Origin of the sequence: Mycobacterium sp., from assembly GCF_965229105.1 — a bacterium.
In the GTDB taxonomy this organism is placed as follows: Bacteria; Actinomycetota; Actinomycetes; order Mycobacteriales; family Mycobacteriaceae; genus Mycobacterium.
The window spans coordinates 799,058-856,728 of record NZ_OZ245858.1; the positions used below are offsets into that span (position 1 = coordinate 799,058).

The 57,671-nt window shown below is 65.9% G+C and carries 45 protein-coding genes and 1 pseudogene (2 of these 46 running past the window's edge); 26 read left to right on the forward strand and 20 right to left on the reverse strand.

Translation table 11 applies throughout. The features are described from left to right. Positions 1 to 693 carry the 3' portion of a glycerophosphodiester phosphodiesterase gene (locus tag ADBZ9O_RS03760; RefSeq protein ID WP_526528534.1) on the forward strand. 129 nt of this gene lie to the left of the window's left edge, so the window shows 693 of its 822 coding nt (coding positions 130-822); the start codon falls outside the window, past its left edge; it ends in the stop codon at positions 691 to 693. Here ADBZ9O_RS03760 and ADBZ9O_RS03765 read toward each other — a convergent pair. From ADBZ9O_RS03765 to ADBZ9O_RS03785, 5 genes are all read right to left on the reverse strand, one after another. Further along, a complete protein-coding gene (locus tag ADBZ9O_RS03765; protein ID WP_526528536.1) occupies positions 690 to 1,235 on the reverse strand; it encodes a ferritin in 546 nt (181 codons plus the stop codon). The genes ADBZ9O_RS03760 and ADBZ9O_RS03765 overlap by 4 nt on opposite strands. Before the next feature lie 129 nt (positions 1,236 to 1,364). Beyond that, positions 1,365 to 1,907, reverse strand: a complete 543-nt coding sequence (locus tag ADBZ9O_RS03770; protein WP_526528538.1) for a ferritin — start codon at positions 1,905 to 1,907, stop codon at positions 1,365 to 1,367. Between the two features lie 39 nt (positions 1,908 to 1,946). Then, a complete protein-coding gene (locus ADBZ9O_RS03775) occupies positions 1,947 to 3,134 on the reverse strand; it encodes an LCP family protein (RefSeq protein ID WP_526532801.1) in 1,188 nt (395 codons plus the stop codon). Positions 3,135 to 3,247: 113 nt separating this feature from the next. Beyond that, complete coding sequence (locus tag ADBZ9O_RS03780; RefSeq protein ID WP_526532803.1) at positions 3,248 to 3,985, reverse strand: CPBP family intramembrane glutamic endopeptidase; 738 nt, start codon at positions 3,983 to 3,985, stop codon at positions 3,248 to 3,250. An 81-nt stretch (positions 3,986 to 4,066) separates the two neighbouring features. Then, positions 4,067 to 4,837 carry a DUF2470 domain-containing protein gene (locus ADBZ9O_RS03785; protein ID WP_526528540.1) on the reverse strand — a complete coding sequence of 257 codons (771 nt, stop codon included), beginning with the start codon at positions 4,835 to 4,837 and terminating at the stop codon, positions 4,067 to 4,069. A 106-nt stretch (positions 4,838 to 4,943) separates the two neighbouring features. On the opposite strand from ADBZ9O_RS03785, the pseudogene pheA reads away from it, so the two are divergent. Together pheA and ADBZ9O_RS03795 are read left to right on the forward strand one after the other, a co-directional pair. Beyond that, positions 4,944 to 5,795 (forward strand): annotated as a pseudogene (pheA, locus tag ADBZ9O_RS03790) (prephenate dehydratase); the annotation flags it as partial. A gap of 20 nt (positions 5,796 to 5,815) precedes the next feature. Next, the gene (locus ADBZ9O_RS03795; RefSeq protein ID WP_526528542.1) at positions 5,816 to 6,502 is read left to right on the forward strand and encodes a histidine phosphatase family protein; all 687 of its coding nucleotides are present in this window, start codon (positions 5,816 to 5,818) and stop codon (positions 6,500 to 6,502) included. A gap of 220 nt (positions 6,503 to 6,722) precedes the next feature. On the opposite strand, the gene ADBZ9O_RS03800 is transcribed toward ADBZ9O_RS03795, so the two are convergent. Further along, complete coding sequence (locus ADBZ9O_RS03800) at positions 6,723 to 7,073, reverse strand: metallopeptidase family protein (RefSeq protein WP_526528544.1); 351 nt, start codon at positions 7,071 to 7,073, stop codon at positions 6,723 to 6,725. Between the two features lie 5 nt (positions 7,074 to 7,078). Then, positions 7,079 to 8,515 carry a septum formation family protein gene (locus tag ADBZ9O_RS03805; protein WP_526528546.1) on the reverse strand — a complete coding sequence of 479 codons (1,437 nt, stop codon included), beginning with the start codon at positions 8,513 to 8,515 and terminating at the stop codon, positions 7,079 to 7,081. Between the two features lie 97 nt (positions 8,516 to 8,612). On the opposite strand from ADBZ9O_RS03805, the gene ADBZ9O_RS03810 reads away from it, so the two are divergent. Genes ADBZ9O_RS03810 through ADBZ9O_RS03830 form a run of 5 tightly spaced genes read left to right on the forward strand, consistent with a single transcriptional unit; the run spans position 8,613 to position 12,843 of the window. Beyond that, complete coding sequence (locus tag ADBZ9O_RS03810; protein WP_526528548.1) at positions 8,613 to 9,038, forward strand: ankyrin repeat domain-containing protein; 426 nt, start codon at positions 8,613 to 8,615, stop codon at positions 9,036 to 9,038. Between the two features lie 10 nt (positions 9,039 to 9,048). Continuing rightward, entirely contained in the window at positions 9,049 to 10,302 is a 1,254-nt protein-coding gene (gene serS / locus ADBZ9O_RS03815) for a serine--tRNA ligase (protein ID WP_526528550.1), read from the forward strand. Further along, positions 10,299 to 11,105 carry a DUF5718 family protein gene (locus ADBZ9O_RS03820; RefSeq protein WP_526528552.1) on the forward strand — a complete coding sequence of 269 codons (807 nt, stop codon included), beginning with the start codon at positions 10,299 to 10,301 and terminating at the stop codon, positions 11,103 to 11,105. Before serS ends, ADBZ9O_RS03820 begins: the two co-directional genes overlap by 4 nt. A gap of 16 nt (positions 11,106 to 11,121) precedes the next feature. Beyond that, positions 11,122 to 12,120 carry an MOSC domain-containing protein gene (locus tag ADBZ9O_RS03825; RefSeq protein WP_526528554.1) on the forward strand — a complete coding sequence of 333 codons (999 nt, stop codon included), beginning with the start codon at positions 11,122 to 11,124 and terminating at the stop codon, positions 12,118 to 12,120. A 15-nt stretch (positions 12,121 to 12,135) separates the two neighbouring features. Further along, positions 12,136 to 12,843 (forward strand): LppU/SCO3897 family protein, encoded by a 708-nt coding sequence (locus tag ADBZ9O_RS03830; protein ID WP_526528556.1) that lies wholly within the window; start codon positions 12,136 to 12,138, stop codon positions 12,841 to 12,843. A gap of 4 nt (positions 12,844 to 12,847) precedes the next feature. Here the strand turns inward: ADBZ9O_RS03830 and ADBZ9O_RS03835 are convergent, their stop codons facing one another. The 3 genes from ADBZ9O_RS03835 to ADBZ9O_RS03845 are packed head-to-tail and all read right to left on the reverse strand — an operon-like array spanning position 12,848 to position 15,440. Beyond that, positions 12,848 to 13,186 carry a hypothetical protein gene (locus tag ADBZ9O_RS03835; protein WP_526528558.1) on the reverse strand — a complete coding sequence of 113 codons (339 nt, stop codon included), beginning with the start codon at positions 13,184 to 13,186 and terminating at the stop codon, positions 12,848 to 12,850. Further along, complete coding sequence (locus tag ADBZ9O_RS03840; protein WP_526528560.1) at positions 13,183 to 14,733, reverse strand: Rieske 2Fe-2S domain-containing protein; 1,551 nt, start codon at positions 14,731 to 14,733, stop codon at positions 13,183 to 13,185. The genes ADBZ9O_RS03835 and ADBZ9O_RS03840 overlap by 4 nt, the downstream gene beginning before the upstream one ends. Positions 14,734 to 14,771: 38 nt before the next feature. Beyond that, a complete protein-coding gene (locus tag ADBZ9O_RS03845; RefSeq protein WP_526528563.1) occupies positions 14,772 to 15,440 on the reverse strand; it encodes a phosphotransferase in 669 nt (222 codons plus the stop codon). Between the two features lie 52 nt (positions 15,441 to 15,492). On the opposite strand from ADBZ9O_RS03845, the gene ADBZ9O_RS03850 reads away from it, so the two are divergent. From ADBZ9O_RS03850 to ADBZ9O_RS03860, 3 genes are read left to right on the forward strand one after another with little or no spacing between them, the layout of a single operon-like run. Beyond that, positions 15,493 to 16,269, forward strand: coding sequence for a lysophospholipid acyltransferase family protein (locus tag ADBZ9O_RS03850; protein WP_526532805.1), 777 nt, complete (start codon positions 15,493 to 15,495; stop codon positions 16,267 to 16,269). A 5-nt stretch (positions 16,270 to 16,274) separates the two neighbouring features. Beyond that, positions 16,275 to 17,021, forward strand: coding sequence for a lysophospholipid acyltransferase family protein (locus ADBZ9O_RS03855; protein WP_526528565.1), 747 nt, complete (start codon positions 16,275 to 16,277; stop codon positions 17,019 to 17,021). Continuing rightward, positions 17,018 to 17,833, forward strand: coding sequence for a Cof-type HAD-IIB family hydrolase (locus ADBZ9O_RS03860; protein WP_526528567.1), 816 nt, complete (start codon positions 17,018 to 17,020; stop codon positions 17,831 to 17,833). The genes ADBZ9O_RS03855 and ADBZ9O_RS03860 overlap by 4 nt, the downstream gene beginning before the upstream one ends. A 6-nt stretch (positions 17,834 to 17,839) precedes the next feature. Here the strand turns inward: ADBZ9O_RS03860 and ADBZ9O_RS03865 are convergent, their stop codons facing one another. Together ADBZ9O_RS03865 and ADBZ9O_RS03870 are read right to left on the reverse strand one after the other, a co-directional pair. Next, positions 17,840 to 19,486 (reverse strand): N-acetylmuramoyl-L-alanine amidase, encoded by a 1,647-nt coding sequence (locus ADBZ9O_RS03865; RefSeq protein WP_526532807.1) that lies wholly within the window; start codon positions 19,484 to 19,486, stop codon positions 17,840 to 17,842. 191 nt (positions 19,487 to 19,677) lie between these two features. Next, on the reverse strand, positions 19,678 to 20,568 hold the full coding sequence (locus ADBZ9O_RS03870; protein WP_526528569.1) for a hypothetical protein: 891 nt from the start codon (positions 20,566 to 20,568) through the stop codon (positions 19,678 to 19,680). Positions 20,569 to 20,766: 198 nt separating this feature from the next. Between ADBZ9O_RS03870 and glf the strand changes: the two genes are divergently transcribed. The 13 genes from glf to ADBZ9O_RS03935 all read left to right on the forward strand — a co-directional run bounded on the left by glf (position 20,767) and on the right by ADBZ9O_RS03935 (position 41,530). After that, a complete protein-coding gene (glf, locus tag ADBZ9O_RS03875) occupies positions 20,767 to 22,005 on the forward strand; it encodes a UDP-galactopyranose mutase (protein ID WP_526528571.1) in 1,239 nt (412 codons plus the stop codon). Next, a complete protein-coding gene (locus ADBZ9O_RS03880) occupies positions 22,002 to 23,924 on the forward strand; it encodes a glycosyltransferase family 2 protein (RefSeq protein WP_526528573.1) in 1,923 nt (640 codons plus the stop codon). The genes glf and ADBZ9O_RS03880 overlap by 4 nt, the downstream gene beginning before the upstream one ends. After that, positions 23,917 to 24,456 carry a phosphatase PAP2 family protein gene (locus ADBZ9O_RS03885; protein ID WP_526528575.1) on the forward strand — a complete coding sequence of 180 codons (540 nt, stop codon included), beginning with the start codon at positions 23,917 to 23,919 and terminating at the stop codon, positions 24,454 to 24,456. Before ADBZ9O_RS03880 ends, ADBZ9O_RS03885 begins: the two co-directional genes overlap by 8 nt. 30 nt (positions 24,457 to 24,486) lie before the next feature. Continuing rightward, positions 24,487 to 25,401, forward strand: coding sequence for a decaprenyl-phosphate phosphoribosyltransferase (locus tag ADBZ9O_RS03890; protein ID WP_526528577.1), 915 nt, complete (start codon positions 24,487 to 24,489; stop codon positions 25,399 to 25,401). Then, positions 25,379 to 27,391, forward strand: coding sequence for a terminal beta-(1->2)-arabinofuranosyltransferase (aftB, locus tag ADBZ9O_RS03895; RefSeq protein WP_526528579.1), 2,013 nt, complete (start codon positions 25,379 to 25,381; stop codon positions 27,389 to 27,391). Before ADBZ9O_RS03890 ends, aftB begins: the two co-directional genes overlap by 23 nt. Positions 27,392 to 27,570: 179 nt before the next feature. Then, on the forward strand, positions 27,571 to 28,584 hold the full coding sequence (locus ADBZ9O_RS03900; protein WP_526528581.1) for an alpha/beta hydrolase: 1,014 nt from the start codon (positions 27,571 to 27,573) through the stop codon (positions 28,582 to 28,584). A gap of 129 nt (positions 28,585 to 28,713) precedes the next feature. Beyond that, positions 28,714 to 29,769 carry an alpha/beta hydrolase gene (locus ADBZ9O_RS03905; RefSeq protein WP_526528583.1) on the forward strand — a complete coding sequence of 352 codons (1,056 nt, stop codon included), beginning with the start codon at positions 28,714 to 28,716 and terminating at the stop codon, positions 29,767 to 29,769. A gap of 193 nt (positions 29,770 to 29,962) precedes the next feature. Then, positions 29,963 to 30,829: an alpha/beta hydrolase gene (locus tag ADBZ9O_RS03910; RefSeq protein ID WP_526532809.1), complete on the forward strand. Its 867-nt coding sequence runs from the start codon at positions 29,963 to 29,965 to the stop codon at positions 30,827 to 30,829. Between the two features lie 35 nt (positions 30,830 to 30,864). After that, positions 30,865 to 31,356, forward strand: coding sequence for a DUF732 domain-containing protein (locus ADBZ9O_RS03915; protein WP_526528585.1), 492 nt, complete (start codon positions 30,865 to 30,867; stop codon positions 31,354 to 31,356). Then, positions 31,349 to 32,404 (forward strand): carboxylesterase Culp6, encoded by a 1,056-nt coding sequence (culp6, locus tag ADBZ9O_RS03920; RefSeq protein WP_526528587.1) that lies wholly within the window; start codon positions 31,349 to 31,351, stop codon positions 32,402 to 32,404. The genes ADBZ9O_RS03915 and culp6 overlap by 8 nt, the downstream gene beginning before the upstream one ends. A gap of 247 nt (positions 32,405 to 32,651) precedes the next feature. Continuing rightward, positions 32,652 to 34,541, forward strand: coding sequence for a long-chain-fatty-acid--AMP ligase FadD32 (gene fadD32 / locus ADBZ9O_RS03925; protein ID WP_526528589.1), 1,890 nt, complete (start codon positions 32,652 to 32,654; stop codon positions 34,539 to 34,541). A gap of 60 nt (positions 34,542 to 34,601) precedes the next feature. Next, positions 34,602 to 39,971 (forward strand): polyketide synthase Pks13, encoded by a 5,370-nt coding sequence (gene pks13, locus ADBZ9O_RS03930; RefSeq protein WP_526528591.1) that lies wholly within the window; start codon positions 34,602 to 34,604, stop codon positions 39,969 to 39,971. Positions 39,972 to 39,979: 8 nt separating this feature from the next. Next, positions 39,980 to 41,530, forward strand: coding sequence for an acyl-CoA carboxylase subunit beta (locus tag ADBZ9O_RS03935; RefSeq protein ID WP_526528593.1), 1,551 nt, complete (start codon positions 39,980 to 39,982; stop codon positions 41,528 to 41,530). Here ADBZ9O_RS03935 and ADBZ9O_RS03940 read toward each other — a convergent pair. Further along, positions 41,527 to 42,216: a class I SAM-dependent methyltransferase gene (locus ADBZ9O_RS03940; RefSeq protein ID WP_526528595.1), complete on the reverse strand. Its 690-nt coding sequence runs from the start codon at positions 42,214 to 42,216 to the stop codon at positions 41,527 to 41,529. The genes ADBZ9O_RS03935 and ADBZ9O_RS03940 overlap by 4 nt on opposite strands. Positions 42,217 to 42,260: 44 nt before the next feature. On the opposite strand from ADBZ9O_RS03940, the gene ADBZ9O_RS03945 reads away from it, so the two are divergent. Both ADBZ9O_RS03945 and ADBZ9O_RS03950 read left to right on the forward strand, forming a co-directional pair. Further along, complete coding sequence (locus tag ADBZ9O_RS03945; protein WP_526528597.1) at positions 42,261 to 42,680, forward strand: MarR family winged helix-turn-helix transcriptional regulator; 420 nt, start codon at positions 42,261 to 42,263, stop codon at positions 42,678 to 42,680. Positions 42,681 to 42,728: 48 nt separating this feature from the next. Next, entirely contained in the window at positions 42,729 to 44,009 is a 1,281-nt protein-coding gene (locus ADBZ9O_RS03950) for an HNH endonuclease signature motif containing protein (protein ID WP_526528598.1), read from the forward strand. A 23-nt stretch (positions 44,010 to 44,032) separates the two neighbouring features. Here the strand turns inward: ADBZ9O_RS03950 and ADBZ9O_RS03955 are convergent, their stop codons facing one another. The 7 genes from ADBZ9O_RS03955 to dprE1 all read right to left on the reverse strand — a co-directional run. Continuing rightward, positions 44,033 to 44,911 carry an MBL fold metallo-hydrolase gene (locus tag ADBZ9O_RS03955; protein WP_526528599.1) on the reverse strand — a complete coding sequence of 293 codons (879 nt, stop codon included), beginning with the start codon at positions 44,909 to 44,911 and terminating at the stop codon, positions 44,033 to 44,035. A 1-nt stretch (position 44,912) separates the two neighbouring features. Next, entirely contained in the window at positions 44,913 to 48,116 is a 3,204-nt protein-coding gene (locus tag ADBZ9O_RS03960) for an arabinosyltransferase domain-containing protein (protein WP_526528601.1), read from the reverse strand. After that, the gene (locus ADBZ9O_RS03965; protein WP_526528603.1) at positions 48,113 to 51,379 is read right to left on the reverse strand and encodes an arabinosyltransferase domain-containing protein; all 3,267 of its coding nucleotides are present in this window, start codon (positions 51,377 to 51,379) and stop codon (positions 48,113 to 48,115) included. Before ADBZ9O_RS03965 ends, ADBZ9O_RS03960 begins: the two co-directional genes overlap by 4 nt. A 70-nt stretch (positions 51,380 to 51,449) precedes the next feature. Then, positions 51,450 to 54,716: an arabinosyltransferase domain-containing protein gene (locus ADBZ9O_RS03970; protein ID WP_526528605.1), complete on the reverse strand. Its 3,267-nt coding sequence runs from the start codon at positions 54,714 to 54,716 to the stop codon at positions 51,450 to 51,452. Next, on the reverse strand, positions 54,716 to 56,527 hold the full coding sequence (locus ADBZ9O_RS03975) for an arabinofuranosyltransferase (protein WP_526532811.1): 1,812 nt from the start codon (positions 56,525 to 56,527) through the stop codon (positions 54,716 to 54,718). The genes ADBZ9O_RS03970 and ADBZ9O_RS03975 overlap by 1 nt, the downstream gene beginning before the upstream one ends. Positions 56,528 to 56,570: 43 nt before the next feature. After that, positions 56,571 to 57,347 carry a decaprenylphospho-beta-D-erythro-pentofuranosid-2-ulose 2-reductase gene (gene dprE2 / locus ADBZ9O_RS03980; protein WP_526528607.1) on the reverse strand — a complete coding sequence of 259 codons (777 nt, stop codon included), beginning with the start codon at positions 57,345 to 57,347 and terminating at the stop codon, positions 56,571 to 56,573. Next, positions 57,348 to 57,671: the 3' end of a decaprenylphosphoryl-beta-D-ribose oxidase gene (gene dprE1, locus ADBZ9O_RS03985; protein ID WP_526528609.1), read on the reverse strand. The gene runs 1,059 nt beyond the window's last position; 324 of the gene's 1,383 nt are visible here — the last part of the coding sequence; its start codon lies beyond the right edge, outside the window; it ends in the stop codon at positions 57,348 to 57,350.

Below are 57,671 nucleotides of genomic sequence, written 5' to 3' on the forward strand. Positions count from 1 at the left end.
AGGCTCACTCGCGACGGACACCTGGTGTGTGTGCACGACCGCCGCGTCGATCGGACCTCGACGGGTACCGGCCTGGTCAGCGAGATGACGTTGGCGCAGTTGCGCCAGCTGGACTACGGCGCCTGGCACGGCAGCAGGCGCGCGGACGGCAGCCAGGGCGATACCGGACTGCTCACCCTCGATGATCTGGTCAAACTGGTGCTGGACTGGAATCGCCCGGTGAAACTGTTCATCGAAACCAAGCATCCGGTCCGCTACGGCGCCCTGGTCGAGAGCAAGGTGCTCGCTCTGCTGCATCGGTATGGCATTGCTTCGCCGGCGTCCGCGGATCTGTCCCGTGCGGTGGTCATGTCATTCTCTGCAGCCGCGGTGTGGCGCATCAGGCGGGCTGCGCCGCTGTTACCGACCGTCCTGTTGGGTGATACATCCCGATACCTCGGCGGCAGCGCGGCGACCACCGTCGGCGCCACCGCGGTAGGGCCGTCGATTGCCACCCTGCGTGAGCATCCCGAACTCGTCGACCGTGCAGCCGCACAGGGCAGAGCCCTGTACTGCTGGACAGTCGACCACTACGAAGACGTCGGATTCTGCCGCGATGTCGGGGTGGGCTGGATCGCGACGAACCATCCCGGTCGCACCAAAGGCTGGTTGCAGGACGGGCTGACGGGCGCGGGCCCGGACAATCGAAGTTAGAGGTTCCCGCCTGCGGCCGTCGGCGCAGTGGGATCGGTTGCGGCAGAAATCATTTCGCGAGCGACGAAATCTTCCAGGTCGAACAGGTTGGTGCCGGCCCGCTCTGCGATGCGCAGCAGGGTGGTCGCCGAGGCGACCTCTTCGACCTGCTCCTTGAGGAACCACTGCATGAACTGCCCGCCGAGGTAGTCATGCTCGTCACGGGCGGCGGCCGCCAACGCGGTGATCTGATCGGTGACGCTGCGCTCCTGATCCAGGGCCAGGCTCAATGCCTGACGCGGATCGTCGAACTCGTTGCGGACACTGTCGGCGCCGGGGATCTCCACCGTGACATCGCGGTCGAGCAGATGACGCACGATCATCATCGCGTGGTTGCGCTCTTCGACGGCCTGGGCGTAGAAGTGCCCGGCCAGCTGCGGCAGATCGGCGCCATCGAAATGCACAGCGATCGCGACGTATTGCTGGGACGCGGTGAATTCGTGCCGAATCTGCTCTTGTAGCAGGGCTAGGAATTTCGTCGAGGTGGCGTCACGATTAAACATACGATTGACCTTAGTGCAGGTCAGAGGGTATGTCATCGAAGGTGATGCTAAGTGAGGTCAGGCTCGCCCAAGTAAAGTGAGCCTACGATCGCCGGCATCAGTGACTGTCCTCACAGTTTGCTCCACCGGTTAAACGGCACCCCCGGCGGTGGCGGGCGCGGTCGGATCCGGGGCCGCGGGAGTGTTGAGTTCGCGGGCGACGAAGTTCTCCAGATGGAACAGGTTGTCGCCGGCTCGATCGACAATCGTCAGCAGGGTGGTCATCGAGGCGACCTCTTCGACCTGCTCCTTGAGGAACCACTGCATGAACTGCTCGCCCAGATAATCGCCGCCGTCGCGGGCCGCCCTGGCCAGCCGGGTCACCTGCTCGGTCACCCCGCGCTCCTGGTTCAGGGCAAGTTCGACGGGTTCGCGTACCGAATGGAACTCGGTGACCACCGGGGGCACGCCGGGGATGGCCACCGCGACGTCCTTGTCGAGGAGATACCGCACGATCATCATCGCGTGGTTGCGCTCTTCGAGCGCCTGCTTGTAGAACCGCGCGGCCAGCTGCGGCAGATCCTCCCCGTCGAAGTACACCGCGACGGCGATGTACTGCTGGGAGGCGGCGAATTCGTTGCCGACCTGTTCGGTGAGCAGATCCAGAAACGAAGGCGAGTCCTCGGAAGTCACGAGCAGAGAGCCTAGCGATTTCGCGGCCGGTGTCGGTGCCTACGGTTGGCCGTCCAGAGCGGACTGCGGAACGGGTGCGTCGGCGGCCAGCGCCTCGAAGAGCTGGCCGGCGGCGTCGTGATCCCAGATCACGACGGAACCCGAGTCGCCGTCGGTGAATTCGCCGATGGGCACGGTGACCGCGGTGGCCCCCTGCAGTGCCCAGCCCAGCCTGGCCAGATCCCAGACGTGGTCGCCGTCGTCGACGGTGAGGGCGCCGACGGCAGCGTGTGGCACCGAGTACCAGCGCCACGGGTTGAGCCAGACTGACGGGCTGGCGGCCCGGTGCAGCAGATCGGACATGAACTGTCGTTGATGGGTCATGCGGTCGAGATCGGCACGCGGGGTGGCCCGGGTCCGGACGTAACCGAGCGCGGAGCGACCGTCCAGTGTCTGACAGCCGGCGGGCAGATCGATTCCGGCGAGCGGGTCATCGATCGGTTCGGCGGGGCACGCTCTCACCCCACCGAGGGCATCGACGACGACGGCGAAACCGTCGAAGCCGACCTCCGCGTAGTGGTCGAGTCGGAGTCCGGTCGCCTGCTCGACGGTCTGGGCCAGCAGCGGCGCGCCACCGATGGCGAAGGCCGCGTTGATCTTGTCGGTGCCGTAGCCGGGTATCGGTACATAGGAGTCGCGCGGGATCGACACCATGGTGGCGGGGGTGCTTGAGCCGATCCCGGGCAGATGGACCAGCAGGATGGTGTCGGTGCGGCCATTGCCCAGGTCGCCGCCGGTGTTGAGCTCAGCCTGCTGCGACTCGGTCAGGCCGGCACGGCTATCCGAGCCGACCAGCAGCCAGTTGGTGCCGTTGGCCGGGGCAGGCCGCTCCGGATAGTTGACCAGAGCGGCAGTCCGGTGCAAGGAGTACTCGATCCAGCACGTCGTACCGACGACGGCGAGCACAGCCACCAGCACCACCGTCAACGCGATCCGAATGACCGGCGGACGCCGTCGTCTGGTGCGTGACCGGGGAGGTGTGGGCGGCGGGGCAGGGGGTGGCTGCTGTTTCGGTGGAGGCCTCAGCGGTGGAGGTCGAGGTGGTGGTGGGGGTGGCGGCGCCTGCCTTCGCGGTGGCGGCGGGGCGGGGGGCCTGCGCTGTGCGGGTGGTGGCAACGGTTGTGCTTGGGGATGCCGGAGCGGTGGGGGCTGGCCGGTCGGCGGTCGGTAGGTGGGGTCACGACGAATGAACTGCGTCGGCTCCGACGGCGGCTCGGGACGACGGGCGCGCGGATCCCCGTGAGGAAACCGCCGGTCGTCATTCACCAGGTCAATTTACGCGCCCGGCAGGGGCGCAGCCGTCATGTCGGTTTGGTCGGGGTGGCCCAGCCGAGCCGGTGTGCCAGTAGGGCGTAACCGACGAAGGCGACCGTGTCGATGATGCCGTGGGCGATGATCAGCGGCCACAACCTGCCGCTGCGTCGCCACGTGTAGCCGAACACCAGACCCATCACCAGATTGCCCACCCCGGCGCCGAACCCCTGATAGAGGTGATAGCCACCACGGAGCACACTGGAGAGGACCAATGCCTTGGTGCGGCTGACGTTGAGTTGGTCGAGTCGGGTCAGTAGATAACCGACGACGATGACCTCTTCGGCCCAGCCGTTCGCGAATGCGGACAGGATCAGGACCGGGACGCGCCACCAGGAATCCGTCAGCTCGGTCGGGACCACTTCGGCGCTCAAGCCCATTGCCCGCGCGACGAAGTACAGGCCGAGCCCGGGTATCCCGATCAACGCCGCCAGGCCCAGGCCGCCAAGCAGATCGGGTTTGACGCGCAACCTGCGCAAGCCGATGCTGGCAGGGCTGAAACCGCTGCGCCACAACAGATATACGGCCAGGCCGCCCCAGGCGACGAGCTGGCCGATAAAGGCCAGATTCAGGCCGAGGTCGATCAGGTCGTAATACGAGCGTCGCGGGTTGAGTGCCACCCGCTGGCCCGCGAGTCCGCGCAGGACGAAGTCGATCAGTTGCAGTGACGCAGTCACCGCGCTCATCCCGAAGGTGACCGCCAGGACGACGACGATCTCGATACGCATCGCCCGACGTTCGGCCGGGGGCAGCCCGGCAGGATGCGGAACCTCCGGCGCAGTCACCCCGCCACGGTAGCGGCCGCGAGCTCAGGAACGCCGCGCGCGCAGTCCGTTGACGAAAGGGCAGCCCATCAGGATGCGGATGGCCTGGCTCAGACCGTGGACGTCGTCGACGGGCTTACCGAACGGCAGCCGGACGTCGTGGTCGCCGTCGTCACCTTCGACCCGCAACCGCACCCCGTAGCGATCGAGGCCCAGCGGGCGCACGCTGCCGCGGCGCAACTGACCGGGCAGCTTCGATGCCAACCGGGCGACCACATCGGCATGGTCGGCGTCGATATGGCGCAACCAACTGGTCTCCATCGCGCAGAACGGGTCCGGCTGCGCCGCAAGCAGCGCTCCGAGACCGACCGACTCGGCACCGGTAGCATCGGCCACCACCACCGATTCGACCTCAAGGCGCAGCAGTGTGCAGTCCGAACCTACTTGCAGCAGTGCGGGATTGGGGTTTTCGATGGCGACGAGGTCGAGTACGTCGCGCACCGATGACGCCGGTACCGGGTAGAGCCTGCCGCGGATCCAGACCAGTGAGCGCACTGGCTCCCGCAGCGGCAGCGGCGCGTAATCGGTCAGCTCCAGCACGGCCTGAACGCCGGCATGCCCGGAACTGACCACATTGGCGGCGGCCACCCCAATCGACGGCACCGTGATCGCGAACGATCCGTCGGCCAACAGGTGATGCACTGCGGTCGGCTCCGGCTCGGAGCCGTCGAGCGCGAGGATCGCACTGCCGGCGCGCACGCATGCGCTGCGGATCCGCTCCGCTGTTGTCGGTCCGTGCAGCGTCGCCAGCGACATAGGGGAGGCCTTTCGCGTGATCTCGGATGAGGAGTCGAAGTGAGGTAAGGCTAACTTAACTAAAAGTTCGGTAGCCGCGCAAGGCTTACCGGTTAGGGTTTGACCCGTGGTTCGCATCGCCTATCTCGGTCCCCGGGGGACGTTCTCCGAAGCGGCCCTGATCCAGATGTCGGCCGGCGACCTCGTCCCCGGCGGGGCAGGGGTGAAACCGCTCCCCACCGACAGCACCCCGGCCGCGCTGGCGGCGGTCCGCGCCGGCAGCGCCGAATTCGCCTGCGTGCCGATCGAAAACTCGATCGACGGATCGGTCCTGCCGACCCTCGACAGCTTGGCGGCCGACCCGGAGCTACAGATCTTTGCCGAGCTGACCCTGGACGTGGCATTCAGCATCGTCGTTCGGCCAGGCGCGGTGGCCGATGACGTGCAAACCGTCGCGGCGTTCCCCGTCGCCGCCGCGCAGGTGCGTCGTTGGCTGGGCAAGCACCTGCCGCTGGCGACCGTGGTCCCGGCGATCTCGAATGCGGGTGCGGCCGAAGATGTTCTGCACGGCCGGGCCGACGCCGGGGTGAGTACGGCGTTGGCCGCCGAGGTCTACGGGCTCTCGACGCTGGCCGACGGGGTGGTCGACGAGCTCAACGCCCGCACCCGCTTCGTGCTGGTGGGCCGTCCTGGGCCACCGCCGGCGCGCACCGGTGCCGACCGCACATCGGTGGTGTTGCGGCTGGCCAACGTGCCCGGCGCGCTCGTCGGCGCCCTGAACGAATTCGCCGTGCGCGATATCGACCTGACCAGAATCGAATCCAGGCCCACCCGCGTCGAGCTGGGCACCTACGTTTTTTTCCTCGACTTCGTCGGCCATATCGACGATACGACGGTTGCGGAGGCACTCGAGGCGCTGCGCCGGCGTTGTACAGGAGTGCGGTATCTCGGGTCGTGGCCGATGGATTCGGTCCCAGGTGTGAACGGTGAGGCGAAATCATGAGTGGGCGGTTGGTACTGGTCCGGCACGGGCAGTCGTACGGCAACGTCGATAAGCGACTCGATACCCGTCCGCCCGGAGCCGAACTGACGGCCAATGGCCGCGAACAAGCGCGCAGCTACGCCCGGCGCGTCGAGCGCGCACCCGGACTGCTGGGCCATTCCATTGCCACCAGGGCGCTGCAGACCGCCGGCGAGATCGGCGCCGAACTGGGCGTGCGCACCCATGAGTTGGACGGCATCTACGAGGTGCAGGTCGGCGACCTGGAGAACCGTAACGATCAGGCCGCGATCGATGAGTTCGAGAGCGTCTACCGACGCTGGCACGACGGCGACCTCGATGTGTCGATGCCCGGCGGGGAGTCCGGCACCGACGTATTGCAGCGGTACGTCCCGGTGCTGACTGATCTGCGTATGCGCTATCTCGACGATCACGACTGGACCAGCGATATCGTCGTCGTCAGCCACGGCGCAGCGATTCGACTGGTCGGCGCGGTTCTCGGCGGGGTGGAAGCCCACTTCGCGCTGGAGCACCACCTGGCCAATACCGAATCAGTGGTGCTGGCGCCGATCACCGACGGCCGGTGGAGCTGCGTGCACTGGGGCTCGCAGTCGCCGCCGTTCTATCCCGAACGGGCGGTGGATCCGATCGAGGAGGCGAAGGCCTCTTCCGATCCGATGGGCTGAACACACTCGCACCCCACCACATCGCAGTCGATGACCAGGGTGTGCACGATCAGCTCGGTGTCGTCGCAGTCTGGGTCCGTGCACTCGGTGTGCCGCAATGCATGTCGAATGAGCGTGCCGTGGCAGTGCTGCAGCCCTGCCTCGCACTCACGACACCGAACATCCATGGGCCGTTCTTATCACTTGACCCTGACAAACCGATGCTGCCGCGCCAGGAATCTCAGGCCCAGCCCAGTTCGTGCAGCCGGTCATCGTCGATCCCGAAGTGATGGGCGATCTCGTGCACGACGGTGATCGCCACCTCCTTGACGACCTCTTCCTCGGAATCGCACATATCGAGCAGGGCGTCGCGGTAGATGGTGATCGCGTCGGGTAACGAACCTGCGTAGAACGAATCCCGTTCGGTCAGCGCCACCCCTTCGTAGAGACCCAACAGATCGGGCTCATCGGGGTGCCGATCCTCGACCAGGATGACGACGTTGTCGATCGCCGCTGTCAGCTGCTGCGGGATGGAATCCAGCGCATCGGAGACCAGCCCGTCGAACTGTTGCGGGCTCATCTGAACGGGCACTGCGATCAGGCCGGCGGCAGCGGGAGAACGGGTCCCGGCGCTGGTCCTGGCGGAGGCGCTTCCATGGGTGGAGCATCGGCAGGCGGCGGGGCGTCGGCAGGTGGTGGAGCCGCGGGATCCACCGGCGCCGGCGGTGCTCCAGGGGGTGGGGGATTGAAGGTGTTGCCCTGGGTGGGCGGCGGCGCACTGGCCGACGTGGTGGGGGCCGAGGAGGTCGGAGCCGGTCCGGGCAGATGCTGACTGCCGTCGCTCTGGCTCGACGACGATGACGATCCTGACCCTGACGACGAAGACGAACCCGAGTTGTCTGAGTACGACGAGTCGTAGGACGGCGACTGCGCCTGGGCTGGATCAGGCAGCGGGATCGGCGGCATATTGAGCCGCTCCTCCGGAATATCGGGCGGGGCGATCGGCGGCTGGCCGTTGATCAGCAGCGGGCCCTTGGCGCTGTTGAGCAGGGTGGCCCAGCCGCCGTTACCCAGGGTTGCGCCGATACTGCAGGCCACCTGATGGCTGCCGGCGGCCCAGCTGGGCAGCGAGATGGTGTTGTAGGTCAGGGTCAGCGTGGTGGCCCGCAACTGAACGGGCGCCAGGAAGGCGTCCGTCATCTTGGTGCAGGTGTCCTTGATATAGGTGTCCTGGTCCGGTTCCGACGGCAGAGCGCCGGGGAACTTCTCGGCCAGGTTCACCGCACCGGTCACCTCCATGGCATGCGGCGCAGCGCAATCCACGGGAGTATCGGTCGGCTGGTTGCTGGTCGGGTCGATACCGACACAGGTTCCGGCCGGCCACACCTTGGACTGGTCGACATCGGCGACCTTGCCCTTGAAGGCCAACTGCTGACCGTCTGGACCGGCCAGTTGGAGACCGCACAAGATCCGGCGCTCACCGGACTGGCGCCAGGCCTTATCCCCCGACCACAGCATGCTGACCACGAACCGGCTGTTGGGGTCAAATTTCGGGCCGAGGTAGCGCCGCACCGCGGCCTGGCACTGCTCCTGCGTGATCTGTTGGATCCGAGCGGGAGAGGGCGGGGCCGCGTCGGGGCCATACTCCGACCCCGGAAAGGTTCGCATATCGACCGACTCCGCGACCTCGAAGCGGTGGTCGTCCTTGCAGTCGACGAGCGTGGCTCCGTCGGGGTCTTTACCGTCCCAATTCAGGCACTTGCCGCCGTCTGCGTGTTCGAACGTCTCATTGCTTTTGCCGCCGGCGCTGCTGGAGTCCGAGGCCAGGTAGCCGGTCAGGCCGTTCCTGTCGCCGGTGATGGGTAGCGCGGTGATCAGGCCGGCGATGAGGAGCCCACCGAGTGCGGTCAGCAGTAGTGCGCGGCGCGTCGAGGTCGAGGGCAGGGTGCGCAGCCAGGAGAACCGCTCCGGCCGGCCCTCGGGCTGGTCATCGACGGTTTGTGCCTTCGTGAATGCGTCCGACATCGATTCCATTGTGACAGGCGTGTCCCAGGCTGTGACAAGTGATGCAGTTGTAACGTTATGTGGTTGTGCTGTGGCCCCTCGGGGGTGCGCGGTTACGTTGGGGGTCATGACGAGTCCCGACCACGAGGCGCGCGATGTGCTGGAGCTCGCGCGGCGGCTCTTCGACATGGCCCGCGCCGGGGATGCCGTCGCACTTGCGGCCTACCTCGACGCCGGAGCGCCGGTTGATCTGACCAATGCCGCCGGGGACACCTTGGTGATGCTGGCCGCCTATCACGGGCACGCAGATACCGTGCGTGTGCTGACCGAACGCGGCGCGGATGTGGACCGGGTCAACGACCGGGGTCAGTCACCCTTGGCGGGCGCGGTGTTCAAAGGTGAGGACGACGTGGTGCGCCTGCTGGTGGACGCCGGGGCCGATCCGACGGGCGGGGTCCCGAACGCCATCGACACGGCGCGGATGTTTGAGCGCACCGGCCATCTGGAGATGTTCGGCCAAACCGCGAATCGCGGGGACGACGAGGGTAGGTAGTGTTCTCGCCGTGATCGACCTGAAGTTGCTCAGGGAAGACCCCGAAGCCGTCCGCCGGTCTCAGCTCAGTCGTGGCGAGAATCCGGCCCTGGTGGACACGCTGCTGTCTGCTGACACCGCACGCCGCGCCGCCATCTCGACTGCCGATACGCTGCGCGCCGAACAGAAGGGCGTAAGCCGCCAGGTCGGCTCCGCGACGCCAGAGGACCGGCCCGCGATACTGGCGCACGCCAAAGAACTGGCCGCAGGTGTGAAATCCGCGGAGACCGCGCAGGCCGAGGCCGAGGCCGCCTTCACCGCCGCCCACATGGCGATCTCGAACATCATCATCGACGGCGTGCCCGCCGGCGGTGAGGACGATTTCGTCGTGCTGGACACCGTAGGTCAACCCACCGCCATCGAAAACCCGAAGGACCATCTGGAACTGGGTGAGGCGCTGCACCTGATCGATATGGAACGCGGCGCCAAGGTGTCGGGTTCGCGTTTCTACTTCCTCACCGGCCGTGGCGCGCTGCTCCAACTGGGATTGCTCCAGCTGGCGGTTCGACTGGCCACCGAGGCCGGTTTCACGCTGATGATCCCGCCGGTCCTGGTGCGCCCTGAAATCATGGCCGGCACAGGCTTTCTCGGCGCGCACGCCGACGAGATCTACCACCTCGAGGCCGATGACCTGTACCTGGTCGGGACCTCGGAGGTGCCGATGGCGGGCTATCACTCCGGGGAGATCATCGACCTGTCGGACGGGCCGATGCGCTACGCGGGTTGGTCATCGTGTTTCCGTCGTGAAGCGGGCAGCTACGGTAAGGACACCCGGGGGATCATCCGGGTGCACCAGTTCGACAAGGTCGAGGCGTTCGTCTACTGCAAACCGGAAGACGCCGAGGCCGAGCATCAGCGGCTGCTCGGGTGGCAGCGAGAGATGTTGGCGCGCATCGATGTTCCCTACCGAGTCATCGACGTCGCGGCCGGAGATCTCGGCTCGTCGGCAGCCCGCAAGTTCGACTGCGAGGCCTGGGTGCCGACGCAGCAGACCTACCGTGAGCTGACCTCGACGTCGAATTGCACGACGTTCCAGGCGCGACGGCTGGCCACCCGCTATCGCGACGAGAACGGTAAGCCGCAGATCGCTGCGACGCTCAACGGAACTCTCGCCACCACCCGCTGGGTGGTGGCGATCCTGGAGAACCACCAGCAACCCGACGGCAGCGTGAAGGTGCCCGAGGCACTGGTGCCCTACGTCGGCGCGGAGGTGCTGGAGCCATGATCGATATCCAACTCGACGAGCTGCGTTCCTGGTTCGGCTTTGGGGTGGCCGGGAACTTCGCCGGGCACCTCGAACAAGCCGGCGAGGCAGCGGATTTCGTGAACGTCAGCTCCGAAGGTGTTGCGCCCAAAGGGATTTTCCCCTGGTATGCGCCCGGAACTGACACCTTTCTCGGTGAGTTTCCACTGTCGCAAGATGCGGTTATCCTGCCCGAGAGTGCCGAGCCGCTGAACCTGCAGATCGAACCCGAGGTGGGGCTGGCCTGCCGGGTGAGGTGGGCCGGTGACGTGGTGGCCTCGCTGGAGCCGTTCGCGCTCGGTGCGTTCAACGACTGCTCGATTCGCCGACCGGGCGCACCGAAGATCAGTCACAAGAAGAACTGGGGACCCGCGTCCAAAGGCGTGGCGCCGACATTCTTCGATATCAGCGATCTCACACCCGACGGCCCGACCGCGACCTTACGGTTGGTGTGTCATCTCAAGGCCGCCGATGGTGAGCTGCACGAGTACGGGGTCGACAGCCCACTGCTCGGTTACTCCTACTACGGCGAGGTGCTGCTCGACTGGATCGTGGAGCGCCTGGCCAACCAAAAAGGTTCGCCCGAAACACCGTTGGAGGATGTCGGCGCCTTGATGGTGGCTTCAGGGCACCCTGAGCATGTGCTGATCGGTATCGGCGCGACGCGCTACACCGAGCTGGGGGAGTCAACGTTCCTACAGCCGGGCGACGAGGCGATCGTCCGCGTCTACGACACCGAATCGGACGCCATTTCCGAACTGCGGCAAAAGGTTACGACCCGCTGAACCAACGGAGGTCCCGATGACGGCAGTAACGCAGCTGTGGCGCTTCCCAGTGAAATCGATGGGCGGGCACCAGGTCGACGAGGTGCGGGTCGACAAGCGCGGCGTCCATGCCGATCGGTTGTGGGCGGTACGGGATCTGGACAACGACATCACCGCGACGGCCCGCAAGATCCCCGCGCTGTTGGGGTGCACTGCGCGCTACGCCGAGGAGCCGGGGCCCGATGCCGGGCCGGGCGAGGTGCCACCGGTGGTGATCACTTTTCCCGACGGCTCTGCATTGTCCAGCTCCGATCGCACGATTCACGACCGGCTCTCGGAGCTGGTCGGTCGTCCGGTGCGGCTCACCTCGTTGCCTGCGGTCTCAGACACCAGCCAGCACCGTCTTTCGCTGCGGCAGACCAAGGCAGGCTTCTCCGCCGATGAGGTCCGTCGAGATTTCGGGCTGACGCAATCCGAGGCACTCCCCGACACGTCGGTGTTCACTCCGAAGCAGGTGGTGACTCTGGCCAGATATTCCACGCCGCCAGGCACTTTCGTCGATCTCAGTGCCGTGCACCTGCTGAGTTCGACCAGCCTGCGATCGCTTTCGGCCGACGGCGCGGGGTACGACGTGCGACGTTTCCGGCCCAATGTCCTCGTCGACGTCGACGAAATGGACGACGGGGCCCAGTCCGCGGCGGAGTTTCCAGAGACCGCCTGGGTCGGTGCGACGGTGCGCATCGGGACATCGGCGATGTACGTCACCGTACCCACCATCCGGTGTGTGATGCCGACGCGTCCGCAGCCCGGGCTCGAACTCGACCGTGGGCTGACCCGACAACTCGCCGCCCGCACCGACCGGTTCCTCGGGGTGTATGCCGACGTGACCGGGCCGGGGCTGCTGCGGGTCGGCGACGACGTTCGGGTGCAGCACGCCCTACCGCCCAACGCCGTTCGCCGCGCCGTCTCGACGGTCGGGCGCTCGGCGATGCAACGGTTGCAGCAAGTGTTGGAGGCGACCGTTCTGCGCGGGTGAATAGGATTGAGCCCGATGACTGACCTGGTAGCCCTCGCGGCCCTCGCCGACGCCGTACAGGTCGGCCGGATCACCGCCCGCCTGTTTTTCCCTTTTGCCGGTGTGGTGCTGGTGATCGCAGGCATTCTGCTGAGGGTGCGGGCACGCGCAGCGACGAAGCCGCCACCGGGGTACTACCAGCAGCCCCAGTACCCGTACGCGCCGCCGGCCCCTCCGCCACCGTCCCCCGATAAACGCAAGGGCTCCGTTCTGCTTGTGGTGGGCGCATTGCTGATCGGGGTCGCCCTCGTCGGTGCCGTCGAGCGGGTCGCCCGTCAGAACGACGCGTTGGCGGTCGGCAACTGCGGGACGGCGGTCGGGCAGTCTCCGGACGATTTCCAGCCCGTCGATTGCGATGACCCCGCCGCCGTGGTCGAGGTGGCCTCGCGCAGCGACACCAACACCTGCCCCGACGGAAAGCAGGCCGGTACCCGCGATTCGGACTACGGGAACATCAGCAACGGATCGACCGCGTACTGCTTTTTGCCGAACCTCAAGGAAGGCAGCTGCTACACCGTCGACATGGCCAAAGACGAGCTCAAACCCGCCGACTGCAACAGCGACCTCGCTGTTCTGGTCGCCAAGCGGGTCGACGGCAGTACCGATGAATCCGTGTGTGCCGCAAGCAGTAAAGCCTTGGTATACACCACCCCGGCCCGGGTCTACTGCTTGACAAAATCGTAGAAGGTCAGCGCTCCAACAGTTCATCGAGCACGGCGAGAAATTCTTGCGGCCGCTCCGGGGTGAACGCGGGACTCGGCCTGGCGCCGGCGATATCGAGGGTCACCAGCGTGGACTTCAGTGGCCTGCGCACATCCAGCGGTAGCCAGCGGCGCAGATCTGAGCTACCCCAAATGCGGAATCGCTGGATGAACATGCCCAGCGGCTCGCTCTGGTATCCGCGGATCGACCGTAGCGGGATGACTTTCGCGGTACCTGAGGGAAAGTGGTAGCGACGCAACGTAATCGCGTGCCGATCCAGTGCGACGATACCGTCGTCGTAATGCTGCGCGGTTGGCTGGCTCACAGCTTCGTCGATCGCAGCTCATGGCCCCTGGAGGTCAGGCACCGCCCGTTGTTCAGGTTCCACTGCCAGCCGTGCAGATTGCACGTCAGGGTCGATCCGTCGATCACGCCGAATTTCGACAGGTCCGCCTTGAGGTGCGGGCAGCGACGCTGAATCTCCCAGCCTTCCACGGTGACCGACGATGAATCGTCGTGCGCTTCGGCGAACCAACCGTCGGCGTAGGCGATGCGCTCGTCGGTCAGACATTTGAAGAAGGTGTACAGATATTCGTTGTACCCACCCACCCGCCAGGCGGTGAACCGGGTGGACAGGAAGATGGTGTTGACCCAGTCGGGCTCCCTGTCCCGCACCACCGTGCGCACCAGCTCCGGGGGTATGCCAAACCCGTAGCGGAACTTCTCGTCGGGAATAGGTTCGCGCACAACCCGTTTCGGAAAGTCGAGGACCACCGTTTCGCCACCGAGGCGCAACTCGACGGGGTAGCCGATACCGTCGCAGATCTGATCGGTCTGGAGCATGATGGGCTCGAACAGGGCGCGCAGCGGTTCGAGCAGCGATTCGCCGTCAGCGGGTGCCCAGCGCGCTTTCTCCGCAGCCAGCACGGGCGCCATCCGCTCGGCGTAGTCCGCGATGTAGGCGGTCTTACCGGTGGTGAAGATGGCCTCGACCTGCTCGACGGGAAGTGGATGAGTCAGTGAATTGAGCTCTGCCCCAGTGAAATCCGCCGTCGTGCCAGGGATCATCAACAAACCACCATGGTGGCCGTTGTTCCGCATCTGCTCTAAGAACACGATCTGGTCGGGGAAGATATTGGCCGGATCGCCGTGGTCGTCGTTGAGGTCGCGCAGCGCGGGATCCAAAAAGCACGGCGGTCCGGCCGAGGGCACCACCCAGGTCGCGCCGACCTGCGCGATGTATTGGCGGCTGCGGTCCATCTGACGCTGGCGCTTTTGCGTGCCGAACGCCGCCTTGGCGCGCGCAGGCATGTCGTAGACCATCGGGTACCAGATGGCGCCTGAGTACTGCAGCATGTGCACGTCGATCGGGCCGAATTCGGCAGCCAGCACGTCGAGGTCGACGGGGCGGGCGTCGTTCATGTTGAAAGCGACCGTCTCCCCGTCCGATACCACCAGCCCGGAGTCACCGATGGGGCCGTCCGCGGGCGCGCGCAGCGCGATGATCATCACGTCGAGGTTGCCCTTGGGGCCGCTGACGGTGTGCCGTTGCGAGTCGGTGGTCTCGAAGAACGTGTGAAAGCCGAGCGCCTCCAACTCCCGGCGCAGGTCCGGTACGGGGAAGTCCGGGAGCAGCACGACCGCGTCTTTGTTGACGTGCGCGCGCAGGTTCTCCGGGTCGAAATGGTCCTTGTGCAGATGCGAGACGTAGAGGTAGTCGCAGTCACCGAGGGCGTCCCAGTCCAGGGTGCTGTTATCGGGGAACGGAAACCACGACGCGAAATAGGCCGGGTTCACCCACGGGTCGCACAGGATGCTGCCGGCCCGGGTCTCGATCCGGAATCCGGCATGCCCAACGCTCGTGACCTGCACAAATAGCCTTTCTGACGTCTGTTGCTGTGGTGTCCAGCTTAGCCGTCGCCCTGATCGGGGGCCTGCCACAACCGCCGGTAATAGTCGATCGCGATGGCATCTCGCTCGATGCCATAGGCCTCTAGCAGCTCATCTTCACAACATGCGGAGTAATTCCAGCCCAGTGACATCGTCGCGATGGCCAGGTCGGCCCAGCGGTCGGCGACCCCCAGCGACCCGAGGTCGACGTGCCCGCAGTAGCGGCCCTGATGGTCGATCAGGGTGTTGGGGGCGCAGGCGTCGCCGTGACAGACCACCAACCGGTCGACGGGTGGCGCGTCGGGAAAGTCGGTCCGCACCCAGGGGCAGGACGCGACGGGCAACCGGTCATGCAGGATCCGCAGGCCCGCCCCGATCGCACGGGCGGCTTGTTGCGGCCGGGCCAGCCAGTACCGGTCGACTGCCGACGAACCCGCCAGGCCGGCGGTGTGCAGCCAGTTCGTTCCGACGCCCAACACCTGGGGCACCACCACATAGCGGCGCGCCCAGGTCAGCCGCTGCGCCTCTCCGACGAAATCGCCAGGTGCGGTCTTGACGTACTCGGTACCACCGTCGATCCGGAACGTCGTGCCGCCGAGTTCGTTGAGCCACACCGCCCGCACCGGACGGCCCGCCGCTATCCCCCGCACGACCTCGGGCACCGGCACATCACCGGAGGGAAATACCACGAAGTGACCTTCGCACCCGGACCGTGACCGGGGAGCACTACGCTTGACAATTGTGGAACCGGTATACGGCACCGTTATCCAGCTGGCCCGGCTGACCTGGAGAGCCCAGGGGTTGACCTTTACGGTCACGGGCGTCGAAAACCTGCCCAAAACCGGCGGCGCCGTCATCGCCATCAACCACACCAGTTACTTCGATTTCACCTTCGCCGGCCTGCCCACCTACCAGCAGCATCTTGGCCGGAAGGTGCGCTTCATGGCCAAGCAGGAAGTGTTCGACCACAAGATCACCGGTCCAATCATGCGCAGCCTGCGCCATATCCCCGTCGATCGCCAGCACGGCGCGGAATCGTTCGACGTGGCCTGCCAGCGACTCAAAGCCGGCGAGTTCGTCGGTGTCTATCCCGAGGCCACGATCAGTCGCAGCTTCGAGATCAAGGAGTTCAAGTCCGGCGCGGCCCGGATGGCGATCGCCGCGGGTGTCCCCATCGTTCCGCACATCGTCTGGGGCGCCCAGCGGATCTGGACCAAGGACCACCCGAAGAAGATGTGGCGGCCCAAGGTCCCGATCTCGATCGCTGTCGGTGAACCGATCGAGCCGACCCTGCCCGCCGCCGACCTGACCACCCTGTTGCATTCGAGGATGCAGCACCTGCTGGAACGCGTGCAAGACGCCTACGGCCCGCACCCCGCCGGTGAGTTCTGGGTACCGCATCGACTCGGTGGCGGTGCGCCGTCACTGGCTGATGCCGGCCGGCTCGACGCAGAGGAAGCTCGGCGCAAGGCGCAGGCAAGGGCGGCCCGAGAGGCGGATGGGTCCGGTTCGGGGTAGATGGCATGGAACCGGTTTTTCGCGCGCTGGAGATCGCGGCCGTGGTGGTCGTCAAAGCCACCGGCACCGCGATCAGCTTCCACGGGCTGGAGAACATCCCGCCCGTCGGCGGCGCGGTGATGGCGATCAACCACACCAGCTACGTCGATTTCCTGCCCGCCGCCCTCGCGGTCAAAGCGCGCAACCGGCGGATGCGCTTCATGATCAAGTCTGAGATGCAGAAGATCAAGCCGGTCAATTTTCTGATCAAACGGTCGAAGGCCATCCCCGTCGACCGGCGGGCCGGCGCCGACGCGTACGCCATGGCGGTGCAAGAGTTGCGGGCCGGCGAGATCGTGGCGGTCTACCCAGAGGCGACCATCAGCCGTAGCTTCGAGCTCAAGGAATTCAAGTCGGGTGCGGCCAGGATGGCGCTGGACGCGCAGGTGCCCATCATCCCGTTGATCGTCTGGGGTGCGCAGCGGATCTGGACGAAGGATCATCCGAAGAATCTGGGGCACAACAGAATTCCGGTCACCGTCATCGTCGACACCCCTATCGCGCCGGTGGGTCCCGCCGACCAGTTGGCCGCCACCATGCGCACCGCGATGACCGATGTGCTCGATCGGGCCCAGTCGAAGTACCCCCACCCCGACGGGTCGTACTGGGTGCCGCACCGGTTGGGCGGGAGCGCCCCGACCCCAGCAGAAGCGAAAGTTCTCGACGAGGCCGAACTGGCCGAGCGGGCACGCCGACGAACGGAGAATCAGTGACATTGCCTGCGCTCATCGCGAGCGATGTCGACGGCACCCTGCTCAACGAGGACGAGCTGGTGACGGCGCGGACCCGTGACGCGGTCCGCAATGCAGTGGCCGCGGGTGCCCAGTTCGTCCTGGCCACCGGCCGGCCGCCACGGTGGATCAAACCGGTGGTGGATGCCCTGGGGCTGGCGCCAATGGCGGTGTGCGCCAACGGCGCGGTGCTCTATGACCCGTCGACGGATCAGATCATTTCGGCGCGGACGATTTCCGCCGACGTGCTGGCCGCGCTGGCCGATATGGCGTTACACGCCATCCCCGGCGCCGGGCTGGCCGTCGAGCGGGTCGGCCGTAGCGCCCATGATGCCGCCACCCCGCAGTTCGTCAGCTCCCCGGGTTACGAACACGCCTGGCTCAACCCCGACAACACCGAAGTATCGATTGAGGATCTGCTGTCGGCGCCCGCGGTGAAGCTGTTGATCCGCAAGGCCGGCGCGTCCAGCGCCGAGATGGCCACCGAATTGGCCAAGCACGTCGGGTCGCTGGGCGATATCACCTACAGCACCAATAACGGCCTGATCGAGATCATGCCGGTGGGCATCAGCAAGGCCACCGGTATCGCGGAAGTGGCGGATCCGCTGGGTATCACCGCCGCCGATGTGATCGCGTTCGGGGATATGCCCAACGATGTGCCGATGCTGCGCTGGGCCGGTCTGGGGGTGGCGATGGGCAATGCTCACCCCGATGCGGTCGCGGCGGCCGATGAAGTGACCGCGCCCAACACCGATGACGGCCTGGCTCGGGTGCTCGAACGCTGGTGGCTGTGAAGGCTTTCAGGCGGACTTGTCGATCGGGGTGAAGCGCTCCAGCTGAATGGGCGGCCCGTCGGCCGGCGGGGGTGGCAGTTCCTGGGCGACGCCGTCGACCACCCTGGTCACCATGCCGGTCTCGCGATCGAAATTCAGTGTGCCGTGCTGGAAGTTCTGCACGATCCACTGCGGTTCCTGGATTTCGGCGCTCGTCGGCATGCCCAGTAGCCCGCGTTCGTAACCCAGCGACGCCCAGGCGTCATAGATCGCGCCGGTCACCGGTTCGGCGCCGCTGCCGGGTGACCAGTAGATGGCACCCCGGTCGAACGTCACGTAGCGCGTATCGCCGTCGGTGGCGGCCTCGGGCGCCCGCGGTGCTCCGAGCGCACTCTTATCGGCGCCGAGGGCCTGCCACTTGGCGTAGATCGCGCCACCCCTGAGCCGGTCTTCCAGGGTCATCGGACCCGGCTGATCGTTGAATCGTGCTGCAATATCTCGGATTTCGGGCATGGCGGCATAGGCGGCGTTACCGGGGCAGTCGGTGTTGCCGACATCGCGGTGGGTGAAGATGGTCGGCAGCGTTGGGGTGGCGCCGCGGGGAAAGTGGGTATACGACGTGCCCGCCGATGTCAGTACGACGGTGCCGCGGGGGTCGACATGGTCCAGGCCGAGGCGCCAGCCGAGCAGCCTGCCGACAGTACGCAGTTGGATATCGGTGGGTCGGACATCGTCGAAGTTGCCGAGCATGGCCACGCCCCAAGTGTCCCAATTGAATCCACCGGTGTGCGAGCCCTCGACCGGGCGGTCGATTCCGCCTGCGCGACCCTCGAAAACCTGCCCGTACTTGTCGACCAGGGCGTTGTAGGCGATGTCGCACCAGCCCAGGGTTCGGGTGTGATAGGCGTAGATCGCACGCACGATCGCCGCGGAATCCTCTGGGGCGTAGTCATTACTGCCTGCGGTGTGGTGCACGACCGCCGCCCGCACACCCTCGTCGTAGACCGGGGTGCCACATTTCATCGATTCGTCGGCACCCCACTGACTGCGGGAGATGATGTTGGGGGGCTGCCCGGGTGCCAGCACCCCAATCGGGGGTTGCCACTGAGCGTCGACAGGCGCTTGCGGGGGCGTGATGAGTACGGCCGAGAGATTCTGCGCGAGCGTCCGTTCGGTGCTCGCGGGAACGTAACCCAACGTGTCCGGTTTCGCGTCGGTCGGGGGCGCCACCGTGACGGGTGCACCTGGCGGCCGGGTCACGGCAATCTGGACCGCCGTCGTCGTTCCGACGAACAGGGGTTCGGTGCCCTTGGGGCCGTGTGCGGGTCCGTCATCGTCGCCGTTTGATTCCACAGTCTCGGCGTCGTACCAAGGACCCCAGTTACCGTCGCTGCGCTTGGCGCGGATCCGGGCCGAGGTGCCGGTCAGGTCACCACCGGTCAGGGCGACCATCGAAAACGGCGTCTGCTGCGAGACTTCGCGGATCGTGACGCCGCCGCCGAGCCCGGTCAGCGGTTGTTCGGCCAGTCGGGTGTCCTGGGCGCGCGGATGGTGGGCGTCGGCCGAGGTGTCTTCGAAGGCCCACGGCAGCAGGACCGCTGTCGCGGTGATGGCGGTGAGCAGAAGGGCCGGGGCTGGGCGCGAACGTCTGACGATGCGGCGCTTGGGGCGCATTCCGCGGCGAAATAGCGCTAGGGGACCGGACGGCACGGCCTGATGTTACGTATGTGTCAGTTGATGCCTATGTGTCGACACGCTACGGAAGTGAAGAAAGTGAAACCTGCAACGGCACCGCAGGGACTCTTGGGCTCGATACCCGGGGGACGGAAGCGAGCCCGCTCTGCGGTGCCGTTTTGGTGCAGGTCTTAACCGACCGCGGGTGCCGCTGGTGCGGCGGCTGCGGCCGACTGGATTGCGCCCGTGATCGAGGGCATCAGGACACCCTTGAGTAGATCGATCGCCTGGCCGGCGCCCAACTGCTGCGCCGCACTGCTCAGATCGCTGATGATGCCGCCCGAGGCAGGTGCGGCCCCGTATGAGCCCAGCGACGGATCGCCAAGGATCGGGTACGTGCCCGCCATCGGGTCCAACCCGATGGGCGAACTGATCGGCTGCTCGGTCCCGAGACCCGTCGTTCCCAATGCGCCGGGCACGGTGAGATCGGGCGTGGTGAGACCCGGGGTAGTGAGACCCGGAGTGGTCAGGCCGGGCGTGGTCAAACCCGGGGTGGTGAGACCGGGTGTCGTCAGCCCCGGGGTGGTCAGGCCGGGCGTGGTCAGACCTGGTGTGGTGAGACCGGGTGTGGTGAGACCGGGTGTGGTCAGACCTGGTGTGGTCAGACCTGGGGTGGTGAGACCGGGCGTGGTCAACCCTGGGGTGGTCAGACCGGGCGTGGTCAGCCCCGGTGTCGTCAGCGCCGGGTTGGTCAGGCTGGGCGCGGTCAGGCCGGTGCCGGTAAGGCCCGACGTGGCCAGCGCGGGGCCCGCGCTGATCGGCTGGGTGCCCGCCGGGCTCAGGCCGGTCGGCAGCGGCGGCAAGGTGACGCCGAACTGGGACAGACCCTGCGAGAGGGCAGAGAGCAGCTCGTTGGGCAGGTCGGTGACGACCGCAGCCTGAGTGAACTCGCGGCTCTGTGGGCCGGGGTTGGCGGTTGCGGACAGTTCAGTAACAGCGACCACGGCAAATGGACTCGCGACTGCCAGGGCGGCGACTGCGCTCATGGCTGTCGAGAGCTTGCGTCTCCGTCGGTTTGGCACGGAAGTCTCCTCAATATCTGGACTACGTGTGGTGTGGATAGATACGTGTTCGATGGTACGGCTGGGACTAGTGGGACTAGTGGTACGAGACCGAATCGTGAGTGAATCGCGACCTTCATCGACTACAGACCACTGGAAAGCGCACAGCGTGGGCTGCGAGGCGGGACCGGGCGTCGCGGTCGGATACCCTAACTGCCGATGACTTCACCTACAGCCCGGGTCGCTGCGCTCCCGCCTACCGGACGTTTTGACCTCCTCGTCGTCGGATCCGGATTCTTCGGCCTGACGATCGCTGAGCGCGCGGCTACGCAGCTCGGCAAGCGGGTATTGGTGCTCGATCGGCGGTCGCATATCGGAGGTAACGCCTACTCCGAGCCGGAACCGCAGACCGGCATCGAGATCCACAAATACGGCGCCCACCTGTTCCATACCTCTAATAAGCGGGTGTGGGACTACGTGCGGCAGTTCACCGAGTTCACCGGTTACCAGCACCGCGTCTTCGCGATGTATCAGGGCCAGTCCTATCAGTTCCCCATGGGCCTGGGCCTGGTCTCTCAGTTCTTCGGCAAATACTTCACCCCCGATGAGGCACGGCAACTGATCGCCGAGCAGGCCGCCGAGATCAACACCGCCGACGCGCGGAACCTCGAGGAAAAGGCGATCTCACTGATCGGCCGGCCGCTGTATGAGGCGTTCGTCAAGGGTTACACGGCCAAACAGTGGCAGACCGACCCCACAGAACTGCCCGCGGCGAATATCGCCAGGCTGCCGGTGCGCTACACCTTCGACAACCGGTACTTCAATGACACCTACGAGGGCCTGCCCGTCGACGGTTACACCGCGTGGCTGGAGAAGATGGCCGCCGATGAGCGCATCGAGGTCCGCCTGAACACCGACTGGTTCGACGTCCGCGACGAATTGCGCGCCGAGAGCCCGTCGGCGCCGGTGGTCTACACGGGCCCGCTGGACCGTTACTTCGACTACGCCGAGGGGCAGCTTGGCTGGCGCACCCTGGACTTCGAGCTCGAGGTACTGGACACGGGTGATTTTCAAGGCACCCCGGTGATGAACTACAACGACCTCGACGTGGCGTACACGCGTATCCACGAGTTCCGGCACTTCCATCCGGAGCGGGCCTATCCGAGCGATAAGACGGTGATCATGCGGGAGTTCTCGCGGTTCGCCGACGATGAGGACGAGCCCTACTATCCGATCAACACCGAAGCCGACCGCGAGGTGCTGGCCGCCTACCGGGACCGCGCCAAGGCTGAGACCGAGACGGCAAAGGTGCTGTTCGGCGGACGCCTCGGCACCTACCAGTACCTGGATATGCACATGGCGATCGCCAGCGCATTGACCATGTATGACAACACCCTCGCGCCGCACCTGACCGACGGTGCCCCACTGAGTCAAGACCAAGAAAGCACCCAAGCATGAGTGACATCCCGTCCGGCGCTCTCGAGGCCGGCGAGTCCCGCGCAGTCAGTCTGCTGTCGCGGGTGATCCTGCCCCGACCGGGCGAACCGCTCGACGTTCGCAAGCTCTATATCGAAGAGTCCGATACCAACGCCCGGCGGGCGCACGCGCCGAACCGCACCAGTCTGGAGATCGGCGCCGAATCCGAGGTGTCGTTCGCGACGTACTTCAATGCGTTCCCGGCCAGCTACTGGCGGCGCTGGTCCATCCTCGACACCGTGGTGCTCCACGTTGAACTCACCGGCACGGCCCGCGTCGATGTCTACCGCTCCAAGGCCACTGGCGCCAGGATCACCATCGGTGGTGCGGAAGTCAGCGGCGAGCACGCGAGCGCCGAGTTCGAGATCGAGCTGTCCCCGTTCGAGGACGGCGGCTGGATCTGGTTCGACATCACCACCGACTCGGCCGTCACCGTGCACACCGCGGGCTGGTATTCATCGGTCCCCGCCCCCGGCCAGGCCAATATCGCCGTCGGTATCCCGACCTTCAACCGGCCGTCGGACTGTGTCGCCGCGCTCAAGGCGCTGACCTCAGATCCGTTGGTGGACGAGGTGATCGGTGCGGTCATCGTGACCGATCAGGGCAACAAGAAGGCCAAGGATCACCCGGGCTTCACCGATGCCGCCGCCCCGCTCGGCGCTCGGCTGTCCATCCACAACCAGCCCAATCTCGGCGGCTCCGGTGGCTACAGCCGGGTGATGTACGAGGCGCTGAAGAACACCGACTGCGAACAGATCCTGTTCATGGACGACGATATCCGCATCGAGCCGGATTCGATCCTGCGGGCGTTGGCGCTCAACAGGTTTGCCAAATCACCCACCCTGATCGGTGGCCAGATGCTCAACCTGCAGGAGCCGTCGCATCTGCACGTGATGGGTGAGGTCGTCGACCGCGCCAACTTCATGTGGACCAACGCCCCGCACACCGAGTACGACCATGACTTCGCCAAGTACCCGTTGGCCGACGATGACCTGAAAAGCACACAGCTGCACCGCCGTATCGATGTCGATTACAACGGCTGGTGGATGTGCATGATCCCGCGCGCGGTGGCCGAGGAACTCGGTCAGCCGCTCCCGCTGTTCATCAAGTGGGATGACGCCGACTACGGTCTGCGCGCCGCCGAACACGGCTACAGCACCGTCACCATGCCCGGCACCGCGATCTGGCATATGGCGTGGAGCGATAAAGACGACGCGATCGACTGGCAGGCGTACTTCCATCTGCGTAACCGACTGGTGGTCGCGGCCCTGCACTGGGACGGTAAGGCCAACGGTCTGCTCGCCAGCTCAGTCAAGGCCACCGTCAAACACCTTCTGTGCCTTGAGTATTCGACGGTCGCCATTCAGAACCGCGCCATCGCGGACTTCCTGGCCGGCCCGGAGCACATCTTCTCCATCCTGGAGTCGGCGCTGCCCGATGTGCACAAGATGCGTAAGGAATACCCCGACGCGGTGGTGCTGCCAGGGGCCACCGCGCTGCCGAAGCCGTCTGGCCGCAGCAAGGTCAACAAGCCACCAGTTGCGTTGCCCGTCATCGGATTCGGGCTCCTTCGTGGCGTGCTGCACCAGCTCCGCAAGGAAGATCCCGCACACCATGTGCGGCCACAGCTCAACGTGGCGACTCAGGACGCGCGCTGGTTCCTGCTGTGCAAGGTCGACGGCGTCACCGTGACGACGGCGGACGGTCGCGGTGTGGTCTACCGCCAGCGCGACCGGGCCAAGATGTTCGACCTGCTGCGCGCATCGCTAATTCAGCATGTTCGGTTGGCTCGCAAATTCAACAAGATGCGCAGGGTCTACCGCGGCGCGCTGCCGGTTCTGACCAGCACGCAGAAGTGGGAAACGGTGCTGCTGGAATCGGCGGACCGCAGTGATGCCTGAGCCAGCTTCACCTGGCGGTGAAGTGGCCGTGCTGGTGGCAGTGCAATCGGCTCTTGCCGATAAGCCCGGTGTGTTGACCGTGGCCCGCGCCATGTCGCATTTCGGTGAGCACAGCATCGGCTGGCTGGCGGTGTCCGCGCTGGGTGCGCTGTGTCAACCGGCACGGCGCAGCCAATGGGTCGCCGCCGGCGTCGGGACATTTACCGCGCACGCGGCCGCGGTGGTGATCAAGCGCATCGTCCGCCGTCCACGACCCCATGATCCGGCGGTCGCGGTAAACGTCGGTGTGCCAAGCAAGCTCAGCTTCCCGTCGGCACATGCCACGTCCACCACCGCCGCGGCCATCCTGATGGGCCGTGCCACCGGACTGCCGTTGCCGGTCGTCCTCGTCCCGCCGATGGCACTATCGCGCATGGTGCTCGGTGTGCACTATCCCAGCGATGTGGCGGCCGGTGTCGTCGTCGGCGCCCTGGTTGCCAAGGGAATCGCGTCTCTCGCTACCGGCAATGGGGCCAAAGGCAGGGGACACTGATGACGGTCGTCCGTGGCGAAGGAGCCTGCATTGAGTGAGGAAGCGGCGCCGGTTCTCGGGCCACCGAAGAACCTGGCCAGCGGCATCGTCAAGGCATTGCGCCCGCGCCAGTGGGTGAAGAACCTGCTGGTGCTGCTCGCACCGTTGGCCGCCCTCGGCGGTGACGTCAAGTACGACTACGCCGATGTGTTCAGCAAGGTCGGGATCGCCTTCGTGGTGTTCTGCCTGGCCGCGTCCAGCGTCTATCTCGTCAACGACGCCCGTGATGTCGAAGCCGACCGTGCGCACCCGACCAAGCGGTTCCGGCCGATCGCCGCGGGCGTCGTACCGCAATCGCTGGCCTACGTGCTGGCCGTGGTGCTCGGGGTGGCATCGCTGGCGATCTCGTGGTTACTCACCCCGAATTTGGTTGTGGTGATCGGCATCTACATCGCCATCCAGCTGGCCTACTGCTTCGGCCTCAAACACCAGGCCGTCCTCGATATCTGCATCGTGTCCTCCGGCTTCCTGATCCGGGCCATCGCCGGTGGTGTCGCCGCGAATATCCCACTGTCCCAATGGTTCCTGTTGGTGATGGCCTTCGGAGCGCTGTTCATGGCGGCAGGCAAGCGCTACGCCGAACTGCAGCTGGCCGAACGCACCGGCGCCAAGATCCGTAAATCGCTGGAGAGTTACACCAGCAGTTACCTGCGCTTCGTCTGGACGCTGTCGGCGACCGCCGTGGTGATCTGCTACAGCCTGTTCGCCTTCGAGCGCGACGGTGCAGGCGGCTCCTGGTGGGCGGTGACGATCGTCCCGTTCACCATCGCGATCCTGCGCTACGCCGTCGATATCGACGGCGGCCTGGCCGGTGAACCCGAGGAAATCGTCCTGCGAGACCGGGTGTTGCAGCTGCTGGGAGTGGTCCTGCTGGGAACCGTCTGTGCCGCGGTCTACTTCGGCTGACGTCGCCATCCGGCGGCCTGCGGCATCGGCGGTTTTGGGTCCTGCCTTTCCGTTCTCCCTGTCGGCCCGCCTGAGCTTGTGGGTCGGCGTCATCGTCGTCGGCGCGCTGTTCGGCTGGGGGGCATGGCAACGACGATGGATCGCCGATGACGGCCTCATCGTGCTGCGCACCGTACGCAATCTGCTCGCGGGCAACGGGCCGGTATTCAACAAGGGTGAGCGGGTCGAGGCCAACACCTCCACGCTGTGGACCTACCTGACCTATCTGGGCGGCTGGGTCGGCGGCCCGGCCCGACTCGAGTACGTGGTCCTGACGCTGGCGCTGACCCTGAGCGTGGTCGGGGTGGCGCTGCTAATGCTCGGCGCCGCAAGGCTTTACGCGCCGAGTCTGGGTGGCAGGCGCGCGCTGCTGTTACCGGCGGGTGCCCTGGTGTACATCGCGATCCCACCCGCACGGGATTTCGCCACCTCAGGCCTGGAGAACGGGTTGGTCCTGACCTACCTCGGTCTGTTGTGGTGGATGATGGTCTGCTGGTCACAAGGCCTGCGTAGCGCGACCAACACCGTGGGCTCCTGGTTCAGCGCCGCACTGGCGTTCGTGGCCGGCCTGAGCGTGCTGGTCCGCCCCGAGCTCGCGTTGATCGGCGGGCTCGCCCTGATAATGATGCTGATCGCGGCCCGCGGGTGGCGACGCCGGCTGGTCATCGTGGTGGCCGGCGGCCTGCTGCCGGTGGCATACCAGATCTTCCGGATGGGCTATTACAGCCTGATCGTGCCGGGTACCGCCGTCGCCAAGGATGCGTCGGGGGCGAAGTGGCCCCAGGGCTTTGTCTATCTGACCAACTTCAATGCGCCGTATCTGCTGTGGGTCCCGGCCGTCCTGCTGGTGGCCCTCGGCCTGGTCCTGATCGCCACCAGGGCTCGGCCATGGTGGATCCGTCACGAGGCGCCGGGGGAGTACGGCAGGCTTGCCCGGGCCGTCCAGAGCCCCCCCGCGATCGTAATTTTCTTCGTCGTCAGTGGGCTGCTCCAAGGCATTTACTGGATCCGCCAGGGTGGCGACTTCATGCACGGCCGGGTTTTGCTGGCGCCGATCTTTTGCATGCTGGCGCCGGTGGCTGTCATCCCGGTCGTGGTGCCCGACGGAGCGCGATTCTCGCGCGAGGCGGGTTACGTCCTGGCCGGCGCGACGACGGTGCTGTGGGGGACGGTCGTCGGCTGGTCGGTATGGGCGGCGAACTCGCCGGGGCTGGGCAGCGACGCCACCAAGGTCACCTACTCGGGCATCGTCGACGAGCGCCGGTTCTACGCTCAGGCCACCGGCCACGCCCACCCGTTGACCGCGGCGGACTATCTGGACTATCCGCGGATGCGGGCCGTGCTGGTGGCGCTCAACAACACTCCTGACGGTGCCCTTCTTTTGCCCTCTGGCAACTATGACCAGTGGGATGTCGTCCCGGCCATTCCGCCACCGGGGCCGCCGCCGGGCTCGCCGCCGTCAGCGCTGAAACGGGTAAATGGCCCGCACACAGTCTTTTTCACCAACCTCGGCATGCTGGGCATGAACGTGGGACTCGACGTCAGGGTGATCGACCAGATCGGGCTGGCTAACCCGCTCGCGGCGCACACCGCCCGGCTGGACGACGCTCGGATCGGCCATGACAAGAACCTCTTCCCCGACTGGGCGGTGGCTGAGGGGCCGTTCCTCAAGGAACATCCCTACGTGCCGCCTTACCTCGACGAGGGCTGGATCAAAGAGGCTGAGGTCGCGTTGACGTGCCCCGCCACCGAGGCCGTGCTGACGTCGATCCGGGGCGAACTGGGTCCGCGCAGATTCCTGTCCAACGTGTTGCATGCCTACGAATTCACGAAATACCGGATCGATCGGGTGCCCGAATACGAGCTGATCCGGTGCGGGCTGCAGGAACCGGCACCGTCGCAGACAGACTCTGAGACCCCTTACACTGGCTTACCGGCAACGGGGCCCTAGCCCTGACGCAGTGTTAGCTGGCGGGACTGCCCGTCGGTAACGCCGCGGGCATACCGCAGCGATACCCACACAGGTGTGTGTCTTCACGCACCGAACCGCGACTTGTGCCACGGAAGCCTTCTTCCGAAAAAAGAAGCCGCGACACCGACGAACGGATGGTTGGGTAGCAAGTGACGAGCATGACCGTTGCGCTGGCCGCTTGGCGGCGGCTGCTGCGCAGGCCGACCGCACTGGTCGCCGCGGTGCTGACGCTGCCGGCCGTGGTCGCGCTCGGCGGGGCGCCGACCGCCGCAGCGTTCTCCCGTGACGGCCTGCCGGTGGAGTACCTGAGCGTCTACTCGCCGTCGATGGGCCGCAATATCCAGGTGCAGTTCCAGGGCCCCGGTCCCGGATCGAACCCAGCGCCGACGGCCGCCCCGAGCAAGGCCGTCTATCTCCTCGACGGGCTGCGCGCACAGGACGATTACAACGGCTGGGATATCAACACCGCGGCGTTCGAGTGGTTCTACAACTCCGGCATCTCCACGGTGATGCCGGTCGGTGGCCAGTCCAGCTTCTACAGCGACTGGTATTCACCGTCCAACTTCAACAAGCAGCCCTATACCTATAAATGGGAGACATTCCTCACCAGCGAGCTGCCGCAGTTCCTGGCGGCCAACAAACAGGTGTCGCCCACCGGAAACGGCGTCGTCGGGCTGTCCATGTCGGGCGGGGCCGCATTGATCCTGTCGGCGTTTCACTCGGCCCAGTTCGTCTACGCCGGCTCGCTGTCGGGCTTCCTGAATCCGTCGACGCCACTGATGCAACAGGCGATCCGCGTCGCCATGATCGACGCGGGCGGATACAACGTCGACAACATGTGGGGACCGCCGTGGGATCAGGCGTGGAAGCGCAACGACCCCGTGCAGCAGGTGCAGACCATCGTCAACAACGGCACCCGGTTGTGGATCTACTGCGCGCCAGGCGGAAGCACACCGAGTGACACCAACACAGACCCGAACCAGGCCGTCGGCGCGGACGGCCTCGAAGCGCTCGCAATCGGGAGCAACAAGCTGTTCCAGGAGAAGTATCTGCAGGCCGGCGGCAAGAACGCGACGTTCAACTTCCCGGCTGCGGGTAACCATTCCTGGGCGTACTGGGGCGAGCAGTTACAGGCTCTTAAACCCGACCTGATCGCCACGGTGAACAGGTAGTTAAGGGCCGGTGGGTGACGTTTTGGAGACGATGTGAAAAAGGAACGATCACAAAAGTTGTGGTTGACTACGAGGGCACGCAGCTGTGTCTCTGCCGTGCGGCATACAAATGATGGGAATGGTAGCTCTATGAAGTTGGTCGAGAAATTGCGCGGCGTTTGGGGGCGCCGCCTGGTGGTTGCGGCCGCTGTGGCGGCAGTCCTGCCCGGCCTGATCGGTGTCGCCGGTAACACCGCGACTGCGGGAGCGTTCTCCCGCCCCGGCCTCCCGGTGGAGTACCTGATGGTGCCGTCGGCAGGCATGGGTCATGACATCAAGGTCCAGTTCCAAAGCGGTGGCCCGAACTCGCCCGCCGTCTACATGCTCGACGGTCTGCGCGCGCAGGACGACTTCAATGGCTGGGATATCAACACCTCGGCGTTCGAGTGGTACTACGGCTCGGGCATCTCGATGGTCATGCCCGTCGGCGGTCAGTCCAGCTTCTACAGCGACTGGTACAAGCCGGCATGCGGCAAGGCCGGTTGCACCACGTATAAGTGGGAAACGTTCCTGACCTCTGAGCTCCCCGCCTTCCTGTCCTCGCAGAAGGGTGTCGATTCCAGCCGCACCGCGGCGGTCGGCCTGTCGATGGCCGGCTCGGCCGCGCTGACGATGGCCATCTGGCATCCAGGGCAGTTCCAGTACGCCGCGTCGCTGTCGGGCTTCCTGAACTTGTCCGAGGGCTGGTGGCCGTTCCTGGTCAACATCTCGATGGGCGATGCCGGCGGTTACAAGGCCGACGACATGTGGGGCTCGACGGGTTCCGAGGGCAATGCGTGGAAGCGCAATGACCCGCTGGTGAACATCAATACGTTGATCGCCAACAACACCCGCATCTGGATCTACTGCGGTGACGGCACCCCGTCCGATCTGAGCGCGGGAGCCAGCGCAGGCAACCTGTTCAACGCGAAGTTCCTCGAAGGCTTGACCTTGCGGACGAACAAGACCTTCAAGGACACCTACATCGCCAACGGCGGCACCAACGGTGTCTTCAACTTCCCGGCCAACGGTGTGCACGACTGGCCGTACTGGGGCTCACAGCTCCAGCAGATGAAGCCCGATATCCAGCGTGTGCTGGGTGCGGTGCCGTTCGACCCGGCGGCAGCGGCGACTCCTGCCACTGACTCCGCGCAGGCCGGCGGCTAGGACTGCTCGACAATCACGACGGCGGCGCCTCCTGCCAAGGAGGCGCCGCCGTTGTTTGTTGTCAGACGACTCCTGGCATCAGTCGGCGCCCCCGCATCGTGATGTGATTCACTACCTGCGGACGGGGCCGACCAGACTAACCAGCGAGGGGATCTGCCAGGTGAGTAAAAGGCTGTTGTCGACCATGTCGCGGATGATGTGCGCGGTGCTCATGGTCGGCGCCATGTGGAGTGCCACGTCGGTGGCGCCCGCGCGCGCTGACGGTGTGGAGTATCTGCAGGTGCCGTCGGCATCGATGGGCCGCGATATCCCGGTGGCGTTCCAGGGCGGCGGGCCGCATGCGGTCTTCCTGCTCGACGCGTTCAATGCTGGCCCCGATGTCAGCAACTGGGTCACCGCCGGTAACGCGATGAACACCCTCGGCGGCAAGGGCGTCTCGGTGGTCGCCCCGGCCAGCGGCGCATTCAGCCTCTATACGAACTGGGAGCAGGACGGTTCCAAGCAGTGGGAGACGTTCCTGACCTCGGAGCTGCCGGACTGGCTGGCCGCCAACAAGGGCCTGGCCCCGGGTGGGCATGCGATCGTCGGCGCCGCGCAGGGCGGCACTGCCGCGGTCACACTGGCCGAGTTCTACCCGAACCGGTTCCGCTACGCCGGGTCGATGTCAGGTTTTCTGTATCCGTCGAACACCTTCATCAACGGTGCTCTGCACGACGGGATGATGCAGTACGGCGGTGCGGATACCAACCTGATGTGGGGCCCGCCCCAGTTCGGTCGGTGGAAGTGGCATGACCCGTATGTGCACACCCAGTTGTTGGCCGATAACAACACCCGCATCTGGATTTACAGCCCGCAGACTCTGACGTGCAGTGATCCGCCGGCGATGATCGGATACTGCGATCAGGCCCAGGGGTCGAACCGGTCGTTCTACACGGCCTATCGCAGCAATGGCGGGTCCAACGGGCACTTCGATTTCCCGACCGGCGGGCAGCATGACTGGGGTTCCTGGGGGCCGCAGCTGGGCGCCATGTCCGGGGACCTCGTCGCCGCCATCGCCTAACGGGTCAGCCGGGTGCGAGCCGGTACCGTGGAGGCGTGCTGCACTCGGTCGGATCATCCCTGCTCCTGGCAGGGTTGACCGCAGCCTCGGCTGCCGTCGTGCTGAGCGGGTGCTCGTCCGGTGAGGATGTGTCGACCACCGCTGCACCGCCGCACAGCGGAAACCTCCACGCGGCCCCGGATCAGTCGGATCCCGCTGATGCCTCGGGCGACCCGGGCGCGATCAACTTCAACGTGACCGCCGAACAACGCACCTACCTCGACGCCCTTGCCGGGGCAGGCGTACACCGATCCAACGATCTGATGGCGTTGTCCATTGGGTCATACGTATGCCAGGCCCAGGCCGCAGGCCAGAACGAGCAGGGGGTGTGGGATTTCGTCTTCCCGCTCGTTCGGGGTGATGTCCACGATATGAATCCCACCGCGACCATGACTGCCATGGCCCCGCAGGTGCACGATGCGACCGCACAGTACATCCGCATCGCCACCGAACAACTTTGCTCTGGAGAACACAGCCCCAATGAGTAGGAAACCCCGCACCGCCAAACCCAAGTCAGCAGCTAAACCCCCTTCAGCTAAACGTAGGCGTCACCGCGTCCTCGGCCTGGTTGCCGCCGCGGCGGTAGCCGTCGTCGTCGCCCTGATCGTGGCGGTCGTGGTGGTCATCGTCCGACGTCCTGACTCATCGACGACGGCCCTCCCGCCGACGGCAGTGCCCCCAACCTCGGTGCCGACCACCCCGGGAACCAAGCCGCGTCCCGAATTCCAGGACGCCAGCTGTCCCGACGTGATGATGGTCGTGATTCCCGGCACCTGGGAGTCCTCGCCCACCGATGATCCGCTGAACCCGACGCAGTTCCCGCTGTCGCTGCTGGGCAATGTCAGCCGTCCGATTTCCGCGGATTACGGCACCGACCGTGTGCAGGTGTACACGGTGCCGTACACGGCGCAGTTCCATAATCCGTTCTCCGCGGATAAGCAGATGTCCTACAACGACAGCCGCGCCGAGGGCTCACGAGCCGCAGTCAAGGCCATCACCGATATGAACAACAACTGCCCGCTGACCAGCTATGTGCTGCTCGGGTTCTCGCAGGGCGCGATCATCGCCGGAGATATCACCAGCGATGTCGGCAACGGTCGCGGCCCGGTCGACCAGGATCTGCTGTTGGGTACGACGTTGATCGCCGACGGCCGCAGGCAAACCGGCGTCGGCGTGGATGTCGGCCCGAACCCGCCGGGCCAAGGTGCGGAAATCACGTTGCACGAGATACCGACGCTCTCGACGCTGGGGCTGACGATGACCGGACCGCGACCGGGCGGCTTCGGTGTGCTCAACGACCGGACCAACGAGATCTGCGGTACCGGTGACCTCATCTGCGCCTCGCCGGAGCAGGCATTCAGCATCACCAACCTGCCTGCCACCCTCGAAGTGCTCGCCGGTGGTGCAGGCCAACCCGTCCATGCGCTGTACAACACGCCGGAGTTCTGGAATCTGGACGGTCAGCCGGCGACGGTATGGGCACAGGGCTGGGCGCGCGGCCTGATCGACAGTGCCCCGCATCCCAAGCACGGCTAACTTTTTCACCGAGTTCGTCCGGTGGGTTGCAGGTCGCCGATTTGGCCGACCCAGCGCGGCCCCGTAACATTAAGAGCAATATAAGAGCTGAATACATAACCAATTACGTTGGCCGATACGGGCAGGTGATCCGCCGGGTAACGTCCGAACCTCTGTAGCATCTGTGAGGTTTGGGGTTAGTGACCAGCGGCTGAAGTCGAGGGCACGCCGCCGCTGACCCGACACAGGTGTTTCGACAGGAGATGGCATGCCGTTCCACAACCCATTCATTAAGAACGGACGGATCACCTTCCCTGAAAGTGCCAGCGTTGTCCGGCACGTCGAGCGGTGGGCCAAGGTCCGCGGCGACAAGCTGGCCTACCGGTTCTTGGACTTCTCCGTCGAGCGCGATGGCATCCCCCGCGATCTACGCTGGGCCGAATTCAGTGTGCGCAACCGCGCCATCGGCGCCCGCCTGCAGCAGGTCACCCAACCCGGCGACCGAGTCGCCATCCTCTGCCCGCAAAACCTCGAATATCTCAAGGCCATGTTCGGCACCCTGTACGCGGGCCGGATCGCCGTCCCGCTGTTCGATCCCAGCGAACCGGGCCACGTCGGTCGGCTGCACGCCGTCCTCGACGACTGCCAACCGTCAGCCATCTTGACCACCACCGACGCCGCCGAAGGTGTGCGCAAGTTCTTCCGCAGCCGGCCGGCCAAGGATCGGCCCCGCGTCATCGCCGTCGATGCCATCCCCGATGAGGTCGGCGCAACGTGGGTGGAGCCGGAGGCGACTGTCGACACTGTTGCCTATCTGCAGTACACGTCTGGGTCTACTCGCATCCCGACAGGTGTCGAGATCACTCACCTGAACATGGCCACCAATATCGTCCAGGTGATCGAGGCGCTGGAAGGTGAGGAGGGCGACCGGGGTGTCACCTGGCTGCCGTTCTTCCACGATATGGGCCTGATCACCGTGATGTTGCCGCCGATGATCGGCCACTACGTGGTGTTCATGACCCCGGCCGCGTTCGTGCGCCGCCCGGAGCGCTGGATGCGCGAGATGTCGGCCAAACCCGATGACACCGGCGGCGTGGTCTCGGTGGCCCCGAACTTCGCGTTCGAGCACGCGGCAGCGCGCGGCGTGCCCAAAGAGGGTGACGAGCCACTGGATCTGTCCAAGGTCAAGGCCGTCCTCAACGGCAGCGAGCCTGTCTCGGCGGCGTCGATGCGCAAGTTCAACGAGGCGTTCGGGCCGTATGGCTTCCAGCCCAAGGCGATCAAGCCGTCATACGGCCTCGCCGAGGCCACCCTGTTCGTCTCGACCACCCCGATGGGTGTGGAGCCGAAGATCATCCACGTTGACCGGGATGCGCTGAACGGCGGCCACTTCGTCGAGGTCGCTCCCGATTCGCCCAGCGCGGTCGCGCAGGCCGGTGCGGGCAAGGTCGGCGTCGCCGAATGGGCCGCGATCGTCGATCACGACACCGCCACGGAGCTGCCCGACGGGCAGATCGGTGAAGTGTGGATCAGCGGTCAGAACATGGGCAACGGCTACTGGGGCAAGCCGGACGAGACGTTCGCGACGTTCAAGAACACCCTGAAATCCCGGACCGAACCGTCGCATGCCGAAGGCGCCTCCGATGACGCGACCTGGGTCAGGACCGGTGACTACGGCGCCTTCTACGAGGACGAGCTCTACATCACCGGGCGCGTCAAGGACCTGGTGATCATCGACGGTCGCAACCACTATCCGCAGGATCTGGAGTGGTCCGCGCAGGAGTCGACAAAGGCCATCAGGACCGGTTTCGTCGCCGCCTTCTCGGTGCCCGCCAACCAGTTGCCGGATGCGGTGTTCTCCAACGCCCATTCGGGTCTGACGCGGGATCCTGATGACACCTCCGAACAGCTGGTGATCGTTGGCGAGCGGGCACCGGGTTCACACAAGCTCGATCAGGGGCCGATCACCGATGACGTCCGCGCGGCGATCGCGGTACGTCACGGCGTCACAGTGCGCGATGTACTGCTGACCCCGGCGGGTGCCATCCCCCGGACATCCAGCGGCAAGATCGGCCGCCGGGCCTGCCGGGCCGCGTATCTGGACGGCAGCCTGCGCTCCGGCAAGATCGCCAACGCGTTCCCCGACGCCACGGACTGACACAACGAGATACATATCTGACGAGCCGAAGGTCAGGCTCGACACAAGGTGAGGCCTTCGATGTCTGAAAACAACGAACTAGCTCAACACGACGAAACCGCGAACAACAACCAGGCGCCGGAGGACACCGCCACCCCGGTAGTTCACGGTGAGCTGTCGGTTCCGGAGCTGCGGGTGTGGCTGCGCAACTGGGTGGCCAACGCCACCGGCCAACCCGCCGAAGGCATCAACGAGTCCGCCCCGATGGTCGAACTCGGCCTGTCCTCTCGCGACGCGGTGGCGATGGCGTCCGATATCGAAGACCTGACCGGTGTGACGCTGAGCGCGACGGTCGCGTTCCGGCATCCGACGATCGAGGCGCTGGCACAGGTCATCGTCGAGGGTGAACCGGTGGACGACGAAACGGACAGTGGGGGCGAGGACTGGTCCCGCACCGTCGAGCACGATGACATCGCCATCGTCGGCATCGGCACCCGGTTCCCCGGTGATTTGAACACCCCGGAGGAGACCTGGCAGGCACTGCTGGCCGGGCGCAGCGGGATCACCGATCTTCCCGAAGGGCGTTGGGAAGAGTTCCTGCACGAGCCGCGGATCGCCGAGCGGGTCGCCAGGGCGCGCACCCGCGGTGGATACCTCACCGATATCAAGGGTTTCGACGCCGAGTTCTTCGCGCTGTCGAAAATGGAAGCTGACAATATCGATCCGCAGCAGCGGCTCGCGCTCGAGCTGACCTGGGAAGCGTTGGAGCACGCCAGAATTCCGGCCTCCGCCCTGCGCGGCGCCGATGTCGGCGTCTTCATCGGCGCCTCCAACAACGACTATCAGTTCCTCGCCGTGGCCGATCCCGTCACCGCGCATCCCTACGCCATCACCGGCACCGCGAGCTCGATCATCGCCAACCGGGTGTCGTACTTCTACGATTTCCGCGGCCCGTCCATGGCCATCGACACCGCGTGCTCGTCGTCGCTGGTGGCTGTCCACGAGGGCGTCAAGGCGCTGCGCGCCGGCGACGTCGACGTGGTGCTCGCCGGCGGTGTCAACGCGATGATCACGCCGCTGGTCACCATCGGTTTCGACGAGGTCGGCGGCGTGCTGGCGCCTGATGGTCTGATCAAATCGTTCTCCGCCGACGCCGACGGTTACGCCCGGTCCGAGGGTGGCGGCATGCTGGTGCTCAAGCGGGTCGCCGATGCGCGGCGCGACGGCGATCAGATCATCGCCGTGATCGCGGGTAGCGCGGTCAATCACGACGGCCGATCCAACGGCATGCTGGCGCCCAACCCGGACGCGCAGGCCGACGTGCTGCGTAAGGCCTACAAGGACGCCGGGATCAACCCGCGCACCGTCGACTACATCGAAGCGCACGGCACCGGCACCATCCTCGGCGACCCGATCGAGGCCGACGCCCTGGGTCGGGTCGTCGGTAGGGGCCGGTCCGCCGAGCAGCCCGCCCTGCTGGGTGCGGTCAAATCCAATGTGGGACATCTGGAATCGGCTGCCGGTGCGGCCAGCCTGACCAAGGTCGCGTTGGCACTGCAGAACGACAAACTGCCGCCGTCGATCAACTACGCCGGGCCCAACCCGTACATCGACTTCGACGCGATCCACCTGAAAGTCGCTGACACCGTTACGGATTGGCCCCGTTACAGCGGGCATGCCATCGCCGGGGTGTCCGGATTCGGGTTCGGTGGCGCCAACGCCCACCTGGTGGTCCGCGAGGTACTGCCGAGCGATCTCGTCGAGCCCGAGCCCACCGCCGACGTCGTCGTGGTCACCCCGGCCACCGACGATGCCAACACCGTCTTTGTCGGCGGCGTCCGGATGGATGAGTACGGCGAATTCATCCATGACGACGACGATGCGGCCGGCGATGAGCAGGACCGCGCTGTCGCCGAAGGAGCCGTCGCCGAAGAAGAATACGAACTCCCCGGCCTGACCGATGAGGCGCTACGCCTCCTCGAGGTCGCCCGCGAGGAGTTCGAGGCCGAAGACCACGCGAAACCGGTTATCCCGCTGGCAGTTTCGGCATTCCTGACCTCGCGCAAGCGCCTGGCGGCCGGCGAACTGGCCGACTGGATCGACAGCCCGGCCGGTCGTGCCTCCTCGCTGGAGTCGATCGGGCGCTCACTCTCGCGGCGCAACCACGGCCGTTCGCGCGCCGTGGTGCTGGCCCACGATCATGACGAGGCGGTCAAGGGTCTGCGGGCGTTGGCCGACGGTAAGCAGAGCCCGCTGGTGCTCGCCGCCGACGGACCGGTATCCAACGGCCCAGTGTGGGTGCTGGCCGGTTTCGGTGCGCAGCACCGCAAGATGGGCAAGAGCCTGTACCTGCGCGACCCGATCTTCGCCGACTGGATCAACAAGGTCGACGCCCACGTCCAAGACGAGCTCGGGTACTCCGTCGTCGAGCTGATCCTCGACGACTCCCAGGACTACGGCATCGAGACCACGCAGACCGTCATCTTCGCCATCCAGGTGGCACTCGGCGAACTGCTCAAGGCGCACGGCGCGAAACCCGGTGCGCTGGTTGGTCAGTCGCTGGGTGAGGCGGCCGCTGCCTACTTCTCGGGTGGTCTATCGCTGGCCGATGCCACCAGGACCATCTGCTCGCGTGCCCGCCTGATGGGCGAGGGCGAATCGATGCTGTTCGGCGAGTACATCCGCCTGATGGCACTCGTCGAGTACTCCGCCGAAGAGATCAGAGGAGTGTTCTCCGACTACCCGGATCTGGAGGTCTGCGTCTACGCCGCCCCCACCCAGACCGTGATCGGTGGCCCGCCGGAGCAGGTCGACGCGATCATCGCGAGGGCCGAAGCCGAAGGTAAGTTCGCCCGCAAATTCCAGACCAAGGGCGCCAGCCACACCCAGCAGATGGATCCGCTGCTCGGTGAACTGGCCGCCGAGCTGCAGGGCATCGAGCCGCACCCGCTGAACATCGGTTACTTCTCGACGGTGCACGAGGGTGCCTACCTGCGTCCCGGCGGTGAGCCCGTCCACGATGTCGATTACTGGAAGAAGGGGCTGCGCCACAGCGTCTACTTCACCCACGGCATCCGCAATGCGGTCGAGAGCGGGCACACCACATTCCTTGAGCTGGCGCCCAACCCGGTCGCGCTGATGCAGGTGGGTCTGACCACGATGGCCGCCGGTCTGCATGACGCCCAGCTGATCGCCACGCTGGCGCGTAAGCAGGACGAGGTCGACTCGATGACCACCGCGATGGCCAACCTCTACGTGTACGGCCATGACCTCGATATCCGCACGCTGTTTCCGCTCGGCGCTGCACCTGCCAACCCCGAGACCGAGTTCGCCGATATCCCGCCCACCCGGTTCCGACGCAAACCGCATTGGCTCGACGTCCGTTTCTCCGGTAACGGTTCATCGCTGATCCCCGGCACCCACGTCGCCACGCCCGACGGCAGGCACGTCTGGGAGTACGAGCCCCGCGGGGCAACCGATTTGGCCGCCTTGGTGAAAGCCGCTGCGGTGCAGGTCCTTCCGGATGCCCAGCTGATCGCTGTCGAGCAGCGGGCGATCCCCGGTGAGGGCGCCAAGCTGGTGACGACGCTGGCGCGGCACCCCGGCGGGGCCACCGTGCAGGTGTACGCCCGGATCGACGAGTCCTTCACTCTGGTCTATGACGCCGTCGTCAGTCGCGCCGGGCAGGCTTCGAGTCTTCCGGTCGCGGCATCGGCCGGTGCTGTCGTCGGCGCGGAGTTGGTGCCCGCGACGGTCCTCGAGTCCGAGCTGGTGGACGACGCGGAGATCCTGTCCGACAACCTGACTCAGGGCGCCAACCTGGGTGCCGGTTTCGCCAAGTGGTCCCCGGAGTCCCCCGAATCGGTGGGGGAGCGACTGGCGACCATCGTCGGTTCGGCCATGGGATATGAGCCCGAGGACCTGCCGTGGGAGGTCCCGCTGATCGAGCTGGGCTTGGATTCACTGATGGCAGTGCGAATCAAGAACCGCGTCGAGTACGACTTCGACCTGCCGCCGATTCAGTTGCAGGCCGTGCGCGACGCGAACCTCTACAACGTCGAGAAGCTGATCGAATACGCGATCGAGCATCGCGACGAAGTGGCTCAGCTGCACGAATTCCAGCAGACCGCCAGCCCGGAGGACGTCGCCAAGGCCCAAGCCGAGCTGTTGGGCGGAGCGACCACCGCCGAAGAGATCGAGCAGCGGCTCGCCGGGGTGGCCGAGGAGAAGGCCACCGAGCCTGAGCCCGAGGTTGCGCCCCTGCCCGTGCCCCCACCCCCGACCAATCCGGCCGGTCCGGCGGCGGCGGCCCCGGCTCCTGACCTGGCGGCGGCGGCGGCGGTGCTCAACCAGCAGGCGATCTCCGAGGCGCTGAACTCCGATGTTCCGCCGCGTGACGCCGCCGAGCGATTGGTCTTTGCGACGTGGGCGATCGTCACCGGTAAGTCACCCGGTGGCATCTTCAACGCGCTGCCCAAGCTCGACCCCGAGGCCGCAGCCAAGGTGGCGCAACGACTTTCGGAGCGTTCCGAGGGCACCATCACCGCCGACGACGTGACGTTCGCGCCAACCATCGAGGCACTCTCGACGACGGTGCGGGAATTCCTCGAGGCCGGTGAGCTCGACGGTTTCGTGCGCACCATTCGCGCGCCTGAATCCAAGGATCAGGTACCGGTGTACGTCTTCCACGCCGCAGGCGGTTCGACAGTGGTGTACGAACCGCTACTGAAACGGCTTCCCGCGGGGACACCGATGATCGGCCTCGAACGCGTCGAGGGCACCATCCAGGAACGAGCCGAGCAGTATGTGCCCAAGCTGCTGGAGCTCAACGGTGACAAGCCGTTCATCCTGACTGGCTGGTCACTCGGCGGTGCGCTGGCGTACGCCTGCGCGATCGGGCTCAAGCGCCACGGCGCGGATGTCCGGTTCGTCGGGATGATCGACACGGTGCGTGCGGGTGAAGAGGTTCCTCAGACCAAGGAGGAGACCCGCAAGCGCTGGGACCGGTACGCGGAGTTCGCAGCCAAGAACTTCAACGTGGAGATCCCGCCGATTCCGTACGAGGAGCTCGAGGGGCTCGACGATTCGGGCCAGGTGCAGTTCGTGCTCGACGCGGTGCAGAACGCCGGCGTGCAGATTCCCGGCGGCATCATCGAGCACCAGCGGACGTCCTACCTGGACAATCGTGCGCTAGAGACCGTAGTGATCGAGCCCTACGACGGGCACGTCTCGCTGTACATGGCTGACCGTTACCACGACGACGCGATCAAGTTCGAGCCCCGCTACGGAATCCGCCAACCCGACGGTGGCTGGGGCGAGTATGCGAGCGACCTCGAGGTGGTGAACATCGGCGGTGAGCACATCCAGGCCATCGACGAGCCGTACATTGCCAAGGTCGGGGCGCATATGAGCCAGGCGATCAACGAGATCCAAGCCAACAAGGGAGAGTAAGCGCCGCCATGTCTGCTAACACCACCGCCGAAAAACTTGCCGAGCTGCGCGAAAAGCTGGAACTGGCCAAGGAACCCGGCGGTGAGAAGGCCATCGCCAAGCGAGACAAGAAGGGCATTCCCAGCGCCAGATCGCGGATCTACGCGCTGGTCGACCCCGGCAGCTTCTTCGAGATCGGTGCTCTGGCCAAGACTCCGGGAGATCCGAACGCGCTGTTCGGCGACGGGGTCGTGACCGGACACGCCACCATCAATGGCCGGCCGGTTGGCGTTTTCAGCCACGACCAGACCGTGTTCCAGGGCACCGTCGGCGAGATGTTCGGTCGCAAGGTGGCCCGGCTGATGGAGTGGGTGGCCATGGTCGGCTGTCCGATCATCGGCATCAACGATTCCGGTGGCGCCCGCATCCAGGACGCGGCGACCTCGCTGGCCTGGTACGCCGAACTGGGCCGGCGTCACGAAATCCTGTCCGGCATCGTTCCGCAGATCTCGATCATTCTTGGGAAGTGCGCCGGCGGAGCGGTGTATTCACCGATCCAGACCGACCTCATCGTCGCCGTCCGCGATCAGGGCTACATGTTCGTCACCGGGCCCGACGTGATCAAGGACGTCACCGGTCAGGATGTGTCGCTCGACGAGCTCGGCGGCGCCGACAATCAGGCCAGGTACGGCAACATCCACCAGGTCGTCGAGGACGAGAAGGCCGCCTTCCAGTACGTCCGGGACTACCTGGAGTTCCTGCCCGGCAACACCTTCGACGACGCCCCGGTGGTCAACCCGGGGCTGGAACCCGAGGTCACCCCGCACGATCTGGAACTCGACACCATCGTGCCGGACGCCGACAACATGGGCTACGACATGCACGAGATCCTGTTGCGCATCTTCGACGACGGCGACTTCCTCGATGTCGCGGCTCAGGCCGGGCCGGCCATCATCACCGGCTTCGCACGCGTCGACGGACACACCGTCGGCGTGGTCGCCAACCAGCCGATGTTCAACTCGGGTGCCATCGACAACGAGGAATCCGATAAGGCGGCCCGCTTCGTCCGGTTCTGCGATTCGTTCAATATCCCGTTGGTCTTCGTCGTCGACACCCCCGGTTTCATGGTGGGTGTCGAGCAGGAGCGCAATGGAATCATCAAGCGCGGCGGGCGATTCCTGTACTCCGTCGTCGAGGCCGTCGTCCCGAAGGTCACCATCACCGTCCGCAAGTCCTACGGCGGGGCGTATGCCGTGATGGGGTCAAAGCAGCTCACCGCGGATATGAACTTTGCGTGGCCGACGGCACGGATCGCGGTGATCGGTGCCGATGGTGCGGCGCAGCTCCTGGTGAAGCGCTTCCCGGATCCGACTGCGCCCGAGGTGCAGAAGATCAAGGCCGATTTCATCGAGGGCTACAACCTCAACCTGGCGATTCCGTATATCGCCGCCGAGCGTGGCTATATCGATGCGGTCATCGAGCCGCACCAGACCCGCCTGCACCTGCGTAGCGCGATGCGGTTGTTGCGCGACAAGCAGATTCAGCGGGTCCAGCGCAAGCACGGCCTGATCCCGATCTAGCCCAGGTGCGCGGATAACAGCCAGGCGCCGACGGATTTGCGTCCATTTGGTTCGTCGCGCACATCGGCGTCGCCTGCGAAATCCCGGTAACCGGTGAAGTTTTCGGCGACCTTGGCATGAATGCGGGCCGGCCGGATCTCGTCGATGACCCAGTACTTGCCGACCACGTCGCGTAGTTCCGCTTCGGTGACGGCATTGACCGGACCGTCGGCGGGCATCGTGGTGCTATCGAACACCAGCACGAAATAGGACGCACCGGGCGCCGCGGCCCGCACGATGGACTGCTGATAGCCCTCGCGCAGCTCGACCGGCATCGAGTGGAACAGGGTGCTGTCGATGATGGTGCCGAAGCGGCCGTCGTACCCGGTGAAGGCGCTGATATCGGCGACATCGAAGCTCACATTGTCCAGGCCGCGCTTCGTGGCTTCGGTGCGGGCCAGCTCGATGGCGGTGGGTGACTGGTCCAATCCGACAGCGGTGAAACCCTTTTCGGCCAGTGCGAGTGCGGTGGCGGCCTCCCCGCAGCCGGCGTCGAGCACATCGCCATGGATCTTCCCCGCCTCGATCAGGGCGGCGATCTCGGGCTGGGGTTCCCCGATGCTCCACGGCGGCTTGACGCCCAGTCCCACTTCGGCCGCTTCGCCCCGGTAGGAGGCCTCGAACATGTCATCGCTGTTATGTGCCATACCCATGTATATCAATGGCCCTGATATGTGTCAATATTGTTGACATGCAGAATCTCGAGAAGCAACCGCTGGGCTACCTGTTGACCCGAGTGGGCGCGGCCCTGCGCACGCAAGTCGTCACTGCGGTGCTCGAACCCTTGGAACTGGCCTTCCCTCAGTACATCTGCCTGCGGATGCTGTCGCATGCGCCGGGGTTGTCCAATGCCGAACTCGCCAGGGGCGCCAACGTGTCCCGGCAGGCGATGAACATCGTGCTGCAGCGGCTGCAGGAACGCGGCCTGGTGACGCGACCCGATTCCGTCCCGTCGGGCCGCGCACTGCCGACCGAACTCACCCCGGCCGGGCTCGATCTCCTTGCGCAAACCGATGCGGGTGTCGCGGCGGCCGAGGACACCGTGCTGGCCAACCTCAGCGAACCGGACCGCCGGGAGCTCAAGCGGCTACTGGCGGCCGTCGGGCCGTAGCGCGTCACCGGGCGTCTTTTTGTCGTACCCCTCTGTTTTGATGGTGTTATGTCTTCGACCGCAACATCTTTGGTGACTGAGCTCAGTCCCAAGGAGCGGCTGGAGGTGTTGTTCGAACAGCTCGCGGAGCTGACCGGTCAGCGCAACGCCATTGACGGGCGCATCGTGGAGATCGTCGCCGAAATCGACCACGACGGATTGTGGGGTAACACCGGGGCACGATCGGTGCAGGGGTTGGTGGCGTGGAAGCTGGGCGTGTCGTCGGCCAATGCCGCCTGCATCACCGCGATCGCCCACCGGTTGCCGCAGTTCCCACAGTGCGCGGCCGGGATCCGCGAGGGCCGATTCTCACTGGACCAGATCGGGGTCATCGCCACCAAGGCGGCCGACGGATCCGACGAGCACTACGCGCAGCTGGCGCAGAGCGCCACCGTCTCCCAACTGCGCACCGCCGTCAAACTCGAACCGCGACCAACACCGGAACCGAAGGCGGAGACACAAGCCGAGGACCCTGAGCCGGAGTCGCGGCCGGAGCCGCCACGGTCGATCAGCCAGACCTCCGACGAGTACTCCGCCACCTGGCATATCACCCTGCCGCATGACGAAGCAGCGGTGTTCGACGCGGCCCTGCAGTCCCATCAGGACAGGTTGGTCGCCGAGTGGAAACGCGACCACGCCGACGCGGTGTCCGACCAGACTCCGCCGTTTCCGAACGCGGTGGACGGGTTCATGAGTTTGGTGCACGCCGGGTGGGACACCGACGTGGCTTCCCGACCTCACGGGCAGCGCACCACTGTCGTCGCGCACGTTGACGTCGAAGCACGCGTCGCCGCCCTTCATTTGGGGCCGTTGCTGTCCGACGGCGACCGCCGCTACCTACTGTGCGATGCGACGTGCGAAGTATGGTTCGAACGTGCCGGCCAGGTGATCGGATCCGGGCGGGAGACCCGGACCATCAGCCGCCGACTACGCCGGGCACTGGAACACCGCGACCACTGCTGCGTGGTGCCGGGCTGCGGGGCCACCCGTGGCCTGCACGCCCACCACATCATCCACTGGGAAGACGGCGGCCCCACCGAACTGGCCAACCTGGTCTTGGTCTGCCCATTCCATCACCGGCTGCATCACCGAGGTGGCATCACCATCACCGGACCCGCCGACCGACTCACCGTCACCGACAGCGACGGCCAACCACTAAATGCGGGATCACTGGCCCGACCCCCCACCACACCTCCACCCGAGGTTCCACCATGCCCCGGACCGACCGGAGAACGCGCCCAATGGTGGTGGTACACACCTTTCCAACCAACACAGGCGACCACCAACTGAGGTCGTGCCGTCGATGCCAGCGGTTAGATCGTGTCGAGTCCCAGCCACCCGTCGACGGCGAAAGCGTCACCGTCGGTACGCAACCGCGCCCCGCCATGGCCCGGATAGTGCGCGGGTACCAGATAGGCGCCCAGGCGGGCGACGTCACCGAACACCTCGGCGCGCGACTGTGCGGCGGCCACCGGGTCCACGTCGAACGCGCACGGATCATCGGGGCGCACAATCTGGATTGGACAGTGGGTCAGATCCCCGACGAATGCGGCCCGCACCCCGGCGTCGAGCCAGACCACCGATGACCCCGGAGTGTGCCCCGGCGCCGCGCGTAACGAGAGCGAGTCGCTGAGCTGGTAATCACCCGACCACAACACGATCTGGTCTTCGACGGGAAAGATGCTGTCGCAGAACACCAGCCGCATCCCGTCGTTCACACCGGGCCCATCCGGGCTGAAGAACCGGTAGTCGGCTTCCGGCATCAGATAGCGGGCATTGGGAAATGTCGGCACCCACGCCTCGCCGGACAACCGGGTGTTCCATCCCACGTGATCGGTGTGCACGTGCGTATTGATCACCACGTCAACGTCTTTGGGATCGACGCCGGCGCGCCCCAACTGTGCGAGATAGTCGGTGTCGAGGTGATCCAGCGGAGGCATGTGCGGACGCTCCCGATCGTTGCCGACACCGGTGTCCACCACCACGGTCAACCCGTCGACCTCGATCACCCAGCTCTGCATCGCGATTCGCCACTGCTCGCGGGCCAGGTCGACGAACACCGGCGCCAGCAGATCGGCATGCTCCGACCACGCCGAGGCGGGAGTCTGACCGAAAAGCGAGGTGCGCATTTCGATCTTCGTTTCGATGACGCGGCTGACCGTGGCGTTGCCCAGCTGGAGGCGGTCGGTCATCTCAGGGCCCGATCCGGATCTTTCCGGGTTTCCACAGACCGCTGCGGGTGGCGGTGCCGAGTTCGATCTGAGCGGGCGCAGCATCGACGATGGTGTCGAACTTGCGCAGCGAGCCCCAGTCCCGGCCCCAGTCCTGTGACAGGTACGTCGCCATGATGTTGGCCCGCAGCAGCAGGTCAGAGATCCCCAGCAGGCCGCCGTTGACGCCGTCCTCCCAGGTGTCGGTGTCCTTCTGCTTGGCGTTGTAGTCCGGTGTGATGCGGAACTTCGGTACCTCGGTGACGCCGTTGGCGTGCAGCATCGGCTGTTGGCACGGGAACGCCAGGCCGACAGCCCAGTCCATCAACACCGGCTGCGTGGAGCCGACGTATTCCTGGACCGACTGCAGATCGGGCACCCGCGGCGGAGTCACCGCGATCCAGTCGCCGGGAGTCAAGGATTTATCCTCGGCGATGACGCGCACCATCGTCGCGTCGGCGGGGATGTCACTACGGGCGAACCGAAGATTGCGCCACGACGGGATCGGGCCGAGGTCATACGGCACCAGTCGGCCCGCGGCCGCTGGCGCGCCACCATCCGGTCCTGGCCGCCCATACTCCAATTCGACTGTCTGGCCTTCGGTTCGAGCGTTGAAGATGCTGTTGCCGGTGATCGTCCCCGCAGCGGTGACGACCACCAACGGGTGTGCGGCATCCGGCGGGGGCAGCTGGTACCACGCCGAGGTCAGCGTGCTCTGCTGCTGCGGTCCGCCCGCGTAGCTGCCGGCCAGCGGAACCCGCGACGGGTCAAGGCCATACGGCAGCGGCACGGTGGAGCCGTTGACGCCGGGGGTGGTCAACTTGTCCGGCGCATCCCAGTCGTAGTCGGTACCCGACTGCGGCAGGGTCAACCGAATAGCTTCAGCAACAATGTGTTCCGGTACACCGTCCGGTGTGAAGCCGACCGGCCCGACGCCGCCCAATGGACCCAGCGGGCCATAGTCGCCCGGCAGCGGTGTCAAGAAGCCCGCGTTGGTATCGGGTTCGACCAACACATCGTCGGCCAGCCCGCAGCCACCGACAAAGGCACGCAGGTTCGCTGAGGCGTTGGAGTAGGTCGGGTACTGCCGCACCACCCCGATCAGCATCGAGGCGATGAATACCAGCACCATGAAGCCCGCCACCACCGGCACGGGCGCGGCGGTCAGCAGCCGCGCGAACCGGCCGTCACCGCGGTCTCGTCCCGCGAAGTGCAACCAGAAGGCATAGAGCGCGACCACCACAAAGGCCGCGAAAAAGATGGTGCTGAGGGTGATTCCGCCGATTTTTGGCATCGCGTTGTTGAACGGCACGCCGTAACTGGAGACGTACCACCAGCCATTGGTGGTGGCCCAGCACAGCGCCAGGATGAACAGCAGTGCTGCCAGGAACGCCATCCGGTTACGAGACCACCGCAGCACGGCCGGCGAGACGAGCACGGTGGCCAGCGCGGCCATCGCGGCGCCCACCGCGGCGAACAGACCGAAGTGGTGCACCCATTTGGTCGGGGTGAACATCAGGAAGAACACGGTGCCGAAGATGATGCCCATCAGTCGCCAGGCCGGCCCGCGCGCGATGCCGGGAACCCGCTTGCGCCGCAACATGATGAACATCGCGGTGAACAGGCTCAGTGCGGTGATCATGAAGCCGAAACGGCGCGACAGGGAACCGTCGACGGTCGGCAGAATCAGGTAGTAATAGCGCAGGTTCTCGGTGTACCACGCCTGGCTCGGACCGATCTCTGTACGAATCCTGGTGGCTTCCAACACAGTTGCCAGGGTCTGATCGGCGAACACCACTGTCAGGATCACTGTGCCCGCGGCAAGTAGTGGCAACAGCAACGGCCAGAGGCCGACGAGTTGGCGCCTTCGCACCAGGATTCGCAGCAGGGGCCGGCCGCCGGCGATCAGGGCGGCAACGGCGATCAGTCCGGTCGGCTGGATGCCCAGGGTGAAGGCGGCGGTGATGATGGCCAGCGCGGCCGGGGTCAACCGGCCCGAGATGATGGCACGCTCGATGAGTACGTAGGTGATCAGCGCACCGGTGGCGATCTGCCCCTCGGGCCGTAGCCCGTTGTTGAACGGCATCCACGCCGCCAGCAGGACCAAGCCGGCGGCCCACAGCGCCGGGCGGCTGGCCACCACCGCTGGGCCGAGTCGGGGTAGGACCTCGCGGGACAGCAGCAGCCAGCACACCAGCGCGCAGACCAGATCGGGTAGCCGCATCCAGATGCTGGCGTCACTGACGTGGGTCATCAACGCCAACACGTTGTAGAACCAGCCGAAGGGATCCTCCGGACTGCCGAACCACCGGAAGTAGTTCGACATGTAGCCGGCATGGTCGGCGACGCGGGCCATCTGCAGGATGTAGCCGTCGTCTGAGGAGTTCGCACCGGCGATGTGCCACACCACAAATGAGACGATCACCGTGGCGTCGACGGCGGTGAACGTGCGCCAGCGGGTGGGGATCAGCCGCTGCATCCGGTGCCCGTCGATCCGGTCGAGGCGCCACAGGGCGAGCAGCGCGACGATGGTCGACACGATTCCCAGCAGCATCGCGGCCAGCTTGAGTGGCGTCGGCGCACTGGAGAACCTGGTATCGATGGTCGCCGAGAAGGACAACGCCGGCGGCGCGGGACCGACCAGATCGGTGAAGACTCCGACGATCGCGGGCCGCAGGTTGGGATCGGCGAATCCGGTGCGCTGCGGTGAGCCGTCCGTCTTGGTCAGTCCGACGAAGTCGGCGTACGTGCCGGCTTCTGACGACGTGATGTCAATCTTCTGACAGGTCGGGGATGCCACCTTCGCCCGCGGAACGCTGGCCACCACCACGTTGCGGACGATGATGTCGACACGTTGGCTGGTGACGTTGACCAGCATCGCGTTGAGCGCGGCCTGTTTACCCTTGGCCGGCGCAGTGCCGAGCAGCAGGCCACCGGTAGGCGGCATCGAGCGCACGACCTCGCATGGCACGCTCACCGACATCGTCACGGGCACCTGCGAAATCAGAGGTGCGGCAACGTTGTTCAGTTGCCCACCTTGGGGCCAGTTCAGCGTTGCGGTGGTCTGCACCACGGGCAGCAGTGGCGTCGCGACCGCCAGGATGAATCCCACCAGGCCGGCAATCGCGGCAACCCAGCGCGCTATCCGCACATCTTTGGTCATGGCTCCCGTCACGGCTCCGGTCATGGCAGGGCCCGGATAGGTCCGCTGCGGCTCCAGCCGTAGACGTTCATCGCACCCTGCCCGATCACCGCGTTGGGCGCCCGCGTCGCCGGGACCACCCGCTCGTAGCGTTCGATCGAACCCCAGTCCCGATACCAGTCGTCACGCAGGTAGGACGGGATCGCGGTAGTGCGCAGCAGCGCCTGGATGAACAGGAACGGACCCCCATCTTCGGCGGACTGCCACATGTTCGACGACGAGACGAACTGTTTGAAGTTGGGCATGATTCGGTAGTCCGGCAGCTCAGCTACCCCGAGGTGTTCGGAGAACGGGCGCTGGCACGGGAAATTTGCGGCGGTCGCGATGTCCATCAGCACCGGGGTCTGCGAGCCGAGGAGCTGCTGCGCGGTTTCCAGCACCGGCACTCGGGGCGGCGTGAACGCCAACCACTGGTCTTCTGACAGGTTGGGGTCGTCGGCGACGATGCGGGCCACGTTGGCCTCCGGCGGTGCCCAGGCCAACGGGAATCTCAGGTTGCGCCAGGCCTTCTGCGGGGTGATGTCGATCGGTGTCACCTCGCCGAGGGCCTGATAACTTCCGTCCGGCCGGTTCACGCCCCACTGCAGCTTGAGGGACTGCCCGTAGTTGAACGAGCCCTCTTCGTCGAAGTACCAGATTGCCCCGGCGGCTGCGACGGTGACCAATGGCCGGTCGGCAGTGCGGGGCGGCAACTGATACCAGGCCGAGGTGGCTTTGGCGGCGAGGCTGTTCTCGCCGTAGCTGCCCATCACCGGGGTGCGCGCCGGGTCAAGGCCGAAGGGCAGGAACACCCGCGAGCCGTTCACTCCGACCGGTCCGTAACCCCCGCCGGTACCGGCGGCGAATCCGATACCGACGTTGGGCTTGTTCGGTGAACCATCGGAGTTCACCAGACCCGGGTTGGCGGTCACCGGCTCTGCGGGTTCCAGAGTGTCGCTGACGCCGTCGGGCTTGAAGCCGACCGGGTCCTGCCCACCCAGGGGTCCGTACTGGCCGAATTGCTGCCCGGGTACCGGGGTCAGCATCCCGGCGTTGGTATCGGGTTCGACCAGCACGTCATCGGCCATCGCGCAGCTGGCCTTCGACAGCCCGGAACTCAGTGCCGCAATGTTGGCTTTGGCGGTGGTGTACTCGGGATAGCGCTGGGCCGCACCCTTGGCCATGGAACCGACTTCGAGCAGCACCAGCAGCGTGGCTACCACCAACATCGGCGTCGACGCCAGCACGCGGTTGCGCGCGGTGTTCTTGACTTCGGTGTGCCCGCTGTAGTCCATCCGGAAGTGCAGCCAGCCGGCCAGGGCACCGGTCAGGATCGCCAACGCCAGGAACATCGAGGTGACGGGCTGCCCGGCGATCACGGGCGGCTTGTCGAACCACGGCACCCCGTAGTTACCGACATAGAACCAGCCGTTGTTGCCCGAGGTGGCCCATGCCAGGACGAACAGCAGAGCGGTCACGTACAGCGCCAGGTTGCGTCGGTTGTGCAGACCCACCCGGGAGAAGACGAACGCGGTGACCGCGCCCAGTGCCCCGGCCAATCCGGCGAACGCGCCGAACTGCACGGCCCATTTGGTGGGTGTGAAGGTCAGCAGCAGTAGCCCGATCGCGGTCGAGCCGATCAGCCGCCATACCGGGCCGGCCGCAACGCCGGGCACGTTGCCGCGTCGCAGCAGGACCGCGAGCAGGCCGAACACGCACAGCAGGAGCAGCAGCACCGAGAACCGTCGGGTCAGCGACGAATCGGCACTGTCCTCCACGGTCAGGAAGTAGTACCGCAGGAAATCCTGATACCAGGCGATGGTCGGGCCGACGACGTACTTGATGCGCGCCGATTCGGCGACGGTGGCCAGCGTCTGGTCGCGGAACGCGATGACGAAGATCATGGTCAGCGCGGCCGCCAGGGGAGCGAGCAGTGCAGCCAGACCGTCCCGCACCCGCCGGGCCCGCACCACCCGGGCGATCGCCCGGCCGCCGACCAGCAGCGGCGCAATCGCAATCAGACCCTGCGGGGCCAGGGTGACGCTGAACACCGCGATCAGGATGGCGATGGCGGCCGGTGCGAGTCGTCGGGTGCCGATGGCGAATTCGACGAGCGCCCACACCGCGATCGTGGCGAACGCGATCAGGGGCTCCGGGCGCAACCCGTTGTTGAATGGCAGCCAGGCGGCCAGGAAGACCGCAGCGCCGGTGAGAACCGTGATCCGGTTGTTGGCCAACCGCCTGCCGAGCCGGGGCAGCACCCAGCGGCTGATGATCAACCAGGTGCCGATGCCGGCCAGGGTGGCAGGGATGCGCATCCACACCCCTGCGGTGCTGATGGCGGCGAAATGGGACAGCACGGACTGGTACCAGTCGAACGGAGCCTCGGTCGTGCCGAAGTAGCGGTAGTAGTTCGCGGTGTAACCGGCGTCCGCGGACACCCGCGCGATGGTCAGGTTGTAGCCGTCATCCGATGAGGTGGCACCCAGTACGTGCCAGAGCGCGAGCGTGCCGAGCACCCCGATATCGGCCACCCAGGTGACCAACCCGACGCGCCAGATCCGGCGCCAGGCGTGGGCGACGCCAAACCTTCTAAAGACGGGCGCGCCCCGGTCGAGCACCCCGAGAGCCACGATCGAGGACAACACGGACAACGTCCCGAGGATCAGCGCGGCGAGTTTGACCGGTGTCGGGGAGGTGATGAAGCGGGTGTCGACAGCGATGAGGGCGAACAGGTCGGGCTGCGCGGCCACCTTCAATTCGGTGAACACGCCTGCCACCTGCGGCTTCTTCTCCGGCGTCACGGTCCCGTTAGCGCCAGGGAGACCGACGAAGTCGGCGCCGACGCCGCCAGTATTGGCCCAGATGTGCAGCGCGCTGCAACCACCGGCGGCGACGGCCGCGCGGGGGGCGACCGCGGCGACGGTGTCCCGGAAGGCGACGACAACGGTATCGGCGTTGGCCCGGACGAACAGCCCGTTACGGCTGGCGTCGATACCGCCGGCGGGCACGGTCGAGAAGACCAGGCCGCCTGCCGCAGGCAGGGTGGCGATGGCCTGACAGGGAATGGACACGTCCAGTGCCAGTGGTGCGCCGGACACCAGGGGTGCGGTGACGTCGGTGACCAGCCCGTCGGGGCCGGCGGCCTGGGGCCACGCAATGGTCGCGGTGGTCTGTTTGACCGGTAGCAGCGGCACGAGCCCGCATAGCAGCACGCCTGCGATACCCGCTATGACAGCGACCAGACGGGCGATGCGGTGGGCGGACACGAGGCTCGATGCTATGCGACGGAGATGTGGGCGTTGATCATGTGGGCGGCGTGCCGAGCGGAACGCGCTCTCAGCTGTGCCGCAGTGGTCCCGGACTCCATAGCCCGCTGCGCGTGGCGGTGCCCAGATCGAGCCGGGCCGGCTGCGCGTCGGGATAGAACAGGTTCAGTCGCTGCAGCGCGCCCCAGTCGCGGAACCAGTCATCCTTGAGGTAGGTCGGCACCGACGTGGCGCGGAACAACAGCTCGCTGATGCCCAGCGGGCCGCCACCGATGTTGTCCATCACCGGCGAGTTTGCTTCGGCGCCGAACCGGTCGGGCAGGATCCGCCACTTGGGCACCTCGGTGACGCCGTACTGATGCCCGAAGGGCCGCTGGCAGGGGAATGCCATCCCGACGAGCCAGTCCAGCAGCACCGGATCCTGCGATCCGACGACGTCTTGCAGGGTTTGCAGCTGCGGGATCCGCGGCGGGGTCAGCGCGATCCAATGGGTGGGAGAGAGGTCGTCGTCATTGGCCACCAGCCGGATCCGGGTGGCGTCGGTCGGGATCGCCGATAGCGGAGCGCGCAGGTTGCGCCATGCGGGCGCCGCACCCACATCGCCGAAAGTGATGGATCCCTCAGCCTCGGCGTCGGCGGCGTCGCCGGTGGTCCACTGCACGGTCAGATCGTTGGGGTCGAAGCGCCCGGCGGCAGCGACCACCAGCAGCGGCCCGTCCTGATCCCGTGGTGGCAGCGGGTACCACGCGGTGCGCAACAGCGCCGGTTGCTGGGCACCGCTGCGCCAGCTGCCCATCACCGGGGTGCGGGCCGGATCGAGTCCGAACGGCAGCCGGGCGCGGGAGCCGTTGACACCCGCCGAGGGGGTGATACCGCCTTCTGAACCCTCTTCGCCGCCGGTGTCATTCGAATCCGAGGTATCGGCGAAATTGTCGTCCTGTTGGCCCGTTACCGGGTCCGCCGATACGTCGATCGGGATCCCGTTGGGGTTGAAACCTGTTGCGGTGCCGGCAGCCAACCCATCAGCGGCCGATACTCCGATCGGTGTCAGCACGCCGGCGTTCGGGTCTTGTTCCACCAGGACGTCATTGGCCAACCCGCACGTCTTACCGGTCAGCGCCTCCAGGTTCGACCGGCCGACACTCCAGGCCGGGTACTGCGCGGTCATCGCCAGCGTCAAGGAAAGAACTTCGAAGAACACCAACGCCCAGGCGGCAAGCATCAACGGCGCCTGGGTGATTCGCCGCCAGCGGGGTCCAGCCCGGTCTGTATCGTCGGCGGCGGATTCAGCAGGTTTGTTGAAGTGCAACCAGGCGGCCACCAGCAGGGCCAGCACCGACAGTCCGAGCAACATGGTGGTGAAACCAAAATGCCACTCCGGGAACGAATTCGACCATGGCACACCAAAGTTGGACACGTACCACCATCCGTTGACGGTGGCGAAGGACAAGGCGGTCAGGAACAGGACAACGGCGGCGAACATCGCCCGGTTGCGTTTCGAGCGCATCGCGGCCGCACCGACGGCAACCGCGGCCAACGCGCCCAGTGAGCCTGCCAGGCCGGCGAAGACCCCGAAGTGGTGGGTCCACTTCGTCGGGGTGAACATCATGGCCAAAAACGAGATGATGGTGATACCGATGATGCGCAGGCTGGGACCTGCTGCGGTACCGGATATCCGGCCCTTCCGCAACGTCATCGCCACCGAAACGACAAGTGCCAGTAGCAGGGTCAGTACCGCGAAGCGCCTGGCCACCGAACCGTCGGGGCTGGTGGTGAACAACCGCTCGTAGCGGATGTGCTCGTCGAACCAGGCCAGGCTGGGACCGACGGCGGATTTGAAGGAGTTGGCCTGCAGCTCACCGATCAACGTCTGGTCGCGGAAGATCAAAATGATGGTGACGGTGCAGGCAGCCAGGATTGGCGCCAGCAGTGCCAGGTAGCCGAAGCGTGAAGTATGGCGCGCGACAATCGTTTTGAGCGGTCCGATGGCGACCAGCAGGGCGCCGACGGCGGCGATACCGGTGGGTCCGGAGAACAAAGTCAGTGCGCCGATGATGATGGCGATAGCCACCGGGAGCAGCCGGCTGGTGGCGACACCGCGCTCGACGGAGCACCAGGTCAACAAGATGCCGAGGGCGATGATCGGCTCGGGCCGCAGGCCGTTGTTCAGCGGCAGCCAAAAGGCCAGGAACATACCCGCGGCGGTCCACGCGGCGATGCGGTTGCGTTTGACGGCGTCACCGAGGCGCGGGATGACCTCCCGGCTGATCACCCACCAACAGGCCAGTCCGATCAGCAGGGTCGGTAGCCGGACCCACACGCTGTGGGTGCTGACATGTGCCCATAGCGCCAACAGGTCGTAGTACCAGCCGAACGGTGCTTCCGGTGTGCCGAACCAGCGGTAGTAGTTGGCCATATAGCCCGCGTGCTCGGACACCCTGGCCATCGTCAGGATGTAGCCGTCGTCGGCGGTGTTGGCGCCGACGAAATGCCACCACACCAGGGCCGCGGCGACCAGACCGTCCAGGGGTTTGATCGACCACCAGCGCGACGGCAGGAATCGGCGGTGCCGCATCCCGTCCGCGGTGTCGAGGACGTGCAGTGCACCGAGCGCAATCACCGTCAGCGCGACCCCGAGGACCATCGCCAGGGTTTTGACCCAGGTCGGCGAACTGCTGTAGCGGGAGTCGATGGTGGCGGAGAACTTCAGCCCCGGCGGCGCTGGGCCGGACAGATCGGTGAACACCCCGACGATCTGGGGCCGGAAGTCGTAACCGCTGCGCTCCCCCCGCACCGGCTGGCCAGGATCATCGTCGGTGGGCCCTTGCACCAGACCCACGAATTCGCCGGTGACCTTATCGGCTTTGGCGGTGAAAACCAGCTGCTGGCAGGCGGGGCTGAGCACCTGGCTCAGCGGGGCGGTGACGACGGGGGTGTTCCGCACGATGACCAGCAGGTTGTTGCCGACCCGCTCGATCAGCAGGCCGCGGTCGATGGCCTTCGGTGCTTGTTTGGGCACGGTGGAGAGCAGGACGGTGCGACCGGCGTTACCCGGTCCGGTCAACCCCGCGGCGGCCTGGCAGGGGATGGTGATGGTCAGGTCGGTGGCGACGTAGCCGATCAGCGGCGCGGTGACGCTGTTGAGCTCGCCGTTCTGTGGCCAGTTCAGCTCGGCGGTGGTCTGGGTGACGGGCAGGAACGGCGTGGCGATCGCCAGCAGTGCGCCCAGTAGTCCGGCGACGATGGCCACCATGCGGGTAGTCCGATGGTTCATCCCGGGGCGGGTCACGGAGCTAGATGGTAGATCCCCCGGCTGAGGGGGTGCGTCGGTAGCCATCAACCGGCCTGCCTGATCGCCAGCACGAACGGTCCGATGGTCTTGACGGTGAAGTCAGGACCATCGAACAGTGCTGAGGCCAGGTCGACGGTGTAGCGGCGCACGTTGGGCTGGTTGGGGTAGACGTCCTCGGCCAGGCGCAGCGTGTAGGAATCCCCAGCGCCGCGGCGCATCAGGAAGACCGTCGGCGCCTCCCACGGCAGGTCGTCGAGCGCCTGGGAGAATTTGTCGGCGGTCTTGATATCGGCCCAGCTTTCGATCGCGGCGGACCGCTTCTCGAACTGCGCCAAGGGATTCGCATAATGCGATGTCAGACCCTGAAAGCCCAGGTAGGGGTAAAACGACAGGAAGCTGTAGTCGGCGGTGAGCACGACGGTTTCGTCGCGCGGGCGGCCCGTCGCCGCGCTGATCGCGGCGTCGATCTCGGCGTAGTACTTCTCCGCACCGGGCGGTCTGCGGTCACCGCGCACGCCGTCACCGTCGGTGTCGGTGTAGGCGACGTCGAGGTCCGGGCGCAGCACGTCGGGGATGTCCTGGCTGAACGCGACGGCTCCGGCCAGCCCGATGGCCGCGGCCACGGTGATGAGGTTGCGGTTCCATTTAGCGGCGGCGACCTGGGCGACCTCGATGAAGCCGAAGGCGCCCGCTGCGGCCAGCAGCACCGTCAGCGTCGGCTGCAGCCGGAACGACAGCAGCGTCGTGCCGACCAGCGTGGTCACCATCGACAGCAGCGACCACAGATAGAAGGTGACCACACCCATCGCCAGCGCACCGGCCCGCACCGATGACCGGGCGCGCAGGATCAGCCAGAGGGTGCCGAGCATGCACAGCGCACCCAGCAGCGAGAACTGCAGCATCGGGAAGGTCAACACCGCCCCGTCGGCGGGTAGGTAGTGCTGCGCGCTGCCGGTCCCGCTGAGCGGCTCACGGGCGGCGCGCAGCAGCCACGGCAGCCAGGTGATCAAACCGATCGCAATCGCGATGACGCCCATCACCGTCAGGCGGATGAGTGGCGCAAGCTGGCGCCGTGCGGCCGCAAGTAGCACCGCCATCAGCACCACGGTCAGCGCAGAGAGCCCGAGCAGAAGGGTGTAGAACGTCGCGGTGACGCCGAGGAAGATGCCGACCCCGACGACAGCCGCCCAGCCGCCGGGGTGTGCGGCTCGAAGTCCCGACCACGCCAGCACCAGGACCGGCGGCAGCAGCACCGTGAGGATCGCGCTGTAGGGCTCGGGTGACGCGTACGCCAGGGTGACCGCTGCTGTCGCGGTCGTGACGATCAGCGCGTATTCGAAGCGGATCAGCTTGGACCACAACACGAATGCCAGCACTACGGCGATGGCCATCGACGTGATCGCCCACAGCTTGTACATCTCCCACGCCGGGACACCTGTCAGCGCGGCCGCCCGCCCGCCGATCCAGAACCAGCCGGGCGGATAGAACGGTGGCAGACCGGCGTACGTCATATCGCGTAGCGCCGCGCTGTCGGCCAGCCGGGTCAGGTATTCGGTGCGGAACTGCTGGTCTACGGAGATGCCGAACAGGTACAACTTCGTCGCACCGAGTGGCATCGCGATGGTCGTCACGGTGAACGCAGCCAAAAAGACCACCGCCGTGGCATGGGCGAGCAGTCGGCGACCGCGTCGCCACAACAGGCCTGCGACCAAGAGGCCTGCCAGGCAGATGAATTGACCGACTGTGGTCAGTGCGTGCAGCTGGTTCGACGACGGAAACGCAGGCCATTGGACGCGGCCGATAGCGATCAGTGCCACAGCCGACAGCAGCACAGCGGCAATTGCCGCCACCACCATGTGGCCCACTGTCCTGCCGGCACCTGCCAGCGCGGTTCTCATCTCAGATGGGCAGTTTGCGGAAGATGGGTCGGGGGATGTGCCGCAGCACCATCATCACGTAGCGGAATGCGCCAGGTGCCCAGACCAGGTCTTTACCTTTCGCTGACGCGGTGACGGCGAGGTTGGCCACGTATTCCTTGTCGACCGTCAGCGGCGCTTCCTTGACATGGGCGCTCATGCGGGTGCGGACTTGGCCGGGCCGGATCACCAACACACCAACTCCGTACTCGCGCAACGCTTCCCCGAGTCCGAGGTAGAAACCGTCCAGGCCTGCTTTGGTGGAGCCGTAGACGAAATTGGAGCGACGCACCCGTTCGCCCGCGGCCGAGCTCATCGCGATGATCCGCCCTGACCCCTGCGCCCGCATCTTCTCACCGACCAGCACGCCGACGGAAACTGCTGCGGTGTAGTTGATTTCGGCGATCTGGACAGCTTTGCGCTGGTTCTGCCACAGCTCCTCGGCGTCACCGAGCAGGCCGAAAGCCACGATCGCGACGTCGATGTCTCTTCCGGCGGCGCCGCCGCCCCAAGCGGCGTCGATGACGGCGGGGTGGGTTGCGGTGGCGACGGCGTCGAAGTCGATGACCTCCACCGATTTCGCGCCGGCCTTCTCCAGCTGCGCGACGGCCGCGTCCCGGCCGGGATCGTTTGGCAGCGCGGCGAGCACGATTCGCGCCGGTGCATCCTGCAGGTAGCGCTCGCAGATGGCGAGCCCGATCTCAGAGGTGCCGCCCAGAAGGAGGATTGTCTGGGGATTTCCGGTGGCATCAAAAACCATCTAGAGCAGCTCCAAGCGTCGGGCCATATCGGAGACGAACACCCCATTGGGGTCGACTTTACGGCGCACGGCGATCCATTCGTCGATGCGCGGGTACATGGCATGGAAGGTTTCCGCGGTGGTGCGGGAGTCTTTTGCGGTGTAGAGCCGGCCGCCGAATTCCAGTACGCGCCTGTCGAGTTCGGTGAGTAGCGCACCAACACCGGGCTTGGTGGGAAAGTCCATCGCCACATTCCAGCCGGCCATCGGAAAGCTCAACGGCGCTTGGTTTCCGGGTCCGAACAGCTTGAAAACGTTCAATGCCGAATAATGGCCACTGGCTTG

What these genes read in the sequence shown, in the direction of transcription:
- ADBZ9O_RS03765 (WP_526528536.1), bottom strand. Translation starts at nt 1,235, where the DNA reads ATGTTTAATCGTGACGCCACCTCGACGAAATTCCTAGCCCTGCTACAA.
- ADBZ9O_RS03780 (WP_526532803.1), bottom strand. Translation starts at nt 3,985, where the DNA reads ATGCGTATCGAGATCGTCGTCGTCCTGGCGGTCACCTTCGGGATGAGC.
- ADBZ9O_RS03785 (WP_526528540.1), bottom strand. Translation starts at nt 4,837, where the DNA reads ATGTCGCTGGCGACGCTGCACGGACCGACAACAGCGGAGCGGATCCGC.
- ADBZ9O_RS03795 (WP_526528542.1), top strand. Translation starts at nt 5,816, where the DNA reads ATGAGTGGGCGGTTGGTACTGGTCCGGCACGGGCAGTCGTACGGCAAC.
- ADBZ9O_RS03805 (WP_526528546.1), bottom strand. Translation starts at nt 8,515, where the DNA reads ATGGAATCGATGTCGGACGCATTCACGAAGGCACAAACCGTCGATGAC.
- ADBZ9O_RS03810 (WP_526528548.1), top strand. Translation starts at nt 8,613, where the DNA reads ATGACGAGTCCCGACCACGAGGCGCGCGATGTGCTGGAGCTCGCGCGG.
- ADBZ9O_RS03820 (WP_526528552.1), top strand. Translation starts at nt 10,299, where the DNA reads ATGATCGATATCCAACTCGACGAGCTGCGTTCCTGGTTCGGCTTTGGG.
- ADBZ9O_RS03825 (WP_526528554.1), top strand. Translation starts at nt 11,122, where the DNA reads ATGACGGCAGTAACGCAGCTGTGGCGCTTCCCAGTGAAATCGATGGGC.
- ADBZ9O_RS03830 (WP_526528556.1), top strand. Translation starts at nt 12,136, where the DNA reads ATGACTGACCTGGTAGCCCTCGCGGCCCTCGCCGACGCCGTACAGGTC.
- ADBZ9O_RS03855 (WP_526528565.1), top strand. Translation starts at nt 16,275, where the DNA reads ATGGAACCGGTTTTTCGCGCGCTGGAGATCGCGGCCGTGGTGGTCGTC.
- ADBZ9O_RS03865 (WP_526532807.1), bottom strand. Translation starts at nt 19,486, where the DNA reads ATGCGCCCCAAGCGCCGCATCGTCAGACGTTCGCGCCCAGCCCCGGCC.
- glf (WP_526528571.1), top strand. Translation starts at nt 20,767, where the DNA reads ATGACTTCACCTACAGCCCGGGTCGCTGCGCTCCCGCCTACCGGACGT.
- ADBZ9O_RS03880 (WP_526528573.1), top strand. Translation starts at nt 22,002, where the DNA reads ATGAGTGACATCCCGTCCGGCGCTCTCGAGGCCGGCGAGTCCCGCGCA.
- ADBZ9O_RS03885 (WP_526528575.1), top strand. Translation starts at nt 23,917, where the DNA reads ATGCCTGAGCCAGCTTCACCTGGCGGTGAAGTGGCCGTGCTGGTGGCA.
- ADBZ9O_RS03900 (WP_526528581.1), top strand. Translation starts at nt 27,571, where the DNA reads ATGACCGTTGCGCTGGCCGCTTGGCGGCGGCTGCTGCGCAGGCCGACC.
- ADBZ9O_RS03905 (WP_526528583.1), top strand. Translation starts at nt 28,714, where the DNA reads ATGAAGTTGGTCGAGAAATTGCGCGGCGTTTGGGGGCGCCGCCTGGTG.
- ADBZ9O_RS03910 (WP_526532809.1), top strand. Translation starts at nt 29,963, where the DNA reads ATGATGTGCGCGGTGCTCATGGTCGGCGCCATGTGGAGTGCCACGTCG.
- culp6 (WP_526528587.1), top strand. Translation starts at nt 31,349, where the DNA reads ATGAGTAGGAAACCCCGCACCGCCAAACCCAAGTCAGCAGCTAAACCC.
- fadD32 (WP_526528589.1), top strand. Translation starts at nt 32,652, where the DNA reads ATGCCGTTCCACAACCCATTCATTAAGAACGGACGGATCACCTTCCCT.
- pks13 (WP_526528591.1), top strand. Translation starts at nt 34,602, where the DNA reads ATGTCTGAAAACAACGAACTAGCTCAACACGACGAAACCGCGAACAAC.
- ADBZ9O_RS03935 (WP_526528593.1), top strand. Translation starts at nt 39,980, where the DNA reads ATGTCTGCTAACACCACCGCCGAAAAACTTGCCGAGCTGCGCGAAAAG.
- ADBZ9O_RS03940 (WP_526528595.1), bottom strand. Translation starts at nt 42,216, where the DNA reads ATGGCACATAACAGCGATGACATGTTCGAGGCCTCCTACCGGGGCGAA.
- ADBZ9O_RS03945 (WP_526528597.1), top strand. Translation starts at nt 42,261, where the DNA reads ATGCAGAATCTCGAGAAGCAACCGCTGGGCTACCTGTTGACCCGAGTG.
- ADBZ9O_RS03950 (WP_526528598.1), top strand. Translation starts at nt 42,729, where the DNA reads ATGTCTTCGACCGCAACATCTTTGGTGACTGAGCTCAGTCCCAAGGAG.
- ADBZ9O_RS03955 (WP_526528599.1), bottom strand. Translation starts at nt 44,911, where the DNA reads ATGACCGACCGCCTCCAGCTGGGCAACGCCACGGTCAGCCGCGTCATC.
- ADBZ9O_RS03960 (WP_526528601.1), bottom strand. Translation starts at nt 48,116, where the DNA reads ATGACCGGAGCCGTGACGGGAGCCATGACCAAAGATGTGCGGATAGCG.
- ADBZ9O_RS03970 (WP_526528605.1), bottom strand. Translation starts at nt 54,716, where the DNA reads ATGGCTACCGACGCACCCCCTCAGCCGGGGGATCTACCATCTAGCTCC.
- ADBZ9O_RS03975 (WP_526532811.1), bottom strand. Translation starts at nt 56,527, where the DNA reads ATGGTGGTGGCGGCAATTGCCGCTGTGCTGCTGTCGGCTGTGGCACTG.
- dprE2 (WP_526528607.1), bottom strand. Translation starts at nt 57,347, where the DNA reads ATGGTTTTTGATGCCACCGGAAATCCCCAGACAATCCTCCTTCTGGGC.